Origin of the sequence: Burkholderia sp. GbtcB21, from assembly GCF_019091065.1 — a bacterium.
Classification (GTDB): domain Bacteria; phylum Pseudomonadota; class Gammaproteobacteria; order Burkholderiales; family Burkholderiaceae; genus Burkholderia; species Burkholderia pyrrocinia_C.
In genome coordinates this window covers 229,313-271,927 of the sequence record NZ_JAGXKA010000012.1, presented here as the reverse complement: position 1 = coordinate 271,927, position 42,615 = coordinate 229,313, and the positions used below count along the sequence as shown (strand labels likewise).

The window sequence follows — 42,615 nt, the reverse complement described above, 5'->3', positions numbered from 1 at the left end:
AGGGCTGAGTCCCGTGCAGTACAGAACTCAGCCCTTGGCGGCCTAATTTACCCGTCCAACTTTACGGGGTCAGCTCACATGCAGGCGGCCTTTTCGTTTCTGTCTCGCGCGCGGGTCAGTCCTTCAGGTTCCGCAGCGGATGCGTGTCGAGCGTCCACGGGCTGTCGAACATCGCGAGCACCTCAGCCCGATCGATGTCGGCGGCCGACTTGAAGCGCCAGGCCGGCTGGTGATCCTTGTCGACGATCAGTGCGCGCACGCCTTCGATCACGTCGCCGCGCGCGAACGTCGAGCGCGTGAGATCGAGATCACGCCGCAGGCAATCGGCCATCGTCGAACCGCGTGCGCGTTCGACAACTTCGAGCGACACGGCCATCGACAGCGGCGACAGCTGGCCGCGCATCGCGTGGGTCGCCTTCTCGACCCACCCGTCGACGGCCGCGCAATCCGGCTCGGCATCGAGCGACGCGAGGATCGCATTGACGTCGGGCTGCGCGAAATGGCGGTCGATCCCGGCACGCGCATCGGCCAATGCCGACGTGTCCGGCGTCGGCACGACCTTGTGCGCGGCAGCCGCGTCCGCCACGCAGGCGACGGCCTGCGCACCGCTGTCGATGCGCGCGCTGCGCAGCGTATCGAGCAGCGCCGGCAGCGCGGCATCGGGCAGATAGACGTCGGCGAGCTGCGCGTACAGCGCACCGGCCGCGTCGAGCGTCGCGCCCGTCACGGCGAGATAACGACCGATCGCGCCGGGCGTGCGCGCGAGAAACCAGCTCATCCCGACGTCCGGGAACAGGCCGATGCGCGTTTCGGGCATCGCCATCTTCGTCGAATCGGTCACGACGCGCAGGCCGCCCGTATGCCGCGCCGCCTGCGAAATACCCATGCCGCCGCCCATCACGACGCCGTGCATCAGCGCGATATAAGGCTTCGGATAGGTGAAAATCGTATGGTTCAGCGTGTATTCGTCGATGAAGAACGCGTCGATCGCATCGCGGTCGCCGCGCTGCCATGCGTCGTGGAAAAAGCGCACGTCGCCGCCCGCGCAGAACGCGCGCGGATGCGGACTGTGCACGACGACCGCAACCACCTCCGGATCGTCGCGCCACGCGTCGAGCGCCTGCTGCATCAGCCGGATCATGCCGCCCGACAGCGCGTTCAATGCCTTCGGCCGGTTCAGTTCGAGAAAACCGATGCGGTTCGCGACATAGGCGCGCACGTCAGGCTGGGCGGATTCGGCGGAAACGGCAACGGAAGTGGAATCGGTCATGAGGGCCATCCGGCAAATGGCAGTCGCACGTTCAGTGCGCCTGCATCTTCGAGAACAGGTTCAGCACCACGACGCCCGAGATGATCAGCCCGAGACCGATCACCGCCGGCACGTCCGGCACCTGACGATAGAGCAGCATCGCGACGAGCGTGATCAACACGATGCCGGCGCCCGACCAGACTGCATAGATGATGCCGACGGGCATCGTGCGCAGCGTCAGCGACAGGCAGTAGAACGCGATGCCGTAACCGGCGACGACGAGCGCCGACGGCCAGAAGCGCGTGAAGCCGTCCGCCGCGCGCAGCGCGGATGTGCCGACCACTTCCGCGACGATCGCGATCGCGAGCCATGCGTATCCGGGAAGCTGCATCGCTCAGCTCCTTGCGAGGGCCAGCACGGCGTAGTCCTGGCCGAGCTCGGCACACAGCGCCTCGACGACGAATTCGTGGTCCGCGCGCTGCGGCAGCCCCGACGCGGTGATCGAGCCGATCACGCCGGCGCCCGCGACGGTCAGCGGAAACGAACCGCCGTGCGGCGAATATTCGGCGATCGGCAGCCCGTGCTTGTCCGCCAGCGTGGCGCCCGCCTGCTGCATGCGCAGGCCGATCGCATACGAGCTGCGCCGGAAATGCGCGACGACGTTGCGCTTGCGGCGGACCCAGTCGGCGTTGTCGGGGGTCGCACCGGCAAGCGCCGCGTAGAACAGCGGCTGGCCGAACGTGACGATGTCGATCGCGATGGCATGGCCGCGCGACGTCGCGAGCGCATGCATCCGGCTGCCGAGCGCCCACGCGCGGGCCGGGTCGAAATGGGGAAACACGAGCGCCTGTTCCTGCGCGCCGATCGATTGAAGATCGTGAGCGATGTCCATGAATCCGTCGATGCAATAAGGTGAGTCGCAGCGGTGCCGATGCGATTGCGCACGGCGCCGCTGCCGAAGAGACGAAACAAACCGCTCGATTCTAGCGCACGCGCCCACCGTGCCGTCCCCACGAGACGCGACACGCGATTGTCAGAAAGTGCTTGCACGCGTCAGGGGAACTCCTTATAATTCATTTCTTCGACGGACGCGGGGTGGAGCAGTCTGGCAGCTCGTCGGGCTCATAACCCGAAGGTCGTAGGTTCAAATCCTACCCCCGCAACCAACCCGTCCAGATTCATGCAAAAAGCCCGGTCTCGTACCGGGCTTTTTGTTTTTCCGCACCCGATCCCCGCCCCCTCTTCGCGCGCGCCCGCCGCTTCGCGGCAGCACGCCGCCGGCATGCGCAGGCGTTCAAGAATGCCGCGCCCCGGTGATACACTCGCATCACCTCGTCCCTTCCACTCGACATGAAATTCTGCTCCGTCTGCGGCCACGAAGTCATCGCGCGTATTCCTCCCGGCGACAACCGCGAGCGCTTCGTCTGCGATCACTGCGGCACGATCCATTACCAGAATCCGCGCAACGTCGTCGGCACGGTCCCGGTCTGGGGCGATCAGATCCTGCTGTGCCGCCGCGCGATCGAACCGCGCTACGGATTCTGGACGCTGCCCGCGGGCTTCATGGAAATGGGCGAAACGACGGCCGAAGCCGCCGCGCGCGAAACGCTCGAGGAAGCCGGCGCGCGCGTCGAGGTACAGAACCTGTTCACGCTGCTCAACGTGCCGCACGTGCACCAGGTCCATCTGTTCTACCTCGCGCGGCTCACCGATCCGGGTTTCGAAGCCGGCGAGGAAAGCCTCGAAGTGAAGCTGTTCGACGAGGCCGACATCCCGTGGGACGAAATCGCGTTCCCGACCGTCAGCCAGACCCTGCGATTCTTCTTCGCCGATCGCGCCGCCGGCGACTACGGCGTGCACACCGGCGATATCTTCCGCTCGCTGCGCAACGGCTGAGCCCGCCCCCATGGTCCCCTGGCTCGGCCCGGACGATCCGTTTCCGCCCATCGAACGCGCGCTCGGCCCCGCGACCGGCGCGCCCGGGCTGCTCGCCGCGAGCGCCGACCTGCTGCCGTCGCGCCTCATCGACGCGTACCTGCGCGGCATCTTCCCGTGGTACTCGGACGGCCAGCCGGTGCTGTGGTGGAGCCCCGACCCGCGCATGATCCTCGTGCCGGCCGAATTCAAGGTGTCGCCGTCGCTGCGCAAGACGCTGAAGCGCGTGCTGCGCGAGCCCGCATGGGAAGTGCGCGTCGATCACGACTTTCCGGGCGTGATGCGCGCCTGCGCGCAGGCGCCGCGCCGCGGGCAGCGCGGCACGTGGATCACGGCGGAGATCATCGACGCCTATACGTCGCTCTACCGCTCCGGCAACGCGCACAGCATCGAGACATGGCACGACGGGCGCCGCGTCGGCGGCCTGTACGGCGTGTCGTTCGGGCGGATGTTTTTCGGCGAATCGATGTATGCGGATGCCACCGACGCATCGAAAATCGCGCTGGCCGCGCTCGTCGCCCATCTTCGCGACCAGGGGCTGGAGATGATAGACTGCCAGCAGAATACGTCGCATCTAGCGTCGCTCGGCGGCCGCGAGATCGCACGCAAGGCCTTTGTCGCTCACGTGCGCCGCGCGGTAGCCGAACCGCCGATTCCGTGGCAGTTCGACAAGCGCGTGCTCGCCGCGCTGACGGGCCCCGCCGAAACGGCGGCGCCCTCCGGGATCGAGCGCTAGCGCGGCACTCCTTCCCTGCATCGAGAGCTGCCCATGACTCACCCGACTGAGCTGCCGCTTTCACCGCTTTCGGCGCTGCAATTCTATGCAACGGCGCCCTATCCGTGCAGCTATCTGGATGGCCGTATCGCGCGCTCGCAAGTCGCGACGCCGAGCCACCTGATCAACTCGGACATCTACACCGAACTCGTGAAGGCCGGCTTCCGGCGCTCGGGCGTCTTCACGTATCGCCCGTACTGCGACGGCTGCCGCGCCTGCGTACCGGTGCGCGTGCCCATCGACGCGTTCGTGCCGTCGCGCACGCAGCGCAGGATGTGGAAACGGCACCGCGCGCTCATCGCGACGGTTTCGCCGCTGCACTACGACGAAGAACACTACGCGCTCTACATGCGCTACCAGTCCGCGCGCCACGCGGGCGGCGGAATGGATCGAGACAGCCGCGACCAGTACGAGCAGTTCCTGCTGCAGAGCCGGATCAACTCGCGCCTCGTCGAATTCCGCGACCTCGACGCGCCGGGCGGCGAGCCCGGCAAGCTGCGCATGGTCAGCATGATCGACATCCTCGGCGACGGACTGTCGTCCGTCTACACGTTCTTCGAGCCCGACGACCGGCACACGAGCTACGGTACCTACAACATCCTGTGGCAGATCGAGCAGGCGAAGAGCCTCGGGCTGCCGTACGTGTACCTCGGCTACTGGATCCGCGAGAGCCCGAAGATGGCGTACAAGGCGAACTTCCACCCGCTCGAGGGGCTGATCGACGGCCGCTGGAAGATACTCGATCCGGAACGGGTCGACCTGCCGCCCGTCGATGCGGCACTGGCCCGCGCGCCGTTGCCGGGCGGGCATTCCGGCTCGGGCTGACGCGCGCCGCGGGGCTGCGAAGCGAAGCACGCCCCTGCCGCGCAACTCCCGGTAAAATAGCGGGTTGTCATTCATTCCGGCTGCCCGCCCAATTCCCGTGTTCAGTTCCCTTTATCCGCTGGCCCGCGCATCCCTGTTCAAGATGGATGCGGAAGACGCTCACCACCTCACGCTGCGCGCGCTCGGCGCGGCCGGCCGCACCGGCCTCGCCTGCGCGCTGTCCTCCCGCGTGCCCGACGCGCCGCGCACCGTGATGGGGCTCACGTTCCGCAACCCGGTCGGCCTCGCGGCCGGCCTCGACAAGGACGGCGCGGCCATCGACGGCCTCGCGGCGCTCGGCTTCGGCTTCATCGAGGTCGGCACGGTCACGCCGCGCGCGCAGCCCGGCAACCCGCGCCCGCGGATGTTCCGCCTGCCGCAGGCCGAAGCGCTGATCAACCGGATGGGCTTCAACAACCACGGCGTCGACCAGTTCGTGAAGAACGTCCAGGCCGCCCGCTATCGCGGCATCCTCGGCCTGAACATCGGCAAGAACGCCGACACGCCGATCGAACGCGCGGCCGAGGACTACCTGTACTGCCTCGAACGCGTGTACCCGTTCGCGAGCTACGTGACGATCAACATCTCGTCGCCTAACACGAAGAACCTGCGCCAGCTGCAGGGCGCGGGCGAGCTCGACGCGCTGCTCGCGGCGCTCAAGGACAAGCAGCAGCGCCTCGCCGACCTGCACGGCAAGCTCGTGCCGCTCGCGCTGAAGATCGCGCCCGATCTCGACGACGAACAGGTCAAGGAAATCGGCGACACGCTGCTGCGCCACAAGATCGAAGCGGTGATCGCCACCAACACGACGCTGTCGCGTGCGGCCGTCCAGGGCCTGCCGCATGCGGACGAAGCCGGCGGCCTGTCGGGCCGCCCGGTGTTCGATGCGTCGAACGAAGTGATCCGCAAGCTGCACGCCGAAGTCGGCAGCGCAGTGCCGATCATCGGCGTCGGCGGCATTTTCTCGGGCGAGGACGCCCGGGCGAAGCTCGCGGCCGGCGCGTCGCTGGTCCAGCTTTATACGGGCTTCATCTACCGCGGCCCCGCGCTCGTCTCGGAATGCGTGAAGGCGATCGCCCGCGAGCGCACCGCATAAGCAATATAGGCATAAACAAACGATATTTATCGATCGATTGCATTTTTGCTATCATCGGTCGCACTATCAGAATAGGAGCCCCGCCGGGGCAAGGAATCTCACACGATGAAATTTTCGCTGCTGAAGAAGCTGCTGGTTGCCGGCCTGATCGGCACGTCGTTCGCCGCCGCCACCGCGCATGCGGCCGACCTCCTCGACCAGGTGAAACAACGCGGCACGCTGCGGATCGGCCTCGAGGGCACGTTCCCGCCGTTCAACTCGAAGAACCCGCAAGGTGAGCTCGTCGGCTTCGACGTCGACGTCGCGAAGGCCGTCGCCGCGAAGCTCGGCGTGAAGGCCGAGTTCGTGACGACCGAATGGAGCGGCATCATCGCGGGCCTGCAGGCCGGCAAGTTCGACGTGATCGCCAACCAGGTCGGCATCACCGACAAGCGCAAGGAGACGCTCGACTTCTCGCCGGCGTACACGTACTCGTCCGCGCAACTGATCCAGCGCAAGGACGACTCGCGTGACTTCAAGTCGCTGGAAGACCTGAAGGGCAAGAAGCTCGGCGTCGCGCTCGGCACGAACTACATGGACATGGCGAAGTCGGTGCCCGGCATCGACGTGAAGACGTACCCGGGCGCGCCCGAGTACCTGCGCGATCTCGCGGCCGGCCGCCTCGATGCAGCGCTCAACGACCGCCTGATGCTCGCGTACCTGACGAAGAATTCGCAGCTGCCGCTGCGCCCGGGCGCGAACGTCGGTTCGGCGAACCCGTCGGGCATCCCGTTCAAGAAGGGCAACCCGAAGTTCCAGAAGGCGATCGACGACGCGATGGCCCAGCTCGCGGCCGACGGCACGTTCACGAAGATCTCGGACAAGTGGTTCGGCATCGACGTGACGAAGCCGATCAAGTAAGCACGCCTGCATTTCCCGCCTGACGGCGGGCCGGACAGGGCGGCATCCGCAACGATGCCGCCCTTTGCTTTATTCGTCCGGTTTATGATTGCGCTTTCGCGCACGCATCCGATTCGTATTCCATGTCGACAACGTCCCTGCTCGTCCAATCGCTGCCGGTGCTCGCCCAGGGCGCCGTACTGACCGTCAAGTTCGCCGTGCTGTCGATGGTGTTCGGCCTGCTGGGCGCCGTCGTGCTCGCGATGATGGGCATCCGGCAAAGCGAGCCGCTCGACGGCTTCGAACGCATCTGGGTCAACGCGCTCGCGTGGCTCGCGCGCGCGTACGTGAGCCTGATGCGCGGCACGCCGCTGCTCGTGCAGATCTTCGTCATCTACTATGGGCTGCCGAGCCTCGGCATCTCGCTCGAACCGACGCCGGCCGGCGTCATCGCGCTGTCCGCGAACGTCGCGGCTTACATGTCCGAAAGCATGCGCGGCGCGATCAACGGCATCCACCGCGGCCAGTGGCTCGCGTCGTACAGCCTCGGGCTGTCGTGGGGGCAGACGCTGCGCTACGTGATCGGCCCGCAGGCGCTGCGCATTGCGGTGCCGAGCCTGTCGAACAGCCTGATCAGCCTGATCAAGGACACGTCGCTCGTGTCCGTGATCACCGTGACCGAACTGCTGCGCAGCGCGCAGGAAGTGATCGCGGCGACCTACCAGCCGCTACCGCTCTATCTCGCCGCCGCGGCCGTGTACTGGATCCTGTGCCAGATCCTCGAATGGGCGCAGCGCTGGTACGAAAAGCGCCTGTCGCTGCCGTCGCGGCACTGAGCGCACGCCATCCGCCGGGCCGCGCACGCAGGCCCGGCACCTTCGTTCCCGCCTACTCGCCCGAATAGCGCACGCCGAGCGCGGCACGCGCGGCATCGGTCATCGCGATCATCTGTCGCGAATGGTCGTGCGTCATGATCGGGCTTTCGGTTTCGCCCGTGCGCAGCAGGTCGCAGAAATGCGCGGTCTCGTAGTTCAGCCCGCCGCCTTCGGCCGGTGCGTCGAGTTCGACGGTGCGCCCGTCCGCATAACGGATCGTCGCGCGCGCGGGGTTCCACCATTTCTCGTGAATCGTCACGTGCCCGCCGGCCGCGGCGATCAGCGCATCGCCGCGGCCCATCACGTCGAGCCCGCAAAAGAGCTGCGCGATCCCGCCGTTCGCATGCAGGCTGTTCAGGCTCGCGAACATGTCGACGCCCGTCGCGCCGACGCGGCCGAGCGTCTGCACGTCGAGCGCCGCGCCGAGCCAGTCGACCGCGAGAAACGCCTCGTAGATCCCGATGTCGAGCAGCGCGCCGCCCGCGCGATCGAGGCGATAGACGGAATGGTCGCCGGGTACCGCCGACGATGCGCACCCTGCGCGCACGAGCCGGATCTCGCCGATCGGATCGTCATGCAGGTGCGCGCGCAACTGGCGGTACAGCGGAAAGAACGGCGGCTTCATCGCTTCCATGAAGAGCAGTCCGGCGTCGCGTGCCGCACGCAGCACGGTGTCGAGTTGCGCCGCATTCAGCGTCGCGGGCTTTTCGCACAGCACGGCCTTGCCGGCGGCAAGTGCGGCCAGCGTGTACTGTGCGTGACTGTCATGGAGCGTCGCGATGTAGACCGCGTCGATGTCGCTCGCGAGGAGTGCTTCGAGGCTCGCGGCAGGCGTGCCGCCGCATGTCTCGCAAAAGGCTGCCGCTGCGTCGGCGCGGCGGGCCCAGGCACCGGCGAGCGTGGCGCCGGGCACGTGCGCGAGGCTTTGCGCGAAGCGGCGCGCGATGCTGCCTGCGCCGACGATGCCGAAGCGCACCGGGCGGTGGTCGTTGTCGTTCATCCTGATCTTCCGTGTCGGTCGTATGACGGTGGCCGGCACGCTGCCGACCGGCCGTCATGATAAACGGCTCGCCGGCACACGGATGAGCGACGCGAGCAGGTTCAGGCGCGCATGGGCACGTCGACGGAGAAATCGCGCGAGATCTCGTCGGCGCTGAAATCGATCAGCGCGAGCGAGGCCGCTTCGGCTTCGCGCGGATCGCGCCGTTCGATCGCATCGACGACACGCGCATGCGCCTTCACCGCGATCTCGTGCGCGCCTTCCTTCTGCACGACGCGCGGATTCACGAGACGCACCGCCCCGCGCACGATCGCCGCCATCTGCTGAAAGAACTGGTTGCCGCTCGCCTGCACGATTCGCGTGTGCAGCAACTCGTCCGCCGTGTCGTAGCCGGGATCGCCGGGCTGCAACACCTTGAACGCATCGAACGCTTCACGGATCCCCGCGATGTCGGCTGCGGTCGCACGCACCGCCGCCTGCGCGGTCGCGCGCGGTTCGATCAGCATTCGAAATTCGATGACGTCGCGCATGAACTGCGGATCGGGTTTTGCCCGAAATCGCCAGCTCACGACGTCTTCATCGATCATTCGCCAGTCGCGCATCGGCCGCACGCGCGTGCCGACTTTCGGCCGCACGTCCAGCATGTCGCGCGCTAGCAACATCGACAACGCTTCCCGCATCACCGTGCGACTCACGTCGAATTCTTTCGACAGCACGTCCTGTGGCGGCAAGATGCCGCCGTACTTGTCTTCGACGATACCCGAGACAAGCCCATCCATCACTTTGGCGACCAGTGACCGGTCTTTGCCCTGCTCCATGACACCTCCCCGTGCGTCGATTTGCGAACACCTGCTCCGCAGTTCCGCCGGCCCTGGTTACTACTGTTCTTATGATCTATAAGTTGATGAGTTCGAGGATATTTCGCTATCTGGTAAACACCTGACAGGGTTATCCCTCTTTTTGACGGGGTGATTTATAAGGCTACAAAAAAGGCCCGGGAAGCGCGCTGCGCCTGCCGGGCCACGATTTCCACAAGATTTAAACATGCAATCCATTACGGGTCCCTGACACCGTTACGGACTGCTTCTCATTCAACTCGATTCGGCCGAATAAACGATCGTTTCAACGCCGTTTTCCGTGCCGAGCAAGCACAGATTCGCGCCGCGCTCGGCAAACAACCCGACGGTCACGACGCCCGGCCATCCGTTCACCTGCGCTTCGAAGCCGCGCGGATCGGCGATCTGCAGCCCCTTCACGTCGATGATCTCGTTGCCGTTGTCCGTGATGTACGGTGCGCCGTCCTTCGTCACGCGCAGCACGGGCACGCCGCCGAGCGCGGTCACGCGCCGGCCGATCGCCGTGCGCGCCATCGGCACGACCTCGATCGGCAGCGGGAACGCGCCGAGCACCGGCACGCGCTTGCTGGCGTCGGCGATGCAGACGAACGTGTCGGCCACCGACGCGACGATCTTCTCGCGCGTGAGCGCGCCGCCGCCGCCCTTGATCATCGCGCCGCTCGCGTCGATCTCGTCGGCGCCGTCGACGTACACCTGCAGCGAGTCGACCTCGTTCAGGTCGAACACCTTGATGCCGTGCGATTTGAGGCGTTCGGTCGTGGCGACGGAACTCGACACGGCGCCGCGATAGCGCGACTTGACGACGGCGAGTGCGTCGATGAAGCAGTTGGCGGTCGAGCCGGTGCCGACGCCGATCACGGCGCCTTCCGGCACGTTCTGGATCACGTAATCGGCGGCGGCCTGGCCGACGAGGCGTTTGAGTTCGTCTTGAGTCATGGCGTGGTAATGCTGTGGGATTGCGGAAAACCGCCAGTTTACCGGACTCGGATGACGGCCCGCGTTTTTCGGCGCGCGATGCGCCGTGCGTTCAGGGTGCGACCGCCGCGGGCGCGCTGTCCGCCGGCGGCGTGCCGGGGAAGTATTTGTCGAGCAACGCCTGGGCGATCGCGTCGCTTTCGGCGTCCGGATTGCCCGCATAGTCGGACGGACGGAAATGCATCTGGAACGCCGCGAATACGCGCCGCGTGCGCGCGTCGAGCACGCCGTCGGTCGGCACGTCGTAGCCGTAGCGCGCGAGCTTGAGCTGCAGTTCGCGCACGTCGACCAACGCGTGCGGATCGCGGCCGCCGAGCCGGGCAGCCACGGTCGCATCGTCCGGCCATGCGCCGACGCCGACCAGTGCGAGCGCATGCCACGGGAACAGCGGACCCGGATCGATCTTGCGTTGCGGCGCGATGTCGCTGTGCCCGACCACGCGTGTCGGCGGGATCGCGTAGCGTACGACGATGTCCTTCGACAGGCGGATCAACGCATCGATCTGTTCGGGCGAATACGGCTGCCAGGTGCGATTCTGCGGATCGAGCGGCCCGCGGTTCACGTTTTCGATGCCGATCGACGCCGCGTTCAATTCGGTCGCGCCCTGCCACTCGCTGACGCCCGCGTGCCATGCGCGCATCGATTCCGGAACGAGCTGGTAGACGACGGGCATCCCGTGTTCGATGCGCGGCTGCGGCGGCACGACGTAATGCACGCTGACCGAATCGCCCGTCAGCGTGCGCAGCGACTTCGCTTCGTCGCTTTCGGTGTAATGCATCACGAGAAAGCGGATCCGCGAATCGGCGCCGCGCGCATCCAGGCTCATGTCGGCGTAGTAGGTGCCGCGTTCGACGAGCGACGGCGACGTGCAGGCAGCCAGCAGGCATAGCACGGCGCATGATGCGCCGAGGCGAAACAGGGTCATCGGTCGCGAGTTCCGGAGAACCGCGTGCCGCATCGCATCGCGGCACGCGTCGTTCGGGTCATGCCAGGCACGCGCATATTGCGCGAGACAGGATGTGTCAGCCCTTCACGCGCCGCTGGCGCACGGCTTCGTACAGGCACACGCCGCTTGCGACCGACACGTTCAGGCTTTCCACGCTGCCGGCCATCGGGATGCTCATCACCTCGTCGCAGGTGTCGCGCGTGAGCCGGCGCATGCCTTCGCCTTCCGCGCCCATCACGAGCGCGACGGGGCCGTCGAGCTTCGTATCGTAGAGCGTCGCCGACGCCTCGTCCGACGTGCCGATGATCCACACGCCGGCTTCCTTCAGCTCGCGCAGCGCGCGTGCGAGGTTCGTCACCGTGATGTACGGCACCGTATCGGCCGCGCCGCTCGCCACCTTGGCCGCGGTCGCGTTCAGGCCGACCGCACGGTCGCGCGGCGCGATCACCGCGTGCGCGCCGGCCGAATCGGCAACGCGCAGGCACGCGCCGAGGTTGTGCGGATCGGTGACGCCGTCGAGCACGAGCAGCAGCGCGGGGCCCTGGATGCCGTCGAGCAGCTCGGACAGGTTCTGCGCGAGCGGCACGTCCTCGACACGCGCGACGACGCCCTGGTGACGCTCGGTATGGGCGAGGCCCCACAGGCGCGTTTCGTCGGCCGCGATCAGCCGCACGCCCGCTTCCTTCGCGGTGTGCAGGAAGTCCTGCATGCGGCGGTCGCGGCGCGTCTGGTCGTACAGCACCTCCGCAACCGTCGATGCATCGTGCCGCAAACGTGCGGTCACCGCATGAAAACCGTAAAGAACCTTCAGACGTGACATGACTGGAACAACCTTCGATCAAACGTGCGGCCGCGCGACGCGCGCAGCCGCGATCCATGGAAAAGGAAAGCGCCGCGTTGCCGGCCGATGACCGGTGACGCGGCGTCTCTCGATACTGCAGGGCGTGCGCATGCGCCGCCCCGAACGCTCAATACTTCTTGCGCGCGCGCGGCTTCTTCGCAGTCGGCTTCGCCGCCGCACCGCCAGTGCCACCGCCGCTGCCCTTCTTCTTCGCGGCGGCACGTGCGGCCTGCGCCTCCTTCACCGCGACGCTCGGCGCGCTCGCGGCCTTCTTGCGACGCGGCGCGAACTCCTCCGCCGGCGGCAGCGCGCGTACGCGCGGGCCGTTGCGATCGACACCGGCACCCGCAGCAGCCTGCGCGGGCGACGGGCGCGGTGCCTTCACCGGCGTATCGCGGACGAGGCGGAAATCGATCTTGCGCGCGTCGAGATCGACGCGGCTCACCTGCACGCGCACGCGGTCCGACAGGCGATAGCGGATGCCCGTGCGTTCGCCGCGCAGCTCGTTCTTGATCTCGTCGTACTGGAAGTAGTCCGAGCCGAGTTCCGTGACGTGCACGAGCCCTTCGATGAACAGCGTGTCGAGCTGCACGAAGATGCCGAACGACGTGACGCCGTTCACCATCCCGCCGTACTCCTCGCCGAGCTTGTCGCGCATGAAGTAGCACTTGAGCCATGCCTCGACGTCGCGCGACGCTTCGTCCGCACGCCGCTCGTTCGCCGAGCAATGCAGGCCGAGCTCTTCCCAGATCGCCGTGTTCGAGCGCGAGCGGTTGCGCGCTTCGTCGTCGGCCTGCTGCATCGCGCGGGCGCGCGGCGACAGCGCGGTGTTCAGCTCGAAGCCCTCCGGCGCCTTCGGCACGTACTTCTTGCCGGACAGGATCGAATAGATCGCACGGTGCGTGAGCAGGTCGGGATAACGACGGATCGGGCTCGTGAAGTGCGCATACGCCTCGTACGCAAGACCGAAGTGGCCGATGTTGTCCGGGCTGTAGACGGCCTGCTGCATCGAGCGCAGCAGCATCGGCTGCAGCATCTGCGCGTCGGGCCGGTCGCGGATCTGCGCCATCAGCGCAGCGTAGTCGCTTGCATGCGGCTTGTCGCCGCCGCCGAGCGACAGGCCCATGCCGCGCAGGAACGCACGCAGGTTCTCGAGCTTCTCCGGCGTCGGCCCCGCGTGCACGCGGTACAGGCCCGGATGCTTGTTGCGCTTCAGGAAGTCGGCCGCGCAGACGTTCGCGGCCAGCATGCATTCCTCGATCAGCTTGTGCGCATCGTTGCGCTGGCGCGGCACGATCTGCTCGATCTTGCCCTGCGAGTTGCAGACGATGTAGGTCTCGGTCGTATCGAAGTCGATCGCGCCGCGCTTCTGCCGTGCGGCGAACAGCGACTTGTAGACGCCGTACAGGTTCTGCAGGTGCGGCAGCAGCTCCGCGCGGCGTGCGGCCTCCGGCCCCTTCGTGTTCGACAGCACGGCCGCCACTTCGGTATACGTAAGGCGCGCAGCCGAATGGATCACGGCCGGATAGAACTGGTACGCCTTGATCTCGCCGCGCGCAGTGATCACCATGTCGCACGCGAGCACGCAGCGGTCGACCTGCGGGTTCAGCGAGCACAGGCCGTTCGACAGCTTCTCCGGCAGCATCGGGATCACGCGGCGCGGGAAATAGACCGACGTGCTGCGCTCGAGCGCGTCGGCGTCGAGCCCGTTGCCCGGCTGTACGTAGTACGACACGTCGGCGATCGCGACGATCAGCCGGAAGCCGTCGCCGCGACCGACCTTGACCGGCTCGCAGTAGACGGCGTCGTCGAAGTCGCGTGCGTCCTCGCCGTCGATCGTCACGAGCGGCACGTCGCGCAGGTCGACGCGGAAACGCAGGTCGGCCGGCCGTACCTTGTCGGGCAGCGCGGCGGCTTCGTCGAGCGCCGGCTGGCTGAATTCATGCGGCACGCCGTACTTGCGCACCGCGATTTCGATTTCCATGCCCGGATCGTCGATGTCGCCGAGCACTTCGACGACACGGCCGAGCGGCTGCGAATGACGGCTCGGGAAATCGGTCAGCTCGACGACGACGACCTGCCCGACCTTCGCCTTCTTCACGTTCTGCGTGATCAGGATGTCGTGGCCGATGCGCTTGTCTTCCGGCGCGACGATCAGCGCACCATTCTCGTTGAGCAGGCGGCCGATCACGCGCTTGTTCGCGCGCTCGGTGACTTCGACGACATGCCCTTCCGGCCGGCCGCGGCGATCGTAGCCGACGATTCGCGCGAGCACGCGATCGTTGTGCATCACCTTCTGCATTTCGCCGTTCGGCAAGAACAGGTCGTCCTGGCCGTCGTCGCGGATCACGAACCCGTAGCCGTCGCGATGCCCCTGCACGCGCCCTGCGACGAAATTCGACGGATGGGTCAACTGGTAGTGGCCGCGCTTGTCGAGGCGGATCTGGCCGTCGCGCTCCATCGCGGCGACACGCCGGAAGAACCCTTCGCGCTCCTGACGCTTGATCGACAGTGCTTCGGCGATGTCGTTGGCAGCCAGCGGCGCATCGCTCGTACGCAGCACGCCGAGAATTTCTTCACGGCTCGGAATGGGGTACGGATATTTGCTCAAGGGTTTGTCGATGATTGTTCTCGTTGCGTTGACTGATGGTGCACGGCATCAACATAGAGGTGTCCGTCAGACAGTTCTATATTGACGGCGGCGGGTCATTCTATCACCCGCCTGTGTCGCCAAATGACGGGAATGCCGCGGGCGGGCGCGACGGCGGCCGGTTTGCGATGCATCGCAAAAAAGTGTTGACACGAATAATTGGGGCGCTATAATTTCGCTTCTTTGCAGCAAGCAGCTACTGCAAAACGTGCCCAGGTGGCGGAATTGGTAGACGCACTAGGTTCAGGTCCTAGCGGTGGCAACACCGTGGAGGTTCGAGTCCTCTCCTGGGCACCATCTGTTTTTGAAAAGGTCGGCTTCCAGCCGGCCTTTTTTCATTTCCGGACCGGGAAAAAGAGTAACTTGCCCGCCGATGAATCTGCGCAGCAACCGGCACGGCTCGTCGAACTCGGCCCTCATGAATTTCCGCAGGCGCGCGCATTGAGCACCTTCGGCTGCTATCTCCGGAATCCGCGCAGGCGACCGCCTGCCCCACCTCCTTATGCCCGCCAGTCGGATCGATAGCAGAATTTATCGGTTATCGCCCGCCCTCCCCGTTGGTACGTTAGCCGGCCCGCTTCAGTGCAACGAACCCAACGAGGAGCACGATTCATGACGTCGATGAACCGCCGCGCGTTCGCGCGCGCGATGCTGGCCGCAGGCCTCACTGCGGCGGGCGTCCGAACGCACGCCGAGACCACGCCTGCCGCATTGCGCATCGGCTACCAGAAGTCGTCGACGCTCATCACACTGCTCAAGACGCGCGGCACCCTCGAGCAGGCGCTGGCGCCGCTCGGCCTGCGCGTGTCGTGGCATGAATTCGCGAGCGGGCTGCCGCTGACCGAAGCGCTCAACGTCGGCGCCGTCGATTTCAGCGCCGACGTCGCCGACACGGTCCCGGTCTTCGCGCAGGCCGCGCATACGCGTTTCGTGTACGTCGCGCAGGAAGCGCCGTCGCCGAAGGCACAGGCGATCGTCGTCAAGCAGGACAGCGCACTTCGAACGCTCGCCGATCTCAAGGGCAAGCGCATCGCGGTCACGAAGGCGGCCGGCAGCCACTACCTGCTGCTCGCCGCACTCGCACGCGCAAAGCTCACGCCCGCCGACGCCGCGATCCACTACCTGACGCCCGCGGACGGCCGCGCGGCGTTCGAGCGCGGCAGCGTGGACGCATGGATCACGTGGGATCCGTATGTCGCGTCGGTCGACCGGAATCCCGACGTGCGGATTCTGGCCGACGGCAACGGACTCGCGTCGTACCAGCGCTACTACCTCGCATCGAGCAGTTTCGCCGCCGCGCGGCCCGACGTCGTCCAGATCCTGTTCGACCAGTTGTCGCAGGCCGGCACGTGGTTGCGCGACCATCCGCAGGAGGCCGCGAATACGCTTGCGCCGATCTGGGGGCTCGACGCGGCGACGATCGCACGCGCGAACGCGCGCCGCAGCTACCTCGTTCGCGCAGTGGTCGCGCAAAATTTCGGCGAACAGCAGAAGATCGCCGACACGTTCCTCGCGGCCGGACTGCTGCCGGCACGCGTCGATACGGGCCAGGCGCTGCGCTGGAATTTCGCGGCGAAACGCGCGGATCCGGTCGGCGCGTGAGACGCCGTCGCACACGGATGCAATATTTTTATCGCTTCGGATGAAATTGTGTTGACAGTCTTCGAAGACACGCTAGAATAGCGGTCTTCGCATCGCAGCAAGCGAAACGTGCCCAGGTGGCGGAATTGGTAGACGCACTAGGTTCAGGTCCTAGCGGTGGCAACACCGTGGAGGTTCGAGTCCTCTCCTGGGCACCACTTGTTTTCTAAAAAGGTCGGCTTCCAGCCGGCCTTTTTTCATTTCAGGTCCCACATCGGCGCCACTCATCCATCAGCCGGACGACCATCGAGACAGCGCCGCCCGGCCATCGATTTCAGGCACCGTTCCAGCGTTTCGCGGCAATCGCGACGCGCTCGCCCAGCACTTCGGCCGTCTTTCGATCGCTCTCGAGAATCGCATCACCACCCTCGTCCGCATTCGCCTGCGCCATCGCACCGAGGAACGACCCGAGTCGATTCAGATCGTTGACCGAACCCTTGCTGTTGTTGTTGCCGGGCATCAGACCGAGGCTGACCCACAGCATCTGATGCTGGGCAGCGAAGACAGCCAGTTGCTGCAGCGTCGCCAGTTTGTCGCCGCTTTGCGAAGCCGACACCGTAAAGCCGGCCGCCAGCTTGTCTCGCCACTTGCCCCAATGCTTCGACGATGCGTCCATGAAGCCCTTGAACTGCGCGGACGCACTGCCCATGTAGGTCGGCGAACCAAAGACGATCGCCTTGGCATCGCGCTCCAGGTACTCCCAGTGTTCGTCGATCGCGTCGACGGGGATCAGCTTGACCGACGCACCGTCGACTTTCTCGACACCACGAGCGACTGCGTCCGCAATGACGGCCGCATGGCCGTAGCCGCTATGAAAAACCACTGCGATTTCAGGCATGAGGAGCTCCTTGTCGCGGACAATTCCGCAAAAAAACGTTACTGCGATAGTAACATAAATGATCGTAATGCAAATATCTTCACCTGCATGTGTCGCGCACCCCATTGCGGCAGCCGACTACATGATGCGCGTGGTGTCGCCAAGCGAGCGGACAAAGCGGCATAGAGCGGCGTCGGCTGCCTGTCTTCGCGAGTCAGCGCGGCACGACAGGCACGCACCAACGATAATTTCTCCGGCGACAAACTGGCACCTGCGTTCAGGAAATTCGCTCGTTCCTCTCCGGCGGCAATCCTTCGCACCGGGATCGATCCGGCAGCGATACCCGGACACGGCGAATCCGGCACGCCCCGCTTTCTCGTCCCGCACAAAAGCCGCTCAAAATCTGTTGACAAGCCGTTCGGGCACGCTATAATTGCGGTCTTTCGCATCGCAGCAAGCGAAACGTGCCCAGGTGGCGGAATTGGTAGACGCACTAGGTTCAGGTCCTAGCGGTGGCAACATCGTGGAGGTTCGAGTCCTCTCCTGGGCACCATCTGTTTTTGAAAAGGTCGGCTTCTAGCCGGCCTTTTTTCATTTCCGGTCCCGCATCATTCACACCGCCACGTTGATCCGCATGGTGTGACAAACCCCGTCTCACCATCCTCCGGACGGACAAATCGTCGTCGCGTCCGCAGCGAACACGCGCCTGCCACGCGAATTCCAAAGTTTTCGCCCCCGGTTCCGCGACCCATCCCCATTTCCCGAGACCCACCCTGCCAACTCTCATCCACGGCAAAAACCGGGATTTCCCTAGGCTGACATGACGGCGCTCACGCGGTTAAATAAATCAACGTGATTTATTTAATGCGCTGCCGCATGGCGCAACATGGAAGGAGACGCCATGAGAAGCCCGCACATCGGCCAGGGAAGTAATTCGGCCAACGTGCGCCGTTACAACGAGCGCCTGCTGCTGAAGACGCTGCGCCGCGCAGGCAGCGCGTCGAAGGCCGACCTTGCGCGTCTCGCGAGCATGACGGGCACGGCGGTCGGCAGCATCATCGCATCGCTCGCCGATGCGAAGCTGATCGAATTCGCGGGCCGTACCGAAGGCCAGCGCGGCCAGCCGGCGTCGTTGATCCGCCTCGACCCGCGCGGTGCATTCGGCATCGGCGTCCATCTCGACCGGATGCGCATCGAAACCGCGCTCGTCAACTTCGCAGGCGACGTGCTCGGCCGCCGCTCGCACGACACGCTGCTGCCCCCTCCTGCCGACGTGCTCGAAATCGTGCGTCACGACATCGACGCGATGCAGGCCCTGCTCCCCGACCACGAACGCGCCCGCCTGACCGGCGTCGGCGTCGCACAGCCTTACAACCTCGGCGCGTGGATGCGCGAACTCGGCCTCGCGCCCGATACGTTCCGCGCATGGGAAGACGTCGATTTCGCGAGCGACCTCGGTCGCGCGCTGTCGCTGCCCGTGTTCGGCGAAAACGACGGCAACGCGGCCGCGATCGCCGAGCTGTTCTACGGATACGGCCGGCAGTGCGACGACTTCGTCTACCTATTCATCGGGCCGGCGATCGGCGGCGGCATCGCGATCGACGGCGATTGCCTGCGCGGTGTGACCGGCAATGCAGGCGACATCGCCGTGATTCCCGTGCCGCCGAGCCGGCTGGCATCCGCGCCACCGCCGCGCGGCCCGTGGGACATCCTGCTCGCGCGCGCCTCGCTGCACGCGCTTGTACGCCATCTGCGCCATCACGGCGAGACGGTCGAGAACCGCGCCGACCTCGAAGCCTGCATTGCCCGCGGCCTGCCGGCCGTCGACGAATGGATCGACGACTGCGTCGACGCGCTCGCGCCGGCATTGCGCGCGGTGCTGTGCGTGATCGATGCGCCGGTAGTCGTGATCGACGCCGATACCGACGCGGGCCTGCTCGACGCGGTCACGACGCGCCTGCGCTCGGCACTGGTTGCCACCGCGCCCGAAGCGCGCGGCACGCCGACGCTCGTGCGCGGCACGTTCGGCGCCGACGCCGGCGCGATCGGCGCGGCCACGCTACCGATGTTCTTCAACTTTTCCCCGCGGGCCGGCATCCTCAAGGGCGCCCGCACCGACTCGCAGGAGGTCAACCATGTCGCGGTCTGAGTCGCCCCGCCCGCTGCTCGAAATGCGCCGGATCAGCAAGACGTTCCCGGCCGTGCGCGCGCTGGACAATGTCAGCCTGACCGTCTATCCGGGCGAGATCCACTCGCTGATGGGCGAGAACGGCGCCGGTAAATCGACGCTGATGAAGATCCTGTCGGGCGCATACCGCGCCGACGCCGGCGGCGAGATCCTGATCGACGGCGAACGCATCGACATCGACGGGCCGCTCGCCGCGCGCGATGCGGGCGTCGCGGTGATCTACCAGGAGCTGTGCCTGTCGCCGAACCTGACCGTCGCGGAAAACATCTACGTCGGCCGCGAACTGCGGCGAGGCAACCGGCGCTGGGGCACGATCGACCGCGCGGCGATGGCGCGCGGCTGCCAGGACGTGCTCGCGCGCCTCGGCGCATCGTTCGGCCCCGAAACGCTCGTCGACACGCTGTCGATCGCCGAACAGCAGCTCGTCGAGATCGCGCGCGCCGTGCACACCCGCGCCCGCATCCTGGTGATGGACGAGCCGACGACGCCGCTGTCGTCGCGCGAAACCGAGCACCTGTTCCGCCTGATCCGCCAGTTGCGCGAGGAAGGTCTCGCGATCATCTACATCAGCCACCGGATGGCGGAGATCTACGAACTGTCCGACCGCGTGTCGGTGCTGCGCGACGGCGCATACGTCGGCACGCTCGAACGCGAATCGCTGTCGGCCGAGCGTCTCGTCGCGATGATGGTCGGCCGCGACATCTCCGGCTTCTACAAGAAGGAACACGCGCCGTACGACCCCGGCCACCTGCTGCTGTCGGTACGCGACATCGCCGACGGCGCACGCGTGCGCGGCTGCAGCCTCGACCTGCATGCCGGCGAGGTGCTCGGCATCGCCGGGCTCGTCGGCGCGGGCCGCACCGAACTCGCGCGGCTGATCTTCGGCGCCGAACCGCGCGTGCGCGGCGACGTGAAACTGGGCGACCGCCCGTTCGGCGCACACTCGCCGCGCGACGCAATCGACGCGGGCCTCGTCTACCTGACCGAAGACCGCAAGCGCCAGGGCCTGTTCCTCGACATGAGCGTGCGCGACAACATCAACATTTCCGTCTGCAACCGCGATGCACGGCTCGGCGCGCTCGACCTCGCACGCGGCGCCGAACGCGCGCGCGACGCGATTTCCTCGCTGTCGATCCGCGTACCCCACGCGAACGTCAACGTCGGCGCGCTGTCGGGCGGCAACCAGCAGAAGGTGCTGCTGTCGCGCCTGCTGGAAACGAAACCGCGCGTGCTGATCCTCGACGAACCGACGCGCGGCGTCGACATCGGCGCGAAATCCGAGATCTACCGGATCATCAACGAACTGGCCCGTGCCGGCGTGGGCGTGATCGTGATCTCGAGCGAGCTGCCGGAAATCATCGGCGTCGCCGACCGCGTGCTCGTGATGCGCGAAGGCGAGATCGCGGGCGAACTCGGCGGCCACACGCACACGCCCATCACGCAGGAAGCCATCATCGCGCTCGCGACCGGCTCCCAGGCCGAACTCGCCGACGCGCACTGAGCCGCGCTCTTTCATTCGACTCTTACAATTCAGGTTACCGAAATGATCAACCCGACCAAGCAGCGGAACCTCGCTTCCGCGACGGCCCATCCGGTGGGCGATCGTACTCCCCAGTTGCGCACCGCCGATCATCGCGCACGCATGCAGTCGCTGATACGCACCGCCGGCATGCTGCCGGTGCTGCTGGTCCTGTGCGTCGGCTTCGGCTTCCTGACCGACGGCTTCTTCACGCTGCAGAACCTGTCGATCGTCACGCAGCAGGCGTCGATCAACATCGTGCTCGCCGCCGGCATGACCTTCGTGATCCTGACGGGCGGCATCGACCTGTCGGTCGGCTCGGTGCTCGCCGCCGCGGCCGTCGCCGCGCTGATCGCGTCGACCATTCCCGGCTGGGGCTGGCTCGGCGTGCCCTTCGCGCTCGTCGTCGGCCTCGTGTTCGGCGCGATCAACGGCGGGCTGATCTCGTTCCTGCGCCTGCCGCCGTTCATCGTCACGCTCGGTGCGATGACGGCCGTGCGCGGCGTCGCGCGCCTGATCGGCAACGACACCACCGTGTTCAATCCGCAGCTGCCGTTCGCGTTCATCGGCAACGGCACGATCCTCGGTGTGCCGTGGCTCGTCGTGATCGCGTGCGCGGTGATCGCGATCTCGTGGTTCATCCTGCGCCGCACGGTGCTCGGGATGCGGATCTATTCGGTCGGCGGCAATCCGGAAGCCGCACGCCTGTCGGGCATCAACGTGCGGGCGATCCAGATGTTCGTGTATGCGGCGTCGGGGCTGCTCGCGGGCCTCGGCGCGGTGATGTCGGCCGCGCGGCTCTATGCGGCCAACGGCCTGCAGCTCGGCCAGTCCTACGAACTCGACGCGATCGCCGCGGTGATCCTCGGCGGCACGAGCTTCGTCGGCGGCGTCGGCTCGATCGTCGGCACGCTGATCGGCGCACTGATCATCGCGGTACTGACGAACGGACTCGTGCTGCTCGGCGTGTCCGACATCTGGCAATACATCATCAAGGGGCTCGTGATCATCGGCGCCGTCGCGCTCGATCGCTACCGCCAGCGCGATTCGGCGCGCACCTGACACCACCGTTCCCGTCCATTCAACCTTGCGGCGCAGGCAGGCACGCCTGCGCCCGTCTACCAACCAACCTCACGGAGACACAACGACATGTTCAAGCACAAAGCCGCCCTGACCGCCGTCGCCTGCGCACTCGCATTCGGCGCTTCCGTCGCGCACGCGGCCGACAAGCCGCTCAAATCGATCGGCATCACGGTCGGGTCGCTCGGCAACCCGTACTTCGTCACGATCGTCAAGGGCGCCGAGGCGCGCGCCAAGCAGCTCAACCCGAACGCGAAAGTCACGGCCGTGTCGGCCGACTACGACCTGAACAAGCAGTTCACGCAGATCGACAACTTCATCTCCGCGCACGTCGACATGATCCTGCTCAACGCGACCGATCCGAAGGCGATCGAGCCGGCGGTGAAGAAGGCGCAGGCGGCCGGTATCACCGTCGTCGCGGTCGACGTCGCGGCGGCCGGCGCGAATGCGACCGTGCAGACCAACAACGTGAAGGCCGGCGAGCTCGCGTGCGACTACATCGCGAAGAAACTCAACGGCAAGGGCAACGTGATCATCGAGAACGGCCCGCAGGTGTCGGCCGTGATCGATCGCGTCAACGGCTGCAAGACCGTGCTCGCGAAAAACGCGGGCATCAAGTTGCTGTCGAGCGACCAGGACGGCAAGGGCTCGCGCGAAGGCGGGATGAACGCGATGCAGGGCTACCTGACGCGCTTTCCGAAGCTCGATGCGGTGTTCACGATCAACGACCCGCAGGCGATCGGCAGCGATCTCGCCGCGAAGCAGCTGAACCGTCCGGGCATCGTGATCACGTCGGTCGACGGCGCACCCGATATCGAGGTCGCGCTCAAGTCCAACACGCTCGTGCAGGCGTCGTCGAGCCAGGACCCGTGGGCGATGGCGCAGCAGGCCGTCAACGTCGGCTACGGGATCATGAACGGCCAGAAGCCGGCCAATCCGATGATCCTGATCGAGCCGACGCTCATCACGCGCGACAACGTGAAGACCTACAAGGGCTGGAGCTCCCCGCGCTGATCGCGCCTCCCGTCCACTGAACCGGGCGGTGCCGGGCCGCGTCGCCGCGCGCGACGGCCGGCGCCGCCCGCTCGCATCAACCGCTGCACGGCCCGGCCACCGGGCATCAACATGACGACGACGTTCCCCCGCCTGATCGTATTCGGCGAAGCGCTGACCGATTTCATCCGCGACGACGCACAGCGCTGGCACAGCGTCGCCGGCGGCTCATGCTGGAACGTTGCGCGCGTCGGCGCGCGACTCGGCGCGCCGACGGCCTTTGCCGGCACGGTCAGCCGCGACATCTTCGGCGACGAACTGATGCGCAAGAGCGCCGACGCGGGGCTCGACATGCGTTTCATCCGGCAGGTCGACCGCGCGCCGCTGCTCGCGATGGTCGTATCGAAGCAGCCGCCCCACTATTTCTTCATCGGCGAGAACAGCGCCGATCTCGCGTTCGATCCGGCGGACCTGCCCGCCGGCGCACTCGACACGGCCGAGATCGTGCACATCGGCTCGCTCGGCGTCGTGCGCGAGCCGCTCGCGTCACGCCTGATCGAGGTGGCGCAGGCCGCGCGCGCGGCCGGCAAGCGAATCTCGTTCGATCCGAACTACCGTGCGCCGATGGCCGCGCCGTCGTATCGCGACACGCTGCGCCGGCTGGTCGCGCTCGCCGACTGGATCAAGGTGTCCGACGAGGATCTTCACGGGCTGTTTCCCGAACTCGACGAAACGGCCGCACTCGCGCAACTGCGCGCGTGGTCGCCCGACGCGACGATGCTCGTCACGCGCGGCGCATCCGGCATGCAGCTCCTGCATCGCGACACCGTGCTGTTCCAGCCCGCGTTCCCGACCGAGGTCGCCGACACGGTCGGCTGCGGCGACGCCAGCGTCGGCGGCTGGCTCGCGAGCCAGCTTGCACGGCCCGATGCATCGCCCGCCGAGCATCTGCGTTACGCGGCCGCGTGCGCGGCGGTCGCCTGCGCTCACGCAGGCGCCTATGCGCCGACGGCCGCGGAAGTGGCCGATATGATCGATCGCGCTGCCGACGCCGTGCTTTCGCAATAGACCGCGCCGCCGCACCGCCTCGTCACGCGGCGGTCGTTCCGTCGCCGCCGTCCGGCGGCATACCGGCCTGCAGCAGTTGAAGACTTTCGTCGACGCTCAGTTCGGACATCGCATCCTCACGCAGCGTATCGTCGGCCGCGCGGCGCAATGCATGCAGCGCATGCATCTTGAGCCTCACGATCGCGAGCCGCAGCCCGCGTGCCGTGCATTCGGCCGCGAACGTGCGCAACGATTCGATCGTCGTGCCGTCGACATCCGGCGTTTCCTCAAGGCTCAGCATCACGGCATGCGTGTCCGGCGCGGCCTTCATCAGCGCGCGCACGCGATTCAGCATCCGGTCCGCGTTCGCGAAGAACAGCTGCGCCTCGGGCCGCACGATCAGCACGCCCGGCACCGGCTTCGCGTCGGCATGGCTCGCGACGTCGACGAAGTCATGGCTGTCGCGCAGCCGGCCGAGCACGCTGACGTTCGGCTCGGACAGCTTGCGCAGCGTCAGCAGCAGGCTCACGCCGATGGCCGCCAGCAGCCCGTGCAGCACGCCGAGCACGAGCACCGCAAGCAACGCCGCGATCACGACGAGCCGGTCGCGATGCCAGTCCCAGTATGGCCGGAATACGGTCGGATGCAGCGAGTGGCTGACCGCGAAGATCACGATCGCCGCAAGCACGGGCTCCGGCGTGCGCGCGAGTTGCGGCAGCAGCAGCCAGACGATCAGCGCGACCACGCCGGCTGCCCACAGGCCGGCGAAGCGCGACTGCGCGCCGGCCGCTTCGTTCGCCGACGTCGCCGAATAGCCGGCGCCGACCGGCATCCCGTGCAGCAGGCCCGACACGAGGTTCGCGCAGCCGAGCGCGACGAGGTCGCGGTTCGGCGACACGCTGTCGCCATGCTTCAGCGCGAAGTTTCGGATCGATCCGTACGACTCCGCGTACAGGATCAGCATCAGCGCGAACGCGAGCTCGACCGTCTGCATCCACGCGTTGCGGTCGAGCTGCGGCAGGCCGAATTCGATGTGCCGGAAATCGATGTGGCCGACGATCGCGATCCCGTATCGCTGCCAGTCGATCGCATAGCCGACCGCGATCGACAGCACGATCACGACGAGCGTCGCGGGCACGCGCGAGCGGCGCCCGAGCACGAACAGCAGCGCCAGCGCGGTTGCGCCGAGCACGGCACTCGCGAGGTTCGCATGCGGCGCGCCGGTGATCAGGTCGAGCGTGACATGCGGCGCATCGCTGTGCTGCACGGAAATCGCGAGAATCTTCGGCAACTGCTTGATGACGATCGTCAGTGCGAGCCCGAACGTGAAGCCGCGCAGCACGGGCCGCGCGACGAAGTCCGACATGCCGCCGAGCCGCGCGGCGCCCGCCAGGATGAACAGCACGCCCGTCATCGCAACCAGCGCCGCCGCCAGCGCGAGCTGTTCGGCAAGCGCCATCCCCGATTCCGCGAGCACGGTCGCCGCGAGCACGGCAGCCGAAGACGACGTCGACGACACGATCGCGAAGCGGCTGCTGCCCGTGAGCGCATAGATGACGAGCCCCGCCAGCAGCGCGATGAGACCGGCCTGCGGCGGCAGGTTGGCCAGCCCGGCATACGCGACCGCCTCGGGAATCAGCAGGCCCGCGATCGACAGGCCGGCCAGTGCATCGAGGCCGATGCGCCGCGCGGGCGGCGGCGAGGCCGCGTCGAGCGCTGAAAAATGGTCGGCATGCTGCGGGCCGGCATCGGGGCGGATCGGGGCGATCGTCATGAGGCGGTCGGCGCTGTGCGCCGGTCAGGGTTTGACGGCGATGACGCCCGACCAGCCGGGCAGATAGCGCGCATCCTGGTCGTGCGCGCGGTGCAGCGCGACGTCGAGCGCTTTCGCGAAGTTCTTGCGAATCTGGTCGAGCGACACGTGCTGGCGCAGGTAATCGGCCCACAGGAATTCGCTGAACGGCGTCGCGTCCTTCGCATAGCCGCCCGCCGTGCGCAGTTCGCCTGCAAGGCTGCGGTACGGATCGTCCACGAGCCCCGTCAGCGCCTTCGGCAAATTCGCGTAGTCGCGGCGCGACCCGTCCGCGCCGAACGGATGCACCCACTGGTTGTGCTCCATCATCCGCCAGAAAATCGTGTCATCGAGCCACGACAGATCCTTCAGCAGCATCGCGTTCACGCGCGACTCGCCCTCCTCAATCAGCGCGAGGCCGAGATGATGGTGATCGGTGATGTAGTGCAGCCCGTCCGGGCCGAGGACCGCCGGGAACCAGTGCGATTCGATCGCGGCCTTGCGCGCGCGCTTGTCGAGTGCCTTCCAGTGCTTGCGCTTCGCCTTGACTTCGCGATAACCAACCGTCATCTGCGTCGGACGCAGCGCGTCGAGCCTGACGGGAATGAGATGAACGTCGCGGCCGAGTGTCATGGTCGTACCCCATGTTGCGAAATTCCGGCAACGATACTCCTGATCGCGCGAGCCGTTAATACGTCATGACCTCGATACGCCGGCGATTGACGATCTCCGACAACTGCGCACGCGTGCGCACGATGCCGTGCTACGCGCGCAGATCGTTGCGCTCGAGACGATGGCGGATATAAGGAATGCCGTCGTGCACGACGCTCACGCGACGCATCCCGAGCTTGCGCGCGACGTTCAGCGAACCGCTGTTGGCCTCGGCGATATCGGCGATCACGCGCGGCAGGCGCACGGTATCGAATGCATGCCGCACGACCGCCGCCGCGGCCTCGCTCGCGATGCCGCGGCCCCAGGTCGTGCGCACGAGCCGCCAGCCGATCTCGACGTCGCGTGCACCGTCCGCATAGTCGGGAATCAGCAGGACCCAGCCGATGAACGTATCGGGTGCGGCCTTCTCGAAGATCGACCAGTAGCCGAGTCCCGGCGGATAGTCGCGCGTGATCCGGTGCGTGACGAAGCGGCGATGCTCGACGGGATCGTGCCACGGGCCCGCGATATGCCGCGTGACCTCGGGATCGCGATCCATCGCGATGCACGCGTCGAGATCGGCCAGCACGCGCGGACGCAGCCACAGCCTGGCGGTTTCGAGCACGGGCAGCGCAGCATCGGAACGTTCGTTCATCGGGACTCCTGATTCGGTGACGATGCGCATCGAGCGCATTACAGAACAAATACAAAACGCCTTCCGGAATGATACAGATGCCTGTCGCCGGTCCGGCGCGGCTTCGTTTCCATTTCCGAAACAGATCATTTCGTAGGGATTATTCCCGATTCGGCGTTATCGCGCCCCACATCGCGCGGCGCCGCGGCCTACACTCGATCAGTGCCCGCGCACCGTGCGCAAGCGGGCCGGCATCCGCATGCACATCGTGAGCGCGCAAGCCAACGAGGAGACCTCGGACATGAGCTGGACCCGCGAACAACGCAACGTCACGATCGCCGCCTACCTGGGCTGGACGCTCGATGCGTTCGATTTTTTCCTGATGGTTTTCGTGCTGAAGGACATCGCCGCCGAATTCGCGTCGACGATCCCCGCCGTTGCGTTCGCGCTCACGCTGACGCTCGCGATGCGCCCGCTCGGCGCACTGATCTTCGGCCGGCTCGCCGACCGCTTCGGCCGCCGCCCGACGCTGATGGTCAACATCGCGTGTTATTCGCTGCTCGAACTCGCGTCGGGTTTCGCGCCGAGCCTGACCGCGCTGCTGGTGCTGCGCGCGCTGTTCGGCATCGCGATGGGCGGCGAATGGGGCGTCGGCTCCGCGCTGACGATGGAAACCGTGCCGACCCATGCGCGCGGCTTCGTATCGGGGCTGCTGCAGGCCGGCTATCCGAGCGGCTATCTGCTCGCGTCCGTCGTGTTCGGCCTCTTCTACCAGTACATCGGCTGGCGCGGCATGTTCATGGTCGGCGTGCTGCCCGCGCTGCTCGTGCTGTACGTGCGCACGCACGTGCCCGAATCGCCGGCGTGGAAACTGATGGAGAAACGCCCGCGCCCGAGCCTCGGGACCACGCTGAAGCAGAACTGGAAGCTCACGATCTACGCGATCGTGCTGATGACCGCGTTCAACTTCTTCTCGCACGGCACGCAGGATCTCTATCCGACGTTCCTGCGCGAACAGCATCACTTCGATCCGCATACCGTGTCGTGGATCACGATCGTGCTGAACATCGGCGCAATCGTCGGCGGACTGTCGTTCGGTGCGATCTCGGAACGGATCGGCCGGCGCCGCACGATCTTCATCGCCGCGCTGATCGCACTGCCCGTGCTGCCGCTGTGGGCGTTCTCGAGCGGCCCGGTTGCCCTCGCCGCGGGCGCGTTCCTGATGCAGATCTCGGTACAGGGCGCGTGGGGCGTGATCCCGGTCCACCTGAACGAGATTTCGCCCGACGAAATCCGCGCGACCTTCCCCGGCGTCGTCTACCAGCTCGGCAACCTGCTCGCGTCCGGCAACGCGACGATGCAGGCATCGCTCGCCGTGTCGCACGACAACAATTACAGCTTCGCGCTCGCGCTCGTGGCCGGCATCGTCGCCGTCGCGATCGCCGTGCTGATCCTGTTCAGCCGCGAGCGGCGCGGCATCGACATGACGCAATCGGTCAATACGCGTAGCACGGTCGGCTGAACCCGCACATTGACGCATCGCACCATCGCGCGCGCCCCGCCCCTCGGGGACGCGCGCCACGCTTGCCGCAGTTGCACATCGAACTAGAGGAATTTGTCCAGATTCCCCGCTTGCCCGCTCCGCCCGCGTTTTTTTATCTTAATAAAAACGACTGTTTGAATCAGACAATCAAATCACCTGTTCGCGGCCGGGCGACCGGCATGGGAGGCGGAACATGGCAGTAAGTCAGGAGGGGCGGCCATCCGCGGGACGGCCGTCCGGGGCGCGATCATCCGGCCCTCGGCAGACCGGCGGGACGAAGGCGCGCATCCTCGATGCGGCCGAGGACCTGTTCATCGAGCATGGCTTCGAGGCGATGTCGATGCGGCAGATCACGTCGCGCGCGGCGGTCAACCTCGCGGCGGTCAACTACCACTTCGGCAGCAAGGAAGCGTTGATCCACGCGATGCTGTCGCGCCGGCTCGATCAGCTCAACCAGGAACGCCTCGGCATCCTCGACCGCTTCGATGCGCAGCTCGGCTCGCACATCACCTGCGAGCACGTGCTCGGCGCGATGTTCATTCCCGCGCTGAAGGCGTCGCGCAACCCGGAACGCGGCGGGCCCGGGTTCCTCCGGCTGATCGGCCGCGCGTACACCGATCCGTCGCCGTTCGTGCGCAACTTCCTGACCGCGCACTACGCGAGCGTCGCGGGCCGCTTCTTCGACGCCTTCCAGCGCGCGTTGCCGCACCTGCCGCGCACGGAGCTCGGCTGGCGGTTGCACTTCGCGATCGGCGCGCTGTCCGGCGCGCTCGCGGGTGCCGAGACGGAAAGCCTGATCGACGAGTTCTCGCAAGGCCGCACGATGAACGACGTGCAGATGATCGCGCGGCTGTCGTCGCTGATCGTCGCCGCGCTGAAGGCACCGATGCCCGACAGTGCCCAACTGTCGATCTTCGCGGCGGTACTCGACGACGCGGGAGCGAGCGAAGCGTTCGGGCTGCCGTCGAGTGCGGCAGCCGCCGATACGGCGACGCTGCATTCCGCGAACTGAGCGCGCGGGGCCACACGCGACTTCCTGTTCACGATTTGATTGATACGCGGGGTCATGCGGCGCATCGAGGCGCCCGTGTTGATCGCCCGTGAAGCATGGGGCACGGGCAGGCATCGAAGCGCCTGCCCGCGCCGAAAGCAAAGACCGGAGACACGTCATGTCATCTTCCGCAGCAACCGCAGCGGCCCAGGTTCCGCCGAACACCGACGGTATCTGGTACGCGTCGTACCCGCCCGGCGTACCGCACGAAATCGACGTCACTCAATACGCATCGCTCGTGCAGTTCTTCGACGAATGCACGACACGCTTCGCCGAGCGCGTCGCCTACGTGAGCGCAGGCGCATCGATGACCTATCGCACGCTCGCGCAGAAAGTCGACGCGTTCGCGTCGTATCTGCAAAGCCTCGGCGTGAAGCCCGGCGACCGCGTCGCGATCATGCTGCCGAATACGTTCCAGTATCCGGTCGCGCTGTTCGGCACGCTGAAGGCCGGCGCGATCGTCGTCAACGTGAACCCGCTCTACACCGCGCGCGAACTCGCGCACCAGTTGAAGGACAGCGGTGCGCAGACGATCGTCGTGTTCGAGAACTTCGCGAGCACGCTGCAGGAGGCGCTGCCGGAAACGCAGGTGAAGAACATCGTCGTCACCGCGCTCGGCGACCTGCTCGCCGACGGCTTCAATGCGAAAGGACGCCTGATCAATTTCGTGCTGAAGCACGTGAAGAAGCTCGTGCCGGCCTACCACCTGCCGCAGGCGATCCGGCTGCGCTCCGCACTTGCGCTCGGCGCGCGCGGCAAACCGCAGCCGGTGCAGATCACGCGCGACGACCTCGCGTTCCTGCAATACACGGGCGGCACGACCGGCGTCGCGAAAGGCGCGATGCTCACGCACGGCAACCTGATCGCGAACCTGCTGCAGGCGAAGGCATGGATCGCCGACCAGGTCTCGGGCGACGTCGAAACCGTGCTCACGCCGCTGCCGCTCTATCACATCTATTCGCTGACGGTGAATGCGTTCATCTTCATGGGGCTCGGCGGGCGCAACATCCTGATCGCGAACCCGCGCGACATGAAGATGGTGATGAAGATCATCCGCAACGAAACGTTCACGGGGATCACCGGCATCAACACGCTGTACAACGCGTTCCTCGACAACGAGGAATTCCGCAAGCGCGACTTCTCGAAGCTCAAGCTCGCGATGGCGGGCGGGATGGCGATGCAGCGTGCGGTCGCGGAGCGCTTCCAGCAGGTGACGGGCCGGCCGGTGGTCGAAGGCTACGGGCTTACCGAATGCTCGCCGATCGTCACGATGAATCCCGTCGACCTGAACGACATGGCCTCGTTCAGCGGTTCGATCGGCCTGCCCGCGCCGTCCACCGTCGTGCGCTTTCGCCGCGAGGACGGTACCTGGGCCGCGATCGGCGAGCCGGGCGAGCTGTGCGTGCACGGTCCGCAGGTGATGCGCGGCTACTGGCAGCGCCCAGACGAGACGGCCAAGGCGATCGACGCCGACGGCTGGCTCGGCACCGGCGACATCGGCGTGATGGACGAACGCGGCTTCATCCGCCTCATCGACCGCAAGAAGGACATGATCCTCGTGTCGGGCTTCAACGTGTATCCGAACGAGATCGAGGAAGTGCTCGTGATGCATCCGGGCATCAGCGAGGCCGCCGCGATCGGCATTCCCGACGAGGTGCAGGGCGAACGGATCAAGGTGTTCGTCGTGCGCCGCGACCCGTCGCTCACCGTCGACGACGTGCTCGCGCACTGCCGCAAGAACCTGACCGGCTACAAGATGCCGAAATTCGTCGAGTTCCGCGACGCACTGCCGCAGACGAACGTCGGCAAGATCCTGCGCCGCGCGCTGCGCGACGAGGAACTCGCCAGGATCAAGACCGCGAAGCAAGACTGAACGATCCATCGCTCCGGGAGATGCTGTCGATGAACGCAGGAAAGAAGCGCAGCGCGTGGCACGCTGCCGCCGCGGCGGTCGCGTGCATGCTGTCGCTCGCTCGGCCGGGACTGCCGCATGCGCAGGAAATGGCCGACGCCGCAAGCGCGGCACAGGAGGTCGCACTGCCGGCGGACCTGGCGAAAATCACGCGCGACCCGGTCGCGCAACAGGCGCGCTGGCTGCGCACGGCCGCGCAGCGCGGCACGCTCGCGCAGCTGGACGACGCGACGCTCACGACGCTCTTCAAGGCGCTCGACCCGCTCGCCGTGCCGCTCTATATCCGTAATGGCCCTAACGGCTATCCGTCGTACCAGTTCACGATGGTGCGTCAGGAGCGCATCAGCGGGAAATGGTCCGACACGCCCGACCACATGCTCGTGAAAACCACCCGCGAGCCGCTGCGGGTGTATGCGAAATGGCTGCCGGGCGGCGCGCATGCCGGACAGGAGACGATCTACGACACGACGCAGCGCAAGGACGAGATGTACGGCCATCTCGGCGGCCTGCTCGGCAAGATTCCGTTGTGGACGGCGCTCGACGGCGCACTCGCGCGCGCCCAGTCGAATCACCAGGTGAAGGATCTCGGCACCGAGTTCATCACGAACCTGTACCTGACCGAAGGGAAGAAATACCAGGAAGCCGGCGTGCAGCGGCCGACCCGGGTGGAGGCCAAAACGATCGGCGGCGTGCGCGTCGTCGCGCTCACCTACGAAACGCCGACCGGCCGGCCGCAGTTCTACGCGAAGAAGGAAGTCCTCGGGCTCGACCTGCACGCGCCCTATTTCCGGACCGTCGAGTCCTACGACAACGACGGCAGGATCTTCGAGCGGATCATCATCGAGAAAATCGCGCCGGCGACGCTCGACGACACCGCATTCGACCCGAAAAACCCCGACTACGCGTTCTGATGCGCGCCGGCGGGGCCGACCTCGGGTTCAATCGTCATCGTCGTCGCCGTGGTGCTTGCGCCAATGCTTGTAATAGTGCTTGCGCCACTTGCGGTAGCGATCGTCGTCGTCATCGCCGTAATAGCCGTATCCGTAGCCCGGATAGGCGACCACCGCGGGCTGCGGCGCCACATAGACAGGTGCCGGCTCGACATAGACCGGCGCGACCGGTACGCCGATGCCGACCGACAGGTCGACATGCCCCGCCATTGCACTGCCGGAAGCCAGCAACGCCACGCCGCCGACCCACCCTGCCCATCGCCTCTTGTTCATGTTCTGGATCCCTGATATGCCGGCCCATCCGGCTCGCGCGAGTAATGTAGGCACAGCGCGCGCACCGAGGTGATACGGCGCTGCGAGAGTCGTAACGCGACGTAACGAAACGGCTTTGGCCGTTCGGCCGAATCGCGAAAATGCGCCGGAACGTCTATAGTGGGTTACGGTTCGACACAATCACGACTGCGCGCTTCCCTATCGAACAGGGTAGAATTCCGCCAAACGCCTTGTGGACCAACACGCCACACACGCACAACATATTCTCTGACGCAGGCTCCTGCCGCACCTCAATGGCCAATCCCGCAGAATCCCATCCGCAAAACGACTTCATCAATTCGGCGCGCAAGGAACGTAAGCGCGTTGAAATCTATCTCGTCAACGGCATTCGTCTGACGGGATGTATCGAGTCGTTCGACCAGTACCTGGTGATGCTGCGCACCCCCGTGGGTCTGCAAGGCATCTACAAGCGCGCGATTTCCACGATCCAGCTCGACACGGGCGGCTCGCGCCCGGGCGGCGGCGGCCCCCGCGGCCCGCGCACCGGTGGGCGCCCCGGCGGCCGTGAAGGCGGCGGTCACAGCCCGTACGGCTCGCACGGCGGCCCGCGCGAATCGCGTGGCGACGGCGGCGGCTACGGTTCCCGCGAACCGCGTGAAGGCTATGGCTCCCGCGAGCCGCGCGAAGGCTACGGCTCGCGTGAACCGCGCGAAGGCTATGGCGCACCGCGCGAACCCCGCGAACCGCGCGAAAGCTACGGCGCGCCGCGCGACACCGGTGACGCATCCGGCAACACGTCGCCGTCGGATGCACGCGGCGGCAACGGGCCGGTGATCGTCACCCGCCGCCGGCGAATCGTGCCGGACGGCCAGTAAAACAAAAGGGCAAGCCAACGGGCTTGCCCTTTTCTCTTGTGCGGCCGGCGCGGCAAGTCGCCGCACCGCCACTCTCGGTTCAGCGTGCCGTCCTCGGCAGGCCCGCGTCGGCCTCGCGCTGCAGCGAACGCACCTGCTGCTGCAACGCGCGCAGTTGCGACTGGAGTTCGGCCTGCTGCGCCTGCAACGCGACCGTCTCGCTGCGTACGCTCTTCTGGCGATCCGCGACCGCTGCCTGCTGCTGGCGTGCAATCGAGATATCGGCCTGCAGACGCCGCGCACGGTCCTGCGTGACTTCGATCTGCTTGTCCATTTGCGCCTTCTGCGACTCCAGCTTCGTCGCTCGCAGTTCGTTGACGGCCAGCCGCTCCGCCTGATGCGAGAAATCGCGATAGATCGCTTCCGCGCGCGTTTCGTCGTGAGTCTTGATCACGCGCCAGAACGCCTTCTGCTGGAACAGCGCGACGAAGTACGCTCCGTCCTTCACGTTGAACAGCAGGCTCGCACCGTAGCTGCCGTTGTAGCTCGTGCGCATTTCCGTCAGCGTGTGCGCCTGGATCTGGCGCTGCAGGTCGTCGACCGTGCTCGGCCCCGTCGTCTCGCCCGCCTGCGGCTGCACCGACGTCTGGACCTGCGAATCGATCACCGGAATCGCTGCCACCGGCGCCGACGCCTGCTGCACCGCCGGCGAATCGCTGCCTGCCAGCCCCTGCGCGTAAGCGCCCTGCATGCCCCCCACCATGGCGAACAACACACACGCCCGCCCCAACCCCGTCATATGGCTCATGAAGTTTTTATTCCCCGCCCGAGTCGTTGTAATCCAGCGCGATTTTATCTCATTAATTATTCGCTTTCGCGTGTCTCGGGCTCTTCGTCGAAGATCTGATATTTGCGCATTTTTTCCCACAACACCTTGCGGCTGATGCCGAGCTGCTGCGCCGTGTCCTGACGCCGCCAACCGTTTGCGTCGAGCGCCGCGATGACGCGATTGCGCTCGTTCATATCCCACTTGCTGCGATCGACGAAGACCTCGGCCGCACTTTCCGCCGGCACCGGCTGCGCCGAGCTGCGCGCGTGCGCAATCAGCCGCTGCAGCCGCGCGGCATCCCACCCGCCCGTCTGCCGCACCGTCACGCCGACACGCTCCGCGAGATTGCGCAATTCGCGCACGTTGCCGGGGAAATAGCTGTCCGCGACCGAATCCGTCAGCCAGTACGGCAGATCCGACAACTCGGCGAGCCGGTCCTCGCCGACGACCTGCGCGACGAACGACTTGAACAGCGCGATCTTGTCGACCGCGCCGCGCTCTTCCAGCGACGGAATGCTCAGCTCGATCACCGCGAGCCGGTAGTAGAGATCCGCGCGGAACAGGCCTTCCTTCACGAGCTGCGGCAGCTTCTTGTTGCTCGCCGCGACCAGGCGGAAATCGACCTTGACCGACGTCGCCGCGCCGACGCGCAGCACCGCGCCGTCCTCGAGCACGCGCAGCAGCTTGACCTGCTGATACAGCGGCAGATCGCCGACTTCGTCGAGGAACAGCGTGCCGCCCGCCGCCTGCTCGAAATAGCCTTTATGCGCAACAACCGCGCCTGTGAACGAGCCTTTCGCATGGCCGAAGAACAGCGATTCGAACAGGCCGTCCGGAATCGCGCCGCAGTTCACCGGTACGAATTCGCCGTGCCGGTAGCGCGAATGTTTTTCGTGCAGCAGTTGCGCGATGCGCTCCTTGCCGACGCCGGTTTCGCCGTGCAGCAACACGTTGGTGTCGCAGTCGGCGAACGTATCGACTTCGTGCAGCAGCGCCTGCATCGATTCCGAGTGCGCGACGAGTTCGGACGGCTGTAACGTTTCGGCCGCATGCGCACGCAGTTGCGTGACGAGCTTGCCGATCATGCCGCGCAGTTCGGCGCACGTGAAGTCGAGCGGCAGGATGTGCGAATACTCGGGCGGATACTGCGACGCGTCGTGGTCGCGCGCCGCGCCGACCCAGACGACCGGCATGCCGATGTTGGCCTGCCAGTCGCGCAGGAACGCCGCGCCGGTTTCGATCATCGACACGCTGATGATCGCCAGCGATGGCCGCAACGCGGCGCGTTCGGGCGAGATCTCCGCGTTGTCGGCACGGATCACTTCGACGTCGAAGCTCGCCATGCAGCGGGCGACGCGGTCGACGATGTCCGCTTTGCCTTCCCAGACGTAGAGGTCGAGTTCTGCGATTGCGGGCGTGGTTCTCATGATTCGGGTGCGGCTTCAGTTATTGACGAGTTGCTCGGTGTTGCAGGTCAGTGACCGGTTGCGGACGGCAGCGACGCCGCCCGCTTCGATAACGGAACGTTCAGGCATTCATTGAACCAGCATGGGATTGCCGCATTTGATCGAGTCCGGTGTGTTCGTGACATAGGCGTTCCCCAGGCTCAAACCGAGCAGGCCCGTGACCGAGGTCAGAAGCGAATCGATCGGTTGCAGGAGTAGCGGAACGAGTGTGGTCGCCAGCGCGGACAGGATCGGCCCGGTCACGACGCTCAGTATGGGATTCACTATGACGCCCAGCCACGACAGCAAACCGCTGTTCGCCGACAGTTGCAATGACAGGCCGCTGTTCAAGATACCTTGAACGGCGGGCGACAGGAACTGATCCGTTCCCGTGCTCAGCATGTACGGCGATGCCGGGTTCGGCGAAGCGGACGACCCGGGCCCGGGATATGTGTACACCAACGGCGTCGGATTTTGACTGGCGACGGGAACCGTCAGTTGTCCGGGCAACAGGTTGATGTTGATCGAGATATCGGTCAGGTCGACGATTCCTAACGTCAGGGTTTTGACCAACGTCGTCAGTCCGGAAACCAGACCGCCAAGGTTCAACAGGTTGAGCAGGCTCTGCAGGTTGACGGACACAAGCGTGATCGGTGCAGCGCTGCCGTCGGGAACATATCCGCTGGGCGCATTGAGATTGATCGGCGTATTCGCCGCGCCGCCGATGTATACGGCCACTACCCCGGTCTGCACGTTTACCTGCGCGCTTTTCGTGCCGTCCGCGGTGCAGGTGACGGACGTCAGGCCCGCCTTCGCGGGAGCCACATAGGCGGTGATCGGCAATTGCACCGCTGCAAGCGGCGTCGCACTGCCGGACGGACAACTGCCGCCCGGAAAGACCAGCGAGCCGTTGGAGCACGTCGACAGCAGCGAGATCGACGTATTGAGGAACACGTTCCCCTGCGCGGTCGACGTGTTGGTCGTGCAATCGGACGTCCCGCAATTCGCCGGTCCGGGAGGACCACTCGCGGTGGACGGAGGATTCGCCCCCAACTTGACGGAACCCGACACGGTCACGTTGAGTAACGGTGCGAGCAAAGTAGGCGTCTGGACCGTGACACTGGGAATGCTCACTGAATTCGTGCCGTTCGCGATCTGCAATGCCGTCGACAACAATCCAAGCGCATTGACGCTGGCGTTGACGGCGGAAGTTCCCGTAGCGGTTGCGGCGGAAACCAGCTGGCCGAGCGCGATCTGCGGCCCGCCACAGATGCTGTTCGAACAAAGCGCGACGACGAGCGCATTCAGAACGTTCAGATTCGCTGCAGCCACATTCTGCTGCGTCGCCGCCTGCAACGTCGCATTGGCCAGTTGGCCGAGCGTCACGTTGCCGTTCAATACGGACGTGCTCGTGCCGATCGGCAGATTGGCGAGAATGCCGGCCAGTTTCAGGTTAACTTGCGCGAGCCCCTGATAATCGACAGCCTGCAGACTCAGCGCATTGGGCGAACCCGTCAGCGCCTTGAGCAACTGATTGGCCAGTCCACCGTTCAGCGACGCAAGCGACGTGGTCAGCGTAAAGGTATCAGTCGGCACGCTCTTGGCAATGGCCGACGCGCCGATGGTGGTCCCGCTGCGAAAAATGCCCGAGACCGGCTCGGAAACCGTCACGCATACGGCGTTGACCGATTGACCATTAATCGTTCCGGGCGACAAGCCTGCGCATTGGCCGTTGGTTGCTGCGCCAGAGGTCGGCGTAAACAGCGGATTGCCGCTGCCTTGAGGTGCGGTCCAGACACCGCACGTCACGGAAACGGTCGAGTTGGCCGGCAGCGGATTCGCCGCCGGATTCGCGATTCGATTGGCTGCCGTCGTCGCCGCCGTGCAGGTCGAATCAGCAGTAATTTGCGACACCGCCGAAAGCGCGGCCAGATCGGCAGCCGCCTGCATGCTGCGCCGTTCGGAATAGAAACGGCCGATGTCGATCGCACCCAGCATGATGAATGCGACCGACACCCAGATCGCGGCCATGACCGCAACGGCGCCGCGCTGGCGCTGGCGCTGCCGCCCCGGACCGCCGGCCGCGCGGCGCCTCTGCGCTACGTGTGATTGATCTGCGTGCATCGCCGTCCCGCTTACTGCATGCCCTGACCACCGCCCGACATGCCGCTGGCGGAACCGAGCTGCGGGCTCATTGAATTCGGGATCTTGTTCTTGAACGAATCGAGATAGCGCTGGTAGACGAGCGACGCGACGTCGCCGAGCATCGGCTGCGTCGGTGCCGCCGCGCGATTGTCGCGTTGCATCGTGAGCCAGTCTCTTGTCGAGCGGCCGACGTCGGCCGCGCCCGCTGTTACGGTCTCTTGACCGTATGCCGCGGCGGAACCGGCCACCATGCAAACGATCGCGGTCAGCACCGCCGCCCGGTGCGCGTGTACGCTTCGATGATTTTTGTTGTCGTTCATGTCGTTCCCCGACGCCCGTTCATTGTGCAAACCGTTGCAGGAGCGGCACGGTCTGATCGTAGCCAAAATTGTTCGCCATCGGCGTGATCGGCGCGGCAGTACCGCGCCGTGACACGACCGGCGGCATCGCAACCGCGCGTTGCTGCGCACGCGCCGCCGCCGTAATCTTCGCTGCATCGCTAACGATGTCCTTGCGGATATCCGCCGGCAGGTGCTGCTGGTTCATCAGCCTCTGCGCGTCCTGCGTACGCCCTGCTGCAAACAGGTAAAGCACGAGATTGCTGACGATTTTCGGATTGCGCTGATCCAGTTCGGCCGCCTTCATCAAAGGCACGCGCGCGCCGACAACATCGCCGCTGCGCAGCTTCGCGTATGCGAGATCGGACAGCATCGACGCATCGGTCGGCGCCAGTTCCGACGCCTGCGTCAGTGTCTGCGCCGCGCGGTCGAAATCGCCTGCCGCACCCGCGAGCAACCCGAGCCCGCGATAGCCGCGCGCGGCGAGCGGCGTCTTCAGCAACTGCGTGTAGGCGGCCGCGCTCGCGGCCGGCTGGTCGGTCATCCGCAGCGCGTCCGCACGCAGCAGGACCGACTCCGGCACGATGCCGTAGGTCTTGTCGTACGCGTCGATGTGCGCGAGCGACGCGTAATAGAGCCCCTGCGACTGCATCCGCTGGATCAGGCCGAGGTACATGCCCGGCGTATCCGGCACGGCCTGCTTCTGGTCAGCCGCCTGTATCAGCGCCGCGCGCTCCGTCTGCGCGTTTACGCCATAACCGCTGTCCTTGGTCGCGCACGCGCCCAGCAGCAGCACCGCCGCTACCGCACCCGCCCGTGTCGCCATTCCGCCGATCCGCTTCATCGTCTTTCCTTCCGTCCTTCAATGATGCTTCGACAACGCGTGCATCACCGCCAACATGCCGGGCCCGGCCGTCACGATCAACAGCGCGGGCAACAGCGTCAGCACCATTACCCCGGTCATCTTCACGGTCAACCGGCCGATCCGCTCGCGCAGCATGGCCCGACGCGTTTCGCGCAGCCGGTCCCCGAACTGCTTGAGCGGCTCCTGCACCGCGCCGCCATGCTTGTCGACCTGGATCATCAATCGCACGATCGCGCGCAAATCCTCGTTGTCGAATCCGACGGACAGCCGCTGCAGCGACTGCTCGCGCGTGCGGCCCGCAGCGAACTGGCGCTGCGCGACTCCCACCTCCGACGACAGCACCGGCAACATCCCGCGAAAATCGTTCGTCACGACTTGCAGGCTCTGGTCCAGCGACAGTCCAACCCCTTGCAGCAAGCGCAGCATGTCGACGAATAACGGCAGTTCGTCGACCACGCTCTGCCGCCGCGCCGCCGCACGGCGCTGCACGTAGAGCTTCGGCAACATGAAGCCGAGCCCGAAGGCGGCGAACATGCCGACCATCCAGATACCACCCTTCATGCGCCCGCTCGCGAAGATAGCGAACAGCAGCGGCAGCCCGATCCCGCACGCGACCCGCGCGCTCAGGAACAGCCCGCGCGTGCGCGCGTCGACATAGCCGCATTGCTCGAGCAGGCGGCGATCCTCTTCCGCGACAACGTATTTGCCGAACCCGGTATCGAGCCAGCGCACGCCTGCCGCCGACAGCCTGTCGAGAAAACGTTCGACGCGCTGCCCGCCACGCACGTCGGGCTTCGCAGGCGCATCGCCATCCGGCGCGGTTCGCGCTTTCGCTGCCGCGAGCGCGGCCATGCGTCGGTCCAGCGCGTCGACCAGCGCGCGTTCGGCACGCGTCGCGGCACTCGCGCGCAACATGGCAACCATGCCGAGCAGCAGCACCCCGAGCGCGCCCACCGCCAACGCAATCGCTCCGATTTGAGTCGCTGTCATCGCATCACCTGAGCCGAGCCATTCGATACAGCCATACGCTGCCGGTCAATTGCATCAGGAACGCGATCATGAGGAGCGTTCGCCCGCTCGGATCGTTCCACATTCCGTGCAGATACTTCGGGTTCGTCATCACGACAAAGCTGCCGATTGCGATCGGCAGCATGACGAGGACGAACGCCGACAGCCGCGTCTCCGACGACATCGCGGTCAATTCCCGCTCGGCCTGCTCCAGATCGCGCATGAACACGGCCATCCGTTCGAGCATTACGTCCGCACGGCCACCGTATTTGACGGACAAGCGCAGCACCGAGCCCACGAGTTCGAACTCTTCGGTCCGGTAGATCTTCGCGATGTGCATCATTGCGCGGTCGATCTCGATACCTCCGCGCAGCATCCGCGACACGAGATCGAGACAGCCGCGCAGCGGCTCCTCGGTCGTCAGCAGCGACGACTGGAACGCCGCTGGCACGCTGTTGCCGAGCGTCACGAGACGCACGATCCCGTCGAGGAACGACGGGATCTGCCGGACAATCTTCAGCCTGCGCCGCTGAATTCGCGACGCGAGCCAGACGCCGAGCATCGAGCTGCCGCACGCGAGCGCCGCGAAGCACGCAAGCGCGCCACCGCGACTGCCCGCGAACGCCGCGACAACAACCAGCACGGCAAGCGCGACGAGCGTCTTGCCGCGCGCATCCTCGATCCCGGCGCGACTCGCGAGGTTCGCCAGATACTCGGATGCCGTCGCATACCAGTGCGCCCAAAATGCGTCGGACGATACGTTCCGCGCCGCGCCCGGCTGCGCCACGGCACGCGCAGCACCTGCCGCGGACTGCCGTGCCGCCTGCGCAGCGACGCCGGCACGCGCGCCGGGTTCGAGCCGGCTGTCGATGAAGCGCTTCGCGTCGGTTCGCACGCGCCGGGTCTCCGCGTGACGCCACAGCATCATCGCCGCCGCGACGCACAGCATCGCGCACGCCAGCACCCATATCATCGCGCTATACATTGAAGCCCCCGCCGCCGCGGCCGAACCCGCCACCGCCGAAGCCGCCGCCAAACCCGCCATCGCCGAAGCCGCCGCTCGTCAGCGTCTGACGGAAGCGCGCAAGCTTCGGCGAATGCGGATGAATGCCCAGCGTTTCCCAGTGGTCGACCTCCTCGCCCTCCGGCGTCACGCGCGCTTCGTAGCGGTAAAGCTCCTGCGTCGCGATGATGTTGTCGGACAACCCGGTAACTTCGGTGATCGACAGGATCCGCCGCCGCCCGTTCGACAGGCGTCCGATCTGCACGATGAAGTCGATCGCGTTCGCGATCTGCCGGCGCAGGCTCGACTCGGTGCCCTGGAAGCCCGCGAAGCCCGCCAGCATCTCGAGACGGTACAGGCACTCGCGCGGCGAACTCGCGTGCACGGTGCCCATCGAGCCGTCGTGACCTGTGTTCATCGCCTGCAGCATTTCCAGTACTTCGCCGCCGCGCACTTCGCCGACGATGATACGGTCCGGGCGCATCCGCAGCGTATTGCGCAGCAGATCGCGAATCGACACGATGCCGGTGCCGTCGAAGCCGCCCGGCCGGCTCTCGAGCCGCACGACGTGCGGGTGGTTCAACGACAGTTCCGCCGTATCCTCGATCGTCACGACACGCTCGATCTCGGGAATGTGGAACGCGAGCGCGTTGAGCAGCGACGTCTTGCCGGAACTCGTACCGCCCGACACGAGAATGTTGCAGCGTGCCTCGACCGCCGCCTGGAGCAGTGTGTTGATCTCTTCGTTGAAGGTCCCGTTGGCGAGCAGGTCGGACGGCTTCAGCGGATCCTTGCGGAATTTCCGGATCGATACGACCGGACCATCGATCGACAGCGGCTCGATCACGACGTTCACGCGGCCACCATCGGGCAGCCGCGCATCGACCATCGGGTTCGACTCGTCGAGACGGCGGCCGATCGGCGCGAGGATGCGCCGCACGATCCGCAACAGGTGCGCGTTGTCGGTGAAGCGCACCGGCAGCCTCGCGAGGATCCCGTGACGCGACACGTACACGTCGTTGTAGCCGTTGATCAGGATGTCCTCGACAGCCGGATCCGCGAGCAGGTCCTCGATCGGCCCGAAGCCCGCGAGTT

Annotated in this window: 39 protein-coding genes and 4 tRNA genes (1 of these 43 running past the window's edge); 21 read left to right on the top strand and 22 right to left on the bottom strand. The window is 66.1% G+C overall.

Annotated features, from left to right (window positions below):
• Positions 1-115: 115 nt before the first annotated feature.
• From KVT39_RS25450 to KVT39_RS25440, 3 genes are read right to left on the bottom strand one after another with little or no spacing between them, the layout of a single operon-like run.
• Positions 116-1,270 (bottom strand): enoyl-CoA hydratase/isomerase family protein, encoded by a 1,155-nt coding sequence (locus KVT39_RS25450; RefSeq protein WP_175749355.1) that lies wholly within the window; start codon positions 1,268-1,270, stop codon positions 116-118.
• 31 nt (positions 1,271-1,301) lie between these two features.
• Positions 1,302-1,640, bottom strand: a complete 339-nt coding sequence (locus KVT39_RS25445; protein ID WP_034184079.1) for a multidrug efflux SMR transporter — start codon at positions 1,638-1,640, stop codon at positions 1,302-1,304.
• A 3-nt stretch (positions 1,641-1,643) separates the two neighbouring features.
• Positions 1,644-2,141, bottom strand: a complete 498-nt coding sequence (locus KVT39_RS25440) for a heme-degrading domain-containing protein (protein ID WP_105393204.1) — start codon at positions 2,139-2,141, stop codon at positions 1,644-1,646.
• Positions 2,142-2,338: 197 nt separating this feature from the next.
• On the opposite strand from KVT39_RS25440, the gene KVT39_RS25435 reads away from it, so the two are divergent.
• The 7 genes from KVT39_RS25435 to KVT39_RS25405 all read left to right on the top strand — a co-directional run bounded on the left by KVT39_RS25435 (position 2,339) and on the right by KVT39_RS25405 (position 7,634).
• Positions 2,339-2,415, top strand: a tRNA-Met gene (locus tag KVT39_RS25435).
• A gap of 184 nt (positions 2,416-2,599) precedes the next feature.
• Positions 2,600-3,145 carry an NUDIX hydrolase gene (locus KVT39_RS25430; protein WP_021161562.1) on the top strand — a complete coding sequence of 182 codons (546 nt, stop codon included), beginning with the start codon at positions 2,600-2,602 and terminating at the stop codon, positions 3,143-3,145.
• Between the two features lie 10 nt (positions 3,146-3,155).
• Positions 3,156-3,920, top strand: a complete 765-nt coding sequence (gene aat / locus KVT39_RS25425; protein WP_034184077.1) for a leucyl/phenylalanyl-tRNA--protein transferase — start codon at positions 3,156-3,158, stop codon at positions 3,918-3,920.
• 33 nt (positions 3,921-3,953) lie between these two features.
• Positions 3,954-4,784 (top strand): arginyltransferase, encoded by an 831-nt coding sequence (locus KVT39_RS25420; protein ID WP_034184076.1) that lies wholly within the window; start codon positions 3,954-3,956, stop codon positions 4,782-4,784.
• Positions 4,785-4,881: 97 nt separating this feature from the next.
• Complete coding sequence (locus KVT39_RS25415; protein WP_034184075.1) at positions 4,882-5,919, top strand: quinone-dependent dihydroorotate dehydrogenase; 1,038 nt, start codon at positions 4,882-4,884, stop codon at positions 5,917-5,919.
• Positions 5,920-6,024: 105 nt separating this feature from the next.
• The gene (locus KVT39_RS25410; RefSeq protein ID WP_034184074.1) at positions 6,025-6,819 is read left to right on the top strand and encodes a cystine ABC transporter substrate-binding protein; all 795 of its coding nucleotides are present in this window, start codon (positions 6,025-6,027) and stop codon (positions 6,817-6,819) included.
• Between the two features lie 122 nt (positions 6,820-6,941).
• Positions 6,942-7,634: an amino acid ABC transporter permease gene (locus tag KVT39_RS25405; protein ID WP_034184073.1), complete on the top strand. Its 693-nt coding sequence runs from the start codon at positions 6,942-6,944 to the stop codon at positions 7,632-7,634.
• Between the two features lie 52 nt (positions 7,635-7,686).
• Here the strand turns inward: KVT39_RS25405 and KVT39_RS25400 are convergent, their stop codons facing one another.
• From KVT39_RS25400 to rnr, 6 genes are all read right to left on the bottom strand, one after another.
• Positions 7,687-8,673 (bottom strand): Gfo/Idh/MocA family protein, encoded by a 987-nt coding sequence (locus tag KVT39_RS25400; protein WP_217590461.1) that lies wholly within the window; start codon positions 8,671-8,673, stop codon positions 7,687-7,689.
• A gap of 101 nt (positions 8,674-8,774) precedes the next feature.
• The gene (locus tag KVT39_RS25395; RefSeq protein ID WP_034184071.1) at positions 8,775-9,491 is read right to left on the bottom strand and encodes a FadR/GntR family transcriptional regulator; all 717 of its coding nucleotides are present in this window, start codon (positions 9,489-9,491) and stop codon (positions 8,775-8,777) included.
• Positions 9,492-9,764: 273 nt separating this feature from the next.
• Positions 9,765-10,466, bottom strand: coding sequence for a ribose-5-phosphate isomerase RpiA (gene rpiA, locus KVT39_RS25390; protein WP_034184070.1), 702 nt, complete (start codon positions 10,464-10,466; stop codon positions 9,765-9,767).
• A 91-nt stretch (positions 10,467-10,557) separates the two neighbouring features.
• Positions 10,558-11,430, bottom strand: a complete 873-nt coding sequence (locus tag KVT39_RS25385; RefSeq protein ID WP_217590460.1) for an N-acetylmuramoyl-L-alanine amidase — start codon at positions 11,428-11,430, stop codon at positions 10,558-10,560.
• A 97-nt stretch (positions 11,431-11,527) separates the two neighbouring features.
• Positions 11,528-12,271: a 23S rRNA (guanosine(2251)-2'-O)-methyltransferase RlmB gene (gene rlmB / locus KVT39_RS25380; protein ID WP_034184068.1), complete on the bottom strand. Its 744-nt coding sequence runs from the start codon at positions 12,269-12,271 to the stop codon at positions 11,528-11,530.
• A gap of 148 nt (positions 12,272-12,419) precedes the next feature.
• Complete coding sequence (gene rnr, locus KVT39_RS25375) at positions 12,420-14,903, bottom strand: ribonuclease R (protein WP_217590459.1); 2,484 nt, start codon at positions 14,901-14,903, stop codon at positions 12,420-12,422.
• A 249-nt stretch (positions 14,904-15,152) separates the two neighbouring features.
• On the opposite strand from rnr, the gene KVT39_RS25370 reads away from it, so the two are divergent.
• The 3 genes from KVT39_RS25370 (at position 15,153) to KVT39_RS25360 (ending at position 16,741) form a co-directional block, all read left to right on the top strand.
• A tRNA-Leu gene (locus tag KVT39_RS25370) sits at positions 15,153-15,239 on the top strand.
• Between the two features lie 315 nt (positions 15,240-15,554).
• Entirely contained in the window at positions 15,555-16,544 is a 990-nt protein-coding gene (locus KVT39_RS25365; protein ID WP_217590458.1) for an aliphatic sulfonate ABC transporter substrate-binding protein, read from the top strand.
• 110 nt (positions 16,545-16,654) lie between these two features.
• Positions 16,655-16,741: transfer RNA gene (locus KVT39_RS25360), tRNA-Leu, on the top strand.
• A 116-nt stretch (positions 16,742-16,857) separates the two neighbouring features.
• Here the strand turns inward: KVT39_RS25360 and KVT39_RS25355 are convergent.
• A complete protein-coding gene (locus KVT39_RS25355; protein WP_034184065.1) occupies positions 16,858-17,421 on the bottom strand; it encodes a flavodoxin family protein in 564 nt (187 codons plus the stop codon).
• Between the two features lie 445 nt (positions 17,422-17,866).
• Here KVT39_RS25355 and KVT39_RS25350 point away from each other — a divergent pair.
• The 6 genes from KVT39_RS25350 (at position 17,867) to KVT39_RS25325 (ending at position 24,248) form a co-directional block, all read left to right on the top strand.
• Positions 17,867-17,953: transfer RNA gene (locus KVT39_RS25350), tRNA-Leu, on the top strand.
• A 348-nt stretch (positions 17,954-18,301) separates the two neighbouring features.
• Entirely contained in the window at positions 18,302-19,549 is a 1,248-nt protein-coding gene (locus KVT39_RS25345; protein ID WP_034184269.1) for an ROK family protein, read from the top strand.
• A complete protein-coding gene (locus tag KVT39_RS25340) occupies positions 19,536-21,089 on the top strand; it encodes a sugar ABC transporter ATP-binding protein (protein WP_105393198.1) in 1,554 nt (517 codons plus the stop codon). Before KVT39_RS25345 ends, KVT39_RS25340 begins: the two co-directional genes overlap by 14 nt.
• A gap of 42 nt (positions 21,090-21,131) precedes the next feature.
• Complete coding sequence (locus tag KVT39_RS25335; RefSeq protein WP_034184063.1) at positions 21,132-22,169, top strand: ribose ABC transporter permease; 1,038 nt, start codon at positions 21,132-21,134, stop codon at positions 22,167-22,169.
• Between the two features lie 87 nt (positions 22,170-22,256).
• Positions 22,257-23,201 carry an ABC transporter substrate-binding protein gene (locus KVT39_RS25330; RefSeq protein WP_034184062.1) on the top strand — a complete coding sequence of 315 codons (945 nt, stop codon included), beginning with the start codon at positions 22,257-22,259 and terminating at the stop codon, positions 23,199-23,201.
• Positions 23,202-23,312: 111 nt separating this feature from the next.
• Positions 23,313-24,248, top strand: a complete 936-nt coding sequence (locus tag KVT39_RS25325; protein WP_217590457.1) for a carbohydrate kinase — start codon at positions 23,313-23,315, stop codon at positions 24,246-24,248.
• Positions 24,249-24,270: 22 nt separating this feature from the next.
• Here KVT39_RS25325 and KVT39_RS25320 read toward each other — a convergent pair whose 3' ends face one another.
• From KVT39_RS25320 to KVT39_RS25310, 3 genes are all read right to left on the bottom strand, one after another.
• Positions 24,271-26,001 carry a SulP family inorganic anion transporter gene (locus KVT39_RS25320; protein WP_217590456.1) on the bottom strand — a complete coding sequence of 577 codons (1,731 nt, stop codon included), beginning with the start codon at positions 25,999-26,001 and terminating at the stop codon, positions 24,271-24,273.
• Between the two features lie 24 nt (positions 26,002-26,025).
• A complete protein-coding gene (locus KVT39_RS25315) occupies positions 26,026-26,652 on the bottom strand; it encodes a ParB-like protein (protein ID WP_105393195.1) in 627 nt (208 codons plus the stop codon).
• 130 nt (positions 26,653-26,782) lie between these two features.
• Complete coding sequence (locus KVT39_RS25310; protein ID WP_034184268.1) at positions 26,783-27,325, bottom strand: GNAT family N-acetyltransferase; 543 nt, start codon at positions 27,323-27,325, stop codon at positions 26,783-26,785.
• 280 nt (positions 27,326-27,605) lie between these two features.
• Between KVT39_RS25310 and KVT39_RS25305 the strand changes: the two genes are divergently transcribed.
• The 4 genes from KVT39_RS25305 (at position 27,606) to KVT39_RS25290 (ending at position 32,721) form a co-directional block, all read left to right on the top strand.
• Positions 27,606-28,826, top strand: coding sequence for an MFS transporter (locus KVT39_RS25305; RefSeq protein ID WP_034184267.1), 1,221 nt, complete (start codon positions 27,606-27,608; stop codon positions 28,824-28,826).
• A gap of 214 nt (positions 28,827-29,040) precedes the next feature.
• On the top strand, positions 29,041-29,859 hold the full coding sequence (locus tag KVT39_RS25300) for a TetR/AcrR family transcriptional regulator (protein ID WP_105393194.1): 819 nt from the start codon (positions 29,041-29,043) through the stop codon (positions 29,857-29,859).
• Between the two features lie 157 nt (positions 29,860-30,016).
• Positions 30,017-31,771, top strand: coding sequence for an AMP-binding protein (locus KVT39_RS25295; RefSeq protein ID WP_131948492.1), 1,755 nt, complete (start codon positions 30,017-30,019; stop codon positions 31,769-31,771).
• A 29-nt stretch (positions 31,772-31,800) separates the two neighbouring features.
• Positions 31,801-32,721, top strand: coding sequence for a DUF1571 domain-containing protein (locus KVT39_RS25290; protein ID WP_217590455.1), 921 nt, complete (start codon positions 31,801-31,803; stop codon positions 32,719-32,721).
• Between the two features lie 27 nt (positions 32,722-32,748).
• Here KVT39_RS25290 and KVT39_RS25285 read toward each other — a convergent pair whose 3' ends face one another.
• Complete coding sequence (locus tag KVT39_RS25285) at positions 32,749-33,033, bottom strand: PXPV repeat protein (RefSeq protein WP_034184056.1); 285 nt, start codon at positions 33,031-33,033, stop codon at positions 32,749-32,751.
• A gap of 293 nt (positions 33,034-33,326) precedes the next feature.
• Here KVT39_RS25285 and hfq point away from each other — a divergent pair, with 293 nt between their 5' ends.
• A complete protein-coding gene (hfq, locus tag KVT39_RS25280; RefSeq protein ID WP_034184055.1) occupies positions 33,327-33,908 on the top strand; it encodes an RNA chaperone Hfq in 582 nt (193 codons plus the stop codon).
• 79 nt (positions 33,909-33,987) lie between these two features.
• Here hfq and KVT39_RS25275 read toward each other — a convergent pair whose 3' ends face one another.
• The 8 genes from KVT39_RS25275 to KVT39_RS25240 form a co-directional block, all read right to left on the bottom strand.
• Positions 33,988-34,695, bottom strand: coding sequence for a DUF2968 domain-containing protein (locus KVT39_RS25275; protein WP_034184054.1), 708 nt, complete (start codon positions 34,693-34,695; stop codon positions 33,988-33,990).
• A 56-nt stretch (positions 34,696-34,751) separates the two neighbouring features.
• Entirely contained in the window at positions 34,752-36,143 is a 1,392-nt protein-coding gene (locus tag KVT39_RS25270; protein WP_175961540.1) for a sigma 54-interacting transcriptional regulator, read from the bottom strand.
• A 108-nt stretch (positions 36,144-36,251) separates the two neighbouring features.
• Positions 36,252-38,285 carry a pilus assembly protein TadG-related protein gene (locus KVT39_RS25265; RefSeq protein WP_306795598.1) on the bottom strand — a complete coding sequence of 678 codons (2,034 nt, stop codon included), beginning with the start codon at positions 38,283-38,285 and terminating at the stop codon, positions 36,252-36,254.
• An 11-nt stretch (positions 38,286-38,296) separates the two neighbouring features.
• Positions 38,297-38,626, bottom strand: coding sequence for a DUF3613 domain-containing protein (locus KVT39_RS25260; protein WP_131948497.1), 330 nt, complete (start codon positions 38,624-38,626; stop codon positions 38,297-38,299).
• Positions 38,627-38,645: 19 nt separating this feature from the next.
• Complete coding sequence (locus KVT39_RS25255; protein ID WP_217590453.1) at positions 38,646-39,488, bottom strand: tetratricopeptide repeat protein; 843 nt, start codon at positions 39,486-39,488, stop codon at positions 38,646-38,648.
• An 18-nt stretch (positions 39,489-39,506) separates the two neighbouring features.
• Positions 39,507-40,499 (bottom strand): type II secretion system F family protein, encoded by a 993-nt coding sequence (locus tag KVT39_RS25250; RefSeq protein ID WP_217590452.1) that lies wholly within the window; start codon positions 40,497-40,499, stop codon positions 39,507-39,509.
• A gap of 4 nt (positions 40,500-40,503) precedes the next feature.
• Entirely contained in the window at positions 40,504-41,502 is a 999-nt protein-coding gene (locus KVT39_RS25245; RefSeq protein WP_217590451.1) for a type II secretion system F family protein, read from the bottom strand.
• A protein-coding gene (locus KVT39_RS25240) for a CpaF family protein (RefSeq protein WP_217590450.1) crosses the window boundary here: on the bottom strand, positions 41,495-42,615 show its 3' portion. It continues 250 nt past the right edge of the window; only the last 1,121 of its 1,371 coding nucleotides appear in the window; its start codon lies off the right edge, out of view; it ends in the stop codon at positions 41,495-41,497. The genes KVT39_RS25245 and KVT39_RS25240 overlap by 8 nt, the downstream gene beginning before the upstream one ends.

Excerpts from the sequence above, each read along its gene's own strand:
- KVT39_RS25450 (WP_175749355.1), bottom strand. The coding sequence starts at position 1,270 with ATGACCGATTCCACTTCCGTTGCCGTTTCCGCCGAATCCGCCCAGCCT.
- KVT39_RS25445 (WP_034184079.1), bottom strand. The coding sequence starts at position 1,640 with ATGCAGCTTCCCGGATACGCATGGCTCGCGATCGCGATCGTCGCGGAA.
- KVT39_RS25440 (WP_105393204.1), bottom strand. The coding sequence starts at position 2,141 with ATGGACATCGCTCACGATCTTCAATCGATCGGCGCGCAGGAACAGGCG.
- KVT39_RS25430 (WP_021161562.1), top strand. The coding sequence starts at position 2,600 with ATGAAATTCTGCTCCGTCTGCGGCCACGAAGTCATCGCGCGTATTCCT.
- aat (WP_034184077.1), top strand. The coding sequence starts at position 3,156 with ATGGTCCCCTGGCTCGGCCCGGACGATCCGTTTCCGCCCATCGAACGC.
- KVT39_RS25420 (WP_034184076.1), top strand. The coding sequence starts at position 3,954 with ATGACTCACCCGACTGAGCTGCCGCTTTCACCGCTTTCGGCGCTGCAA.
- KVT39_RS25410 (WP_034184074.1), top strand. The coding sequence starts at position 6,025 with ATGAAATTTTCGCTGCTGAAGAAGCTGCTGGTTGCCGGCCTGATCGGC.
- KVT39_RS25405 (WP_034184073.1), top strand. The coding sequence starts at position 6,942 with ATGTCGACAACGTCCCTGCTCGTCCAATCGCTGCCGGTGCTCGCCCAG.
- KVT39_RS25400 (WP_217590461.1), bottom strand. The coding sequence starts at position 8,673 with ATGAACGACAACGACCACCGCCCGGTGCGCTTCGGCATCGTCGGCGCA.
- KVT39_RS25395 (WP_034184071.1), bottom strand. The coding sequence starts at position 9,491 with ATGGAGCAGGGCAAAGACCGGTCACTGGTCGCCAAAGTGATGGATGGG.
- rpiA (WP_034184070.1), bottom strand. The coding sequence starts at position 10,466 with ATGACTCAAGACGAACTCAAACGCCTCGTCGGCCAGGCCGCCGCCGAT.
- KVT39_RS25385 (WP_217590460.1), bottom strand. The coding sequence starts at position 11,430 with ATGACCCTGTTTCGCCTCGGCGCATCATGCGCCGTGCTATGCCTGCTG.
- rlmB (WP_034184068.1), bottom strand. The coding sequence starts at position 12,271 with ATGTCACGTCTGAAGGTTCTTTACGGTTTTCATGCGGTGACCGCACGT.
- KVT39_RS25365 (WP_217590458.1), top strand. The coding sequence starts at position 15,555 with ATGACGTCGATGAACCGCCGCGCGTTCGCGCGCGCGATGCTGGCCGCA.
- KVT39_RS25355 (WP_034184065.1), bottom strand. The coding sequence starts at position 17,421 with ATGCCTGAAATCGCAGTGGTTTTTCATAGCGGCTACGGCCATGCGGCC.
- KVT39_RS25345 (WP_034184269.1), top strand. The coding sequence starts at position 18,302 with ATGAGAAGCCCGCACATCGGCCAGGGAAGTAATTCGGCCAACGTGCGC.
- KVT39_RS25340 (WP_105393198.1), top strand. The coding sequence starts at position 19,536 with ATGTCGCGGTCTGAGTCGCCCCGCCCGCTGCTCGAAATGCGCCGGATC.
- KVT39_RS25335 (WP_034184063.1), top strand. The coding sequence starts at position 21,132 with ATGATCAACCCGACCAAGCAGCGGAACCTCGCTTCCGCGACGGCCCAT.
- KVT39_RS25330 (WP_034184062.1), top strand. The coding sequence starts at position 22,257 with ATGTTCAAGCACAAAGCCGCCCTGACCGCCGTCGCCTGCGCACTCGCA.
- KVT39_RS25325 (WP_217590457.1), top strand. The coding sequence starts at position 23,313 with ATGACGACGACGTTCCCCCGCCTGATCGTATTCGGCGAAGCGCTGACC.
- KVT39_RS25320 (WP_217590456.1), bottom strand. The coding sequence starts at position 26,001 with ATGACGATCGCCCCGATCCGCCCCGATGCCGGCCCGCAGCATGCCGAC.
- KVT39_RS25315 (WP_105393195.1), bottom strand. The coding sequence starts at position 26,652 with ATGACACTCGGCCGCGACGTTCATCTCATTCCCGTCAGGCTCGACGCG.
- KVT39_RS25310 (WP_034184268.1), bottom strand. The coding sequence starts at position 27,325 with ATGAACGAACGTTCCGATGCTGCGCTGCCCGTGCTCGAAACCGCCAGG.
- KVT39_RS25305 (WP_034184267.1), top strand. The coding sequence starts at position 27,606 with ATGAGCTGGACCCGCGAACAACGCAACGTCACGATCGCCGCCTACCTG.
- KVT39_RS25300 (WP_105393194.1), top strand. The coding sequence starts at position 29,041 with ATGGCAGTAAGTCAGGAGGGGCGGCCATCCGCGGGACGGCCGTCCGGG.
- KVT39_RS25295 (WP_131948492.1), top strand. The coding sequence starts at position 30,017 with ATGTCATCTTCCGCAGCAACCGCAGCGGCCCAGGTTCCGCCGAACACC.
- KVT39_RS25290 (WP_217590455.1), top strand. The coding sequence starts at position 31,801 with ATGAACGCAGGAAAGAAGCGCAGCGCGTGGCACGCTGCCGCCGCGGCG.
- KVT39_RS25285 (WP_034184056.1), bottom strand. The coding sequence starts at position 33,033 with ATGAACAAGAGGCGATGGGCAGGGTGGGTCGGCGGCGTGGCGTTGCTG.
- hfq (WP_034184055.1), top strand. The coding sequence starts at position 33,327 with ATGGCCAATCCCGCAGAATCCCATCCGCAAAACGACTTCATCAATTCG.
- KVT39_RS25275 (WP_034184054.1), bottom strand. The coding sequence starts at position 34,695 with ATGAGCCATATGACGGGGTTGGGGCGGGCGTGTGTGTTGTTCGCCATG.
- KVT39_RS25270 (WP_175961540.1), bottom strand. The coding sequence starts at position 36,143 with ATGAGAACCACGCCCGCAATCGCAGAACTCGACCTCTACGTCTGGGAA.
- KVT39_RS25265 (WP_306795598.1), bottom strand. The coding sequence starts at position 38,285 with ATGCACGCAGATCAATCACACGTAGCGCAGAGGCGCCGCGCGGCCGGC.
- KVT39_RS25260 (WP_131948497.1), bottom strand. The coding sequence starts at position 38,626 with ATGAACGACAACAAAAATCATCGAAGCGTACACGCGCACCGGGCGGCG.
- KVT39_RS25255 (WP_217590453.1), bottom strand. The coding sequence starts at position 39,488 with ATGAAGCGGATCGGCGGAATGGCGACACGGGCGGGTGCGGTAGCGGCG.
- KVT39_RS25250 (WP_217590452.1), bottom strand. The coding sequence starts at position 40,499 with ATGACAGCGACTCAAATCGGAGCGATTGCGTTGGCGGTGGGCGCGCTC.
- KVT39_RS25245 (WP_217590451.1), bottom strand. The coding sequence starts at position 41,502 with ATGTATAGCGCGATGATATGGGTGCTGGCGTGCGCGATGCTGTGCGTC.